General features: G+C 68.7%; 60 protein-coding genes. 16 read left to right on the top strand and 44 right to left on the bottom strand.

The window, feature by feature from the left end:
* Nucleotides 1-229 precede the first annotated feature (229 nt).
* Nucleotides 230-868, bottom strand: a complete 639-nt coding sequence (locus tag Q0309_RS01200; RefSeq protein ID WP_299436514.1) for an MT-A70 family methyltransferase — start codon at nucleotides 866-868, stop codon at nucleotides 230-232.
* 270 nt (nucleotides 869-1,138) lie between these two features.
* Between Q0309_RS01200 and phoU the strand changes: the two genes are divergently transcribed.
* A complete protein-coding gene (gene phoU, locus Q0309_RS01195; RefSeq protein ID WP_299436511.1) occupies nucleotides 1,139-1,921 on the top strand; it encodes a phosphate signaling complex protein PhoU in 783 nt (260 codons plus the stop codon).
* Here phoU and Q0309_RS01190 read toward each other — a convergent pair.
* Nucleotides 1,907-2,923 (bottom strand): alpha/beta hydrolase, encoded by a 1,017-nt coding sequence (locus tag Q0309_RS01190; protein WP_299436508.1) that lies wholly within the window; start codon nucleotides 2,921-2,923, stop codon nucleotides 1,907-1,909. The two genes, phoU and Q0309_RS01190, sit on opposite strands and share 15 nt — an antisense overlap.
* A gap of 192 nt (nucleotides 2,924-3,115) precedes the next feature.
* On the opposite strand from Q0309_RS01190, the gene Q0309_RS01185 reads away from it, so the two are divergent.
* Nucleotides 3,116-3,385: a DUF2312 domain-containing protein gene (locus tag Q0309_RS01185; protein ID WP_299436505.1), complete on the top strand. Its 270-nt coding sequence runs from the start codon at nucleotides 3,116-3,118 to the stop codon at nucleotides 3,383-3,385.
* A gap of 149 nt (nucleotides 3,386-3,534) precedes the next feature.
* Here the strand turns inward: Q0309_RS01185 and Q0309_RS01180 are convergent, their stop codons facing one another.
* The 10 genes from Q0309_RS01180 to Q0309_RS01135 form a co-directional block, all read right to left on the bottom strand.
* On the bottom strand, nucleotides 3,535-4,524 hold the full coding sequence (locus tag Q0309_RS01180) for a HEAT repeat domain-containing protein (protein WP_299436502.1): 990 nt from the start codon (nucleotides 4,522-4,524) through the stop codon (nucleotides 3,535-3,537).
* A gap of 76 nt (nucleotides 4,525-4,600) precedes the next feature.
* Nucleotides 4,601-5,428 carry a hypothetical protein gene (locus tag Q0309_RS01175; protein ID WP_299436499.1) on the bottom strand — a complete coding sequence of 276 codons (828 nt, stop codon included), beginning with the start codon at nucleotides 5,426-5,428 and terminating at the stop codon, nucleotides 4,601-4,603.
* A gap of 234 nt (nucleotides 5,429-5,662) precedes the next feature.
* A complete protein-coding gene (locus Q0309_RS01170; RefSeq protein ID WP_299436496.1) occupies nucleotides 5,663-5,806 on the bottom strand; it encodes a hypothetical protein in 144 nt (47 codons plus the stop codon).
* A 120-nt stretch (nucleotides 5,807-5,926) separates the two neighbouring features.
* A complete protein-coding gene (locus Q0309_RS01165; RefSeq protein ID WP_299436493.1) occupies nucleotides 5,927-6,382 on the bottom strand; it encodes a hypothetical protein in 456 nt (151 codons plus the stop codon).
* 232 nt (nucleotides 6,383-6,614) lie between these two features.
* On the bottom strand, nucleotides 6,615-7,592 hold the full coding sequence (locus tag Q0309_RS01160) for a TonB C-terminal domain-containing protein (RefSeq protein WP_299436490.1): 978 nt from the start codon (nucleotides 7,590-7,592) through the stop codon (nucleotides 6,615-6,617).
* A gap of 27 nt (nucleotides 7,593-7,619) precedes the next feature.
* Nucleotides 7,620-8,114 (bottom strand): biopolymer transporter ExbD, encoded by a 495-nt coding sequence (locus Q0309_RS01155; protein WP_299436487.1) that lies wholly within the window; start codon nucleotides 8,112-8,114, stop codon nucleotides 7,620-7,622.
* A 64-nt stretch (nucleotides 8,115-8,178) separates the two neighbouring features.
* On the bottom strand, nucleotides 8,179-9,114 hold the full coding sequence (tolQ, locus tag Q0309_RS01150) for a protein TolQ (protein ID WP_366940538.1): 936 nt from the start codon (nucleotides 9,112-9,114) through the stop codon (nucleotides 8,179-8,181).
* Between the two features lie 10 nt (nucleotides 9,115-9,124).
* Nucleotides 9,125-9,634 carry a YbgC/FadM family acyl-CoA thioesterase gene (locus Q0309_RS01145; protein WP_299436484.1) on the bottom strand — a complete coding sequence of 170 codons (510 nt, stop codon included), beginning with the start codon at nucleotides 9,632-9,634 and terminating at the stop codon, nucleotides 9,125-9,127.
* Complete coding sequence (ruvB, locus tag Q0309_RS01140; protein WP_299436481.1) at nucleotides 9,631-10,713, bottom strand: Holliday junction branch migration DNA helicase RuvB; 1,083 nt, start codon at nucleotides 10,711-10,713, stop codon at nucleotides 9,631-9,633. Before ruvB ends, Q0309_RS01145 begins: the two co-directional genes overlap by 4 nt.
* A gap of 114 nt (nucleotides 10,714-10,827) precedes the next feature.
* Nucleotides 10,828-10,989 (bottom strand): type II toxin-antitoxin system HicB family antitoxin, encoded by a 162-nt coding sequence (locus Q0309_RS01135; RefSeq protein ID WP_299436479.1) that lies wholly within the window; start codon nucleotides 10,987-10,989, stop codon nucleotides 10,828-10,830.
* 158 nt (nucleotides 10,990-11,147) lie between these two features.
* Here Q0309_RS01135 and Q0309_RS01130 point away from each other — a divergent pair, with 158 nt between their 5' ends.
* Together Q0309_RS01130 and Q0309_RS01125 are read left to right on the top strand one after the other, a co-directional pair.
* Entirely contained in the window at nucleotides 11,148-11,372 is a 225-nt protein-coding gene (locus Q0309_RS01130) for an AbrB/MazE/SpoVT family DNA-binding domain-containing protein (protein WP_299436476.1), read from the top strand.
* Complete coding sequence (locus Q0309_RS01125) at nucleotides 11,362-11,709, top strand: type II toxin-antitoxin system PemK/MazF family toxin (RefSeq protein WP_299436473.1); 348 nt, start codon at nucleotides 11,362-11,364, stop codon at nucleotides 11,707-11,709. Before Q0309_RS01130 ends, Q0309_RS01125 begins: the two co-directional genes overlap by 11 nt.
* 7 nt (nucleotides 11,710-11,716) lie before the next feature.
* Here the strand turns inward: Q0309_RS01125 and polA are convergent, their stop codons facing one another.
* Together polA and Q0309_RS01115 are read right to left on the bottom strand one after the other, a co-directional pair.
* On the bottom strand, nucleotides 11,717-14,518 hold the full coding sequence (gene polA / locus Q0309_RS01120; RefSeq protein WP_299436470.1) for a DNA polymerase I: 2,802 nt from the start codon (nucleotides 14,516-14,518) through the stop codon (nucleotides 11,717-11,719).
* A 191-nt stretch (nucleotides 14,519-14,709) separates the two neighbouring features.
* Nucleotides 14,710-15,426 (bottom strand): phosphatase PAP2 family protein, encoded by a 717-nt coding sequence (locus Q0309_RS01115; RefSeq protein WP_299436467.1) that lies wholly within the window; start codon nucleotides 15,424-15,426, stop codon nucleotides 14,710-14,712.
* A 200-nt stretch (nucleotides 15,427-15,626) separates the two neighbouring features.
* Here Q0309_RS01115 and Q0309_RS01110 point away from each other — a divergent pair, with 200 nt between their 5' ends.
* The 3 genes from Q0309_RS01110 to Q0309_RS01100 all read left to right on the top strand — a co-directional run bounded on the left by Q0309_RS01110 (nucleotide 15,627) and on the right by Q0309_RS01100 (nucleotide 17,434).
* The gene (locus tag Q0309_RS01110) at nucleotides 15,627-16,175 is read left to right on the top strand and encodes a GNAT family N-acetyltransferase (protein ID WP_299436464.1); all 549 of its coding nucleotides are present in this window, start codon (nucleotides 15,627-15,629) and stop codon (nucleotides 16,173-16,175) included.
* 43 nt (nucleotides 16,176-16,218) lie between these two features.
* On the top strand, nucleotides 16,219-16,683 hold the full coding sequence (locus Q0309_RS01105) for a DNA polymerase III subunit chi (protein ID WP_299436461.1): 465 nt from the start codon (nucleotides 16,219-16,221) through the stop codon (nucleotides 16,681-16,683).
* 106 nt (nucleotides 16,684-16,789) lie between these two features.
* Complete coding sequence (locus Q0309_RS01100; protein ID WP_299436459.1) at nucleotides 16,790-17,434, top strand: DUF4347 domain-containing protein; 645 nt, start codon at nucleotides 16,790-16,792, stop codon at nucleotides 17,432-17,434.
* 195 nt (nucleotides 17,435-17,629) lie between these two features.
* Here Q0309_RS01100 and Q0309_RS01095 read toward each other — a convergent pair whose 3' ends face one another.
* Both Q0309_RS01095 and Q0309_RS01090 read right to left on the bottom strand, forming a co-directional pair.
* Entirely contained in the window at nucleotides 17,630-17,923 is a 294-nt protein-coding gene (locus Q0309_RS01095; protein WP_299436456.1) for a helix-turn-helix domain-containing protein, read from the bottom strand.
* Nucleotides 17,920-18,273, bottom strand: a complete 354-nt coding sequence (locus tag Q0309_RS01090; RefSeq protein ID WP_299436453.1) for a type II toxin-antitoxin system RelE/ParE family toxin — start codon at nucleotides 18,271-18,273, stop codon at nucleotides 17,920-17,922. Before Q0309_RS01090 ends, Q0309_RS01095 begins: the two co-directional genes overlap by 4 nt.
* A 252-nt stretch (nucleotides 18,274-18,525) precedes the next feature.
* Between Q0309_RS01090 and gshB the strand changes: the two genes are divergently transcribed.
* A complete protein-coding gene (gshB, locus tag Q0309_RS01085) occupies nucleotides 18,526-19,485 on the top strand; it encodes a glutathione synthase (protein ID WP_299436450.1) in 960 nt (319 codons plus the stop codon).
* Here gshB and Q0309_RS01080 read toward each other — a convergent pair.
* Nucleotides 19,472-20,245: a SapC family protein gene (locus tag Q0309_RS01080; RefSeq protein WP_299436447.1), complete on the bottom strand. Its 774-nt coding sequence runs from the start codon at nucleotides 20,243-20,245 to the stop codon at nucleotides 19,472-19,474. The two genes, gshB and Q0309_RS01080, sit on opposite strands and share 14 nt — an antisense overlap.
* Nucleotides 20,246-20,526: 281 nt before the next feature.
* Here Q0309_RS01080 and Q0309_RS01075 point away from each other — a divergent pair, with 281 nt between their 5' ends.
* From Q0309_RS01075 to Q0309_RS01065, 3 genes are all read left to right on the top strand, one after another.
* Nucleotides 20,527-21,942 carry a pitrilysin family protein gene (locus tag Q0309_RS01075; protein WP_299436444.1) on the top strand — a complete coding sequence of 472 codons (1,416 nt, stop codon included), beginning with the start codon at nucleotides 20,527-20,529 and terminating at the stop codon, nucleotides 21,940-21,942.
* Between the two features lie 11 nt (nucleotides 21,943-21,953).
* A complete protein-coding gene (locus Q0309_RS01070; RefSeq protein ID WP_299436441.1) occupies nucleotides 21,954-23,288 on the top strand; it encodes a pitrilysin family protein in 1,335 nt (444 codons plus the stop codon).
* A gap of 442 nt (nucleotides 23,289-23,730) precedes the next feature.
* On the top strand, nucleotides 23,731-24,024 hold the full coding sequence (locus Q0309_RS01065) for a hypothetical protein (protein WP_299436438.1): 294 nt from the start codon (nucleotides 23,731-23,733) through the stop codon (nucleotides 24,022-24,024).
* Between the two features lie 266 nt (nucleotides 24,025-24,290).
* Here the strand turns inward: Q0309_RS01065 and Q0309_RS01060 are convergent, their stop codons facing one another.
* The 17 genes from Q0309_RS01060 to Q0309_RS00980 form a co-directional block, all read right to left on the bottom strand.
* Nucleotides 24,291-24,440, bottom strand: a complete 150-nt coding sequence (locus Q0309_RS01060) for a hypothetical protein (RefSeq protein WP_299436435.1) — start codon at nucleotides 24,438-24,440, stop codon at nucleotides 24,291-24,293.
* Between the two features lie 204 nt (nucleotides 24,441-24,644).
* Nucleotides 24,645-25,253: a hypothetical protein gene (locus tag Q0309_RS01055; RefSeq protein WP_299436432.1), complete on the bottom strand. Its 609-nt coding sequence runs from the start codon at nucleotides 25,251-25,253 to the stop codon at nucleotides 24,645-24,647.
* A complete protein-coding gene (locus tag Q0309_RS01050; RefSeq protein WP_299436429.1) occupies nucleotides 25,250-25,822 on the bottom strand; it encodes an NUDIX hydrolase in 573 nt (190 codons plus the stop codon). The genes Q0309_RS01055 and Q0309_RS01050 overlap by 4 nt, the downstream gene beginning before the upstream one ends.
* A gap of 1 nt (nucleotide 25,823) precedes the next feature.
* Nucleotides 25,824-26,843, bottom strand: a complete 1,020-nt coding sequence (locus tag Q0309_RS01045) for a LysR family transcriptional regulator (RefSeq protein ID WP_299436426.1) — start codon at nucleotides 26,841-26,843, stop codon at nucleotides 25,824-25,826.
* A 27-nt stretch (nucleotides 26,844-26,870) separates the two neighbouring features.
* Entirely contained in the window at nucleotides 26,871-27,191 is a 321-nt protein-coding gene (locus tag Q0309_RS01040) for a hypothetical protein (protein ID WP_299436423.1), read from the bottom strand.
* A 35-nt stretch (nucleotides 27,192-27,226) separates the two neighbouring features.
* Complete coding sequence (locus tag Q0309_RS01035) at nucleotides 27,227-28,270, bottom strand: sodium-dependent bicarbonate transport family permease (protein ID WP_299436420.1); 1,044 nt, start codon at nucleotides 28,268-28,270, stop codon at nucleotides 27,227-27,229.
* Nucleotides 28,271-28,313: 43 nt separating this feature from the next.
* Nucleotides 28,314-28,529 (bottom strand): hypothetical protein, encoded by a 216-nt coding sequence (locus Q0309_RS01030; RefSeq protein ID WP_299436417.1) that lies wholly within the window; start codon nucleotides 28,527-28,529, stop codon nucleotides 28,314-28,316.
* Nucleotides 28,526-28,819, bottom strand: coding sequence for a 4a-hydroxytetrahydrobiopterin dehydratase (locus tag Q0309_RS01025; protein WP_299436414.1), 294 nt, complete (start codon nucleotides 28,817-28,819; stop codon nucleotides 28,526-28,528). Before Q0309_RS01025 ends, Q0309_RS01030 begins: the two co-directional genes overlap by 4 nt.
* A gap of 41 nt (nucleotides 28,820-28,860) precedes the next feature.
* Complete coding sequence (locus Q0309_RS01020; RefSeq protein ID WP_299436411.1) at nucleotides 28,861-29,175, bottom strand: BMC domain-containing protein; 315 nt, start codon at nucleotides 29,173-29,175, stop codon at nucleotides 28,861-28,863.
* A gap of 29 nt (nucleotides 29,176-29,204) precedes the next feature.
* Nucleotides 29,205-29,510 (bottom strand): BMC domain-containing protein, encoded by a 306-nt coding sequence (locus tag Q0309_RS01015; protein ID WP_299436408.1) that lies wholly within the window; start codon nucleotides 29,508-29,510, stop codon nucleotides 29,205-29,207.
* Between the two features lie 16 nt (nucleotides 29,511-29,526).
* Entirely contained in the window at nucleotides 29,527-29,784 is a 258-nt protein-coding gene (locus Q0309_RS01010) for a carboxysome peptide B (RefSeq protein WP_299436405.1), read from the bottom strand.
* Complete coding sequence (locus Q0309_RS01005; protein ID WP_299436403.1) at nucleotides 29,784-30,038, bottom strand: carboxysome peptide A; 255 nt, start codon at nucleotides 30,036-30,038, stop codon at nucleotides 29,784-29,786. The genes Q0309_RS01010 and Q0309_RS01005 overlap by 1 nt, the downstream gene beginning before the upstream one ends.
* Nucleotides 30,035-31,579, bottom strand: a complete 1,545-nt coding sequence (locus tag Q0309_RS01000; protein WP_299436400.1) for a carboxysome shell carbonic anhydrase — start codon at nucleotides 31,577-31,579, stop codon at nucleotides 30,035-30,037. Before Q0309_RS01000 ends, Q0309_RS01005 begins: the two co-directional genes overlap by 4 nt.
* 16 nt (nucleotides 31,580-31,595) lie before the next feature.
* Complete coding sequence (locus Q0309_RS00995) at nucleotides 31,596-33,563, bottom strand: CsoS2 family carboxysome shell protein (protein WP_299436397.1); 1,968 nt, start codon at nucleotides 33,561-33,563, stop codon at nucleotides 31,596-31,598.
* 63 nt (nucleotides 33,564-33,626) lie between these two features.
* The gene (locus Q0309_RS00990; RefSeq protein WP_366940539.1) at nucleotides 33,627-33,974 is read right to left on the bottom strand and encodes a ribulose bisphosphate carboxylase small subunit; all 348 of its coding nucleotides are present in this window, start codon (nucleotides 33,972-33,974) and stop codon (nucleotides 33,627-33,629) included.
* A gap of 67 nt (nucleotides 33,975-34,041) precedes the next feature.
* Nucleotides 34,042-35,457 carry a form I ribulose bisphosphate carboxylase large subunit gene (locus Q0309_RS00985; protein ID WP_299436391.1) on the bottom strand — a complete coding sequence of 472 codons (1,416 nt, stop codon included), beginning with the start codon at nucleotides 35,455-35,457 and terminating at the stop codon, nucleotides 34,042-34,044.
* A 344-nt stretch (nucleotides 35,458-35,801) separates the two neighbouring features.
* On the bottom strand, nucleotides 35,802-36,188 hold the full coding sequence (locus Q0309_RS00980; protein WP_299436388.1) for a transcriptional repressor: 387 nt from the start codon (nucleotides 36,186-36,188) through the stop codon (nucleotides 35,802-35,804).
* 144 nt (nucleotides 36,189-36,332) lie between these two features.
* On the opposite strand from Q0309_RS00980, the gene Q0309_RS00975 reads away from it, so the two are divergent.
* From Q0309_RS00975 to Q0309_RS00965, 3 genes are read left to right on the top strand one after another with little or no spacing between them, the layout of a single operon-like run.
* The gene (locus tag Q0309_RS00975) at nucleotides 36,333-37,328 is read left to right on the top strand and encodes a zinc ABC transporter substrate-binding protein (protein ID WP_299436385.1); all 996 of its coding nucleotides are present in this window, start codon (nucleotides 36,333-36,335) and stop codon (nucleotides 37,326-37,328) included.
* 19 nt (nucleotides 37,329-37,347) lie between these two features.
* Nucleotides 37,348-38,139, top strand: coding sequence for an ABC transporter ATP-binding protein (locus tag Q0309_RS00970; protein WP_299436382.1), 792 nt, complete (start codon nucleotides 37,348-37,350; stop codon nucleotides 38,137-38,139).
* Nucleotides 38,132-38,983, top strand: coding sequence for a metal ABC transporter permease (locus Q0309_RS00965; RefSeq protein ID WP_299436379.1), 852 nt, complete (start codon nucleotides 38,132-38,134; stop codon nucleotides 38,981-38,983). Before Q0309_RS00970 ends, Q0309_RS00965 begins: the two co-directional genes overlap by 8 nt.
* 731 nt (nucleotides 38,984-39,714) lie before the next feature.
* Here Q0309_RS00965 and rpmA read toward each other — a convergent pair.
* The 3 genes from rpmA to Q0309_RS00950 form a co-directional block, all read right to left on the bottom strand.
* The gene (gene rpmA, locus Q0309_RS00960) at nucleotides 39,715-39,996 is read right to left on the bottom strand and encodes a 50S ribosomal protein L27 (RefSeq protein ID WP_299436376.1); all 282 of its coding nucleotides are present in this window, start codon (nucleotides 39,994-39,996) and stop codon (nucleotides 39,715-39,717) included.
* A gap of 60 nt (nucleotides 39,997-40,056) precedes the next feature.
* Complete coding sequence (gene rplU, locus Q0309_RS00955; protein ID WP_299436372.1) at nucleotides 40,057-40,356, bottom strand: 50S ribosomal protein L21; 300 nt, start codon at nucleotides 40,354-40,356, stop codon at nucleotides 40,057-40,059.
* Nucleotides 40,357-40,488: 132 nt separating this feature from the next.
* Nucleotides 40,489-41,334, bottom strand: coding sequence for a MoxR family ATPase (locus Q0309_RS00950; RefSeq protein WP_299436369.1), 846 nt, complete (start codon nucleotides 41,332-41,334; stop codon nucleotides 40,489-40,491).
* Between the two features lie 168 nt (nucleotides 41,335-41,502).
* On the opposite strand from Q0309_RS00950, the gene Q0309_RS00945 reads away from it, so the two are divergent.
* Both Q0309_RS00945 and Q0309_RS00940 read left to right on the top strand, forming a co-directional pair.
* Nucleotides 41,503-41,781, top strand: a complete 279-nt coding sequence (locus Q0309_RS00945; RefSeq protein ID WP_299436366.1) for a type II toxin-antitoxin system RelE/ParE family toxin — start codon at nucleotides 41,503-41,505, stop codon at nucleotides 41,779-41,781.
* Nucleotides 41,753-42,073, top strand: a complete 321-nt coding sequence (locus Q0309_RS00940) for a HigA family addiction module antitoxin (protein WP_299436363.1) — start codon at nucleotides 41,753-41,755, stop codon at nucleotides 42,071-42,073. The genes Q0309_RS00945 and Q0309_RS00940 overlap by 29 nt, the downstream gene beginning before the upstream one ends.
* A gap of 13 nt (nucleotides 42,074-42,086) precedes the next feature.
* On the opposite strand, the gene Q0309_RS00935 is transcribed toward Q0309_RS00940, so the two are convergent.
* From Q0309_RS00935 to Q0309_RS00905, 7 genes are all read right to left on the bottom strand, one after another.
* Entirely contained in the window at nucleotides 42,087-42,530 is a 444-nt protein-coding gene (locus tag Q0309_RS00935; protein ID WP_299436360.1) for a hypothetical protein, read from the bottom strand.
* A gap of 205 nt (nucleotides 42,531-42,735) precedes the next feature.
* A complete protein-coding gene (locus Q0309_RS00930; RefSeq protein WP_299436357.1) occupies nucleotides 42,736-43,059 on the bottom strand; it encodes a type II toxin-antitoxin system RelE/ParE family toxin in 324 nt (107 codons plus the stop codon).
* A gap of 10 nt (nucleotides 43,060-43,069) precedes the next feature.
* Nucleotides 43,070-43,345, bottom strand: a complete 276-nt coding sequence (locus tag Q0309_RS00925; RefSeq protein ID WP_299436354.1) for a type II toxin-antitoxin system prevent-host-death family antitoxin — start codon at nucleotides 43,343-43,345, stop codon at nucleotides 43,070-43,072.
* A 64-nt stretch (nucleotides 43,346-43,409) separates the two neighbouring features.
* A complete protein-coding gene (locus Q0309_RS00920; RefSeq protein WP_366940537.1) occupies nucleotides 43,410-43,667 on the bottom strand; it encodes a hypothetical protein in 258 nt (85 codons plus the stop codon).
* 584 nt (nucleotides 43,668-44,251) lie between these two features.
* Nucleotides 44,252-44,599 carry a hypothetical protein gene (locus Q0309_RS00915; RefSeq protein ID WP_299436351.1) on the bottom strand — a complete coding sequence of 116 codons (348 nt, stop codon included), beginning with the start codon at nucleotides 44,597-44,599 and terminating at the stop codon, nucleotides 44,252-44,254.
* A gap of 190 nt (nucleotides 44,600-44,789) precedes the next feature.
* Nucleotides 44,790-45,641, bottom strand: coding sequence for a fructosamine kinase family protein (locus Q0309_RS00910; protein ID WP_299436348.1), 852 nt, complete (start codon nucleotides 45,639-45,641; stop codon nucleotides 44,790-44,792).
* A gap of 50 nt (nucleotides 45,642-45,691) precedes the next feature.
* Nucleotides 45,692-46,177 (bottom strand): low molecular weight protein-tyrosine-phosphatase, encoded by a 486-nt coding sequence (locus Q0309_RS00905; RefSeq protein WP_299436345.1) that lies wholly within the window; start codon nucleotides 46,175-46,177, stop codon nucleotides 45,692-45,694.
* Between the last annotated feature and the right edge of the window lie 164 nt (nucleotides 46,178-46,341).

Below are 46,341 nucleotides of genomic sequence, written 5' to 3'. Positions count from 1 at the left end.
CCTCAAGTCTAAACGTGTGGGGGGCAGCTGTCTCATGATCGTTGGCACAGAGGGCCGAGGGCAGGCAATGCAGGCACGCATGAGGCAGCATATGAAACAACCACATCTGTCATCCCGAGCGAGCGAAGCGAGCCGAGGGAATGAGCCTTCTCGAGCCTTGGCTTGATGGCAGGCCGCCAAGACCGGTCAACCTTTTCGTCGGTTGGGATAAGAAAATATGGGATTGTACTCACTCCGCTGCCGTCACCGGGATTCGGCTATGATGGGCGTATGTTTTCCAGGTAATTTCGTAGCATTCCGATTGATTACCCCAACCGACCCAACCCTTTCGCGTATCACGGGCAAACAGCTCAAGGAATGGCCCAGGACTGCATGACTCTATAAGGTCGTATATTTCATCGGGCTTGCGACTATGCTCGCGCTTCTGCGAAGCTACAAGATTCACCTGCCGCCGACCTGGAGCAAGTGTCCGCGCGTTCTTGCCTCGAACCCCAAAAAGCACCAACTCTGTTACGTTTCGAAAATAGAATCCAACGCCGCGTCCGTCAGAACCACCGTCTTGACGCACCTTATGCCATATTAGGTTTGACTTATACTCGAAGCCCCAAGATTTCATGACATCCAACCCCTCTGGCAGAAGGGCGTTCGGCACCCATAGGTATAGGTGTGCGGGCTCCGCTACAATATCGGAAACCGGCAGAGCCTTTATCTCGGGAAGCTCCATTGTCGCATACCGGCTGAGTCTGCGGTGCTCGGGAGCCATTTTCCCGGTTCTATTCACGAAACGCCATGGCGGGTCAGCCAAAATCGTATGGAATCTGGTACGATTGGCTGTCGCGAGAAGCTCATCATTGGGTCGGATGGTCATGGCGTTTCCCACCGTCGAATACCCAGATTTAGTAGCAGGCACCGCCGCCTCTGGCAATATACGTACGGGCATGAAAAAGCGTGCCGCCCTGCCACCACAAACGCGATCCCAAACCGCGTCGCCGCACGGACGCCGTCTCCATCGTGCGTATGCAATCTTTTTGAAACGCTCCGACCTGTCTGGTATACGGATGACATTGGAATCCATCCCCCGTGCGATCCGCCTCCGCCTGACCGCCCTCCCTTCGGGTCCACGCCGGATACAGCCGCCATGACGAACTCCCCCTCGACCGCGTCCGATCCCCACACCGTCCGGGCCTTCGACGGCGAACTCGTCGGGCTCGATGCCACCCTGGCCGAGATGGGCCGGCGCGTCGGCGATGGCCTGACCGACGCCCTGGCCGCGCTCGCCGCGCGCGATCGCGACGCCGCCAGCATCGTATCGGCGGCGGACAGCGAGATCGACGCCCTCGAGACCAGCCTGAACGAGGCGGCGGTGCGCCTGCTGGCCTTGCGACAGCCGGTGGCCGACGACCTGCGCAGCATCGTCGCCGGGCTGCGCTGCGCCACCATGCTGGAGCGGGCCGGGGACTACGTCGCCGGCGTCGCCCGACGCGGCATCGTCGAGCACACCGCGCCGCCGGGCCGCAGCGGTGCGTCCGTGCAGCGCATGGGCCGCATGGTGGGCGAGCTTCTGGCGCAGGCGATGCGCGCCTATCTGGAACGCGATACCGAGGCCGCCCGCGCCGTCTGGCAGGCCGATGTGGAGGTCGACAACGTCCACTCCAGCCTGTTCCGGGAACTGCTGACGTACATGATGGAGGACCCGCGCGACATCGGGCAGTGCAGCCATCTGCTGTTCGTGGCCAAGAACCTGGAGCGGATCGGCGACCAGGCCACAAACATCGCCGAGCTAGCCTTCTACCGCGCCACCGGTGAAACCCTGGGCCACGCGCGGCCGAAGCACGATCTGGCGAACTACGCCAGCGCCGAACAGCCCACGAAGATGACTCCCACGGCCTGGCCGGGCCAGGGGTCGTTATCGGCGGAATAGCGCCGCCTCGGCGAATCGCTCCTCCAGGAACGTCTGCACGATGGCAAACAGCTCGAACCGGCGGCGGTCCAGCATCGCCCAGTGGCCGGCGCGCCCCAGCACCACCAGCCTGCGGACGCTCGTGCCGCCAAGGGTTTCGAACAGCCCGCGCGCCTGGTCGAGCGTCGTTTCCCGGTCCCACTCTCCCACCACCAAAAGCGTCGGGGCGCGGATGGCCCGGGGGTCATACGGCACGGCGCCGACGCACCAGTGATCCAGCGCGTCCTGGATCGTGCCGTTCGGGGCGCGGATAGCCGGCGGCGTGCGCCCACGGGACGTCGGATCGCTGTCCAGCAGGGCCTGCTCCCAGGCATCAAGCCAGGCCTCGCTCACCAGGCCGGCGCGTTCCGCCTCCGGCACGCCGCGCAGACGGCGGAGTCGCGCCGCCTCCATCGTCACCAGACGATAGGCACCGATGGCCGTCGAGCCGGGGGCCAGCAGGGTCAGCGTGTCGTGCAGCCACTGCGGTCCGAACAGGACCAGCCGGTCCACCAGCGCCGGCTCGCGCGCCGCCACCGAGGCACACAGGGTCGTGCCCCAGGACCAGCCCAGCAGCGTCAGCGACGCGTGGCCCGTCTCCGCCAGCACGGCGTCGCGCGCGGCGGCGACGGCGGCGACGCCCTCGCTGGTGTGTGTCACGGGCGCGTTCACGGGCGCCGGCGCGTCCATGGCCGGCGGACGGTCGGACAGCCCGTATCCCGGCAGGTCCACGCACCAGGCTTGAACCCCGTTCAAGGCCAGAACGTCCAGCCACGACAGGCCATCGAGCGCCAGATCGAACACCGCGTGGCCGGGAAAGGTCGCCCCATGCACGCACAGCACGGGCGACAGACCGCTGTCGCGCCGCGCCGGCCGTTTGCCGCGCAGGTAGACGGTGGGGCCACCCGGGCCGAGGGGGATGCGCCGCTCGGTCGCCACAACGGCCTCAGCGGCTCGGCTCTCGGTGACGGGCGCGCGCGTCATGGTCGCGGCCCGATGGTCCGTAGGGGCATGGTTTTTTCCTCCCTGTGTGGGCGGCCTTTTCGGCTGTCCCGTGCCGGTGCCGGCACTTGTTCGCGATCGTCTTTTTGCGGTCGTCGTTTTCCCGGGACGCGGACTGCGCTAGGATCCCCTCCTCCCGGGCCGCCACGACGCCCTTTGGTAGCAGAGGACCCTATGAGCGAGACCACACCCCAGACCGACTCGTCCGACGTCGGCGGCATCGCCGCCGATCAACTGCGATCGTTTATCGAGCGTATCGAAAACCTGGAGGAAGAAAAAAGCAACCTCCAGAACGATATCAAGGACGTGTACGCGGAAGCCAAAGCGGCCGGGTTCGACACGAAGATCATGCGCCAGATCGTGCGCCTGCGCAAAATGGACCGCGACGACCTCGCCGAGCAGGACGAACTGCTGGAGGTCTACCGGCGCGCGATCAACGTCTGAGAGATCGTCCGGAAAGTCTCTAAGACCGCAATATATTGTGTGCGGCCCCAAAACGAACGCCGCCCGTGGTACCGATCAGGGCTTTGCGGACAGACACCGAGGCTGGTCGGCGACGAAACGGACTCGTCCGTCCCGCCGCCGCCGACTCCCTACCGTGGGATCGACCCGCGTATGGCGTCGCGCACCGCTTGACGCTGCGCCTCGTCGTAACGCCCGGCGGGGTCGAGCGCGAACGGCAGGTCGAGGTCCAGGCGCGCGGTGAAGGCATCCACGGCCAGATCGCACACCCGGCGTTTCGGGCTGGCGCCGCTGGGCACGCCCAGGTCGATCGTGCGATCGTCCCCCAGGGTGAGGGCCGCCAGGTGATGCAGGACCGGCGGCGCATCAACATCGCGCAGCACCGACAGCAGGAAGACCAACTCCTCCGTCGGACCGTCGGGCTGGCGCTGCAACAGCCGATCGCGCGCGGCCGCGTCGCCGCGCCGTGACAGCGCCACGTCCCCCGCCAGGGTCGCCGGCACGGGGCGATGCCAGGGGCGCAGCTTCACGGCCGCGCCCGCGTCGACGCCGCGCAACATTGCCTCGGCCCCGGGGTCCTCGACATAGCCGAGCAGCAGCAGTTCGGCGGCGGTCAAAGGCCTGTCGGACGCGGCGGCCATCAGGGCCTCGGCGGCGCCGGGTTCCGCGTCCAGGGCTGCGCCGGGCAACGGCAGGTCATACAACGCGGCCGCCGCCCGCGACTGGACTTCCGGTTCCGCGTCGCCCAGCAAACGGACCAGCAGGGGCGCGGCGGCCGAGTCGCCCAAGCCGGCCAGGTACTGGACCAGGCCGAGCCGAAGCCCCGCGTCGGGATCCTCGGCCAGCGGGGCCAACGCGGCGACAATCGCCTCGGGCTCGGCCGACACGGCGTTCAGCGGCTGCCAGTCCCCGCCCCGAGCGGCGGCGACGGCCTCGGTCAGGCCGCCCGCGCCGGGCATGATCTCGGTGGTCATGTTCTCTCTCCCCTCGTCACCAGGGCCGCCCGCCAGGGCGTCCACTGCGGTCGTGCAGCAAAGGGTCAGGGCCAGCGCCATCACAGCGCGCACACTGGACCGCCGCCGCGCCGACCCGGGCCGTTCAAATGCGGGCAGACCGAGCATGGCACATCCCTCTAACCCGTTGGAAAAACAGGGCGTTCCGGGGCTGGATCGGACTAGACCGGCGCCCGGCGCCCCACTACGGGTTCATGGTATTGGCATGGGCCTTCGGGATCTTGCGGCCGCGTGAGTCGGTATACCCGTACATGAGGAAGGGCCGGTCGGCGGCGTTGTAGTAGTCGCTCTCGCCCAGGAAGTGCCCGGTCTCGTGCGCCATGGTCTCGGCCACCTCGGCGCCGGCCGCGTCCTCGAAAAGGCAGTTGGCCCCCAGGGCGCCGGCATCGGCGTTGTCGGTGCCCGGGGTGGCGTCCTGTTCGTATTCCCAAACCAAAAAGAAATTGAAGTCGGCCGAGTTGTCGCGCAAGGCGATAACGTCGTCCCATTCATGGTGGGCGGCCGAGACGCCGGGCAGATGGCTGGAGAAGCGGATCACCGAACCCAGGTTCTTGTTGACCCGGACGGTCCGCACGCTCTTCTTCGTGATTTCGACATTGATCTGGGGCGTGAAGATGCCGTTCATGGTGCGCACCCAGCCATCGACAGCGTTCGTGCCGCGCGAGGTCCTGTGTCCGGCGGTGTCACTGACGAAGTTGAAGGCGACCGTCACGGTCTTCTTGCGCTTGACGGCGATATCGAGGCGCGCCCGCAACGTGCCGCCCTGTTTCGCGAGGATGCTGGTGGTCCCCACCCGGCGGCCGCGAATGCGGAACTCGCGATGGCCGTCGGCGAAGCACATGGGCACCTCTTCCACGGAGGCGATCGGCGGGTTGCTGGAGGTCACGGTCAGCCCCCGGCCGTCCATCAGCTTGACGGTCTTGGTGCCATTGAGCGGCACCATCTGCCAGGGCGGCGTGGCCCGGCCGTCAAAGCCGTCATTGGTGCGCATTTCGGCAAAACGAGTCGGCATGGCTTCCTCCCGCAGGCAGCGGACTCCCCCGCCCATAACACGAGCCAACGACACGCGACGCCACGCGTCGTCACATCCTCTTGATCAACGAAACAACCGGTGCGGGCGATCGACGATCGCCGTGAGACGGTCGGACGCGCGTTCTGCCGCCAGAAATCCAATGCTAGCGCATATGGGCCGCGCCCGCACCTGTCAGGCGCGCGCTCTTCGGCTTTGGCGGGTCGTTTCCAGGGCTCAGGTGGTGGCGTCGGAGGAATGATGGCTGGGTCGGGTGTGCATCAGCGCCTTGGCGGTGCGAAACACGGTCTCGATCTGGAGCAGATCGCGATACCGCATCATGGCCTGGACCGGAGAGAGGCGGGCATTGGTGCGCAGCACGAAGAGGCCGCCATAGCGAACCTCGTCGGCCAGCGTGCCGGCATCGATCTCGAAGACGGGCCCCCTGGTCTCCTCCGGACCGTCCTTGCCCTGGCGTCGGGGCTTGCGTAGATACCGCCGTTAGCCCGCGCTGCCGACCAGCGCCTTGTCGCCCCTGGCCAGTTGCTTCTCCAGACCCTCGACGATGGCCTGGCGGTCATCGGGCAGCGCCTTGCCCAGCCAGGCCACGGCGCGGTAGACGTGATGCAGGGCCAGCCCGCCTACGCCCGGGATGTCGGTGTCGTCCATCCACTGCTCACAGGCCCGGTCCGAGCCGGACACCATGATCCGGTGCAGAACGGCGGTGAACACGGCGCGTTCGACCCGGGCCTCGAACCCGCGCGAGGCCAGGGCGTCTTCGATCACCGCCCGGCAGCCGATCTCCTCCCACAGGCGGCCGAACAGCAGCGGCGGGCCGATGCGTCGGCATCGCAGCCCGGAACTATCGCCCACCTCGATGCGCCACAGGATCGCGGCGCGTTCCGAGACCCGGCCGATGGAGGCCAGCAGGCGGTCCAGATCGCGGTTGGCCAGCACGGCGTCCTTGCGGCCCAGGTTCTAGATGGTCCGTTGACGCGTGCGCTTTCCCTCTCCCACGTTCTACGCGAGATAGTGGCAGGTGTACCCGTTTATGGTCTTCTCGCGCACGAACATGCCACTATGGCACCGCGCCACCACGCATTAGCCAAGCGAAGAATCGCTTTTGAGCGCATTGTTTAGCACCGCACTATTCAGCCTCGAGAATCACGACCGTCCATTCGGCACCGCCCTACTGCGGTGTGAACACAAACGTGAAGTCGTTGAAGTAGTTATAGAACTCGCGCGGGATGGGCAGCGGGCTGGACATCTGCACCGCCCGCCGGGCCGACTCGGCGAACGCGGTGAAAAACGGATCGCTGCCATAGGCACCGCTGCCGCCCAGGATCTGCACGCCCACCACGGTCCCGTCCGGCTGCACCCGCACGCGGATCTCGACCGACATGGTGAGCACGTCGCGGCCTCCCGGGTTGAAGCGCCAGTTGGCGCGCACGTGGTCGGCGATGCGCTTCTTGTAGGCGTCAAGCTGCGTCATGGTCTGCCGGTCGGACAGGCGTCCGCCGGTGTTCGAGGCCGGGGCCGGCGCGGAGTCGCCGAGCAGGTCGCGCAGCATCGAATCCACCACGGCGTCGGAACTGTCCTCCGCCGGCACCGGGTCCGGCCGCGCGGCGGTCTGCGGCGCCGGACGCTCCGGGCGCGGCGGGGCGACCGGCTTGGCGTCCGGCACGGGCGGCTGCGGCGCGGCGACCTGCTCCGGCTCCGGTTCAGGTTCAGGCTCCGGCTCCGGTTCCGGCTCGGGTTCCGGTTCGGGCTCCGGCTCCGGTTCAGGTTCAGGCTCCGGCTCCGGCTCGGGCTCGGGTTCCGGTTCGGGCTCAGGCGACGGGGGCGCCGGTTCCGGTTCCGGTGGCGTAGGCTCCGGTTCAGGCTCTGGCTCCGGTTCGGGCACAGGTTCGGGCTCGGGCGCGGGAGGCGGTGGCGGCGCCTCGGGCGGAGGTGGTGGTTCGGGTTCAGGCTCGGGCTCGGGCTCCGGCTCGGGGGTCGGCGGCGTCGGCTCCGGGGTGACCGACGTCGTTTCCTCGCCGATCTCCACCAGTTCCACCAGCAGCGGCTGGCGCTCCGGCGGTTCGCGCAGCACTCGGGGCAGCCCCAGCCAGGCGATCAGGATGATCGCCACATGCATCACAACGGAGATCAGCAAACCCCGGGACATGATGGACTCACCCGATCCGCGCGGCCGTCATTGGGGTGCGCTGGGGGACGCGCTGGGGGGCGCGCTGGGGGCCCGCCCGCCGGCCGTGCCCCCGCCCGGCGGCCGCGTGATCAGCGCCACCCGGCGATAACCGGCGTCGTACAGCGTGCCCATGGCGGCCATGACGCGGCCATAGGCCACGCCCTCGTCGCCGCGCACGTAGACGCGGGCCTCCGGGTTGGCGCCGGTGATGGCGTCCATGCGGGCGCCCAGGGCGTCCAGCGGGACCTCCGTCTGGTTGAGGAAGACGCGCCCGTCGCCCTGCACCGTCACCGTCAGGGCGGTGTTGTCCTGGTCCAGGCTGGGGCTGGAGGCGCGCGGCAGTTCCACGTCGACGCCGGTCACCAGCAGCGGCGCCGTCACCATGAAGATGACCAGCAACACCAGCATCACGTCGACCATCGGCGTGACGTTGATCTCGCTCATCGGCTGGCGGCGGCGGCGCCCTCCGCCGCCGCTTCGGGGTTGCAGGCTGGCCCCCATGGCGATGGAGTCCTTTCTTTCGGGTCTTTCGGGTCTCTCGGGGTCGTTCGCGGTCGGGTTGGTCTCAGTCCGCCGAGCTTTTCTGGCCCGTCCGTTCCTCGATCTGGCGCGACAGGATGGCGCTGAACTCGCCGGCGAAGGCCTCCAGCCGGCGCGCGTAGCGGTCGATCTCGGTCGACAGCTTGTTGTAGGCCACCACCGCCGGGATGGCCGCCACCAGGCCGATGGCGGTGGCGAACAGGGCCTCGGCGATGCCTGGGGCGACCGTGGCCAGGCTGGTGTCCTTGGACGCGCCGATGGCGTGGAAGCTGTTCATGATGCCCCAGACGGTGCCGAACAGGCCGACGAACGGTGCGACGGCGCCGGTGGACGCCAGAAAGCCCAGGCGGCGTTCCAGCCCCTCCAGCTCGCGGCTCATGGTGATCTGCATGACGCGGTCGATGCGCTGCGACAGGCTGGCCGACAGGCCGCCACCGCCCTCGCGCCCGGTGGCCCGGCGCCATTCGCGCATGGCGGCCAGGAACAGCGAGGTCATGGGGTCGCGCGGGTTCGGCCCCAAGCGGTCGTACAGGTCGTCCAGCGAGCCGCCCGACCAGAACCGATCCTCGAAGCTGTTGGCGCGGGAGAACAGGTTCCGCAGCCGGAAAAGCTTGTCGACGATGATGGCCCAGGACCACACCGAGGCCAGCGCCAGCAGCAGCATCACCCCCTTGACGATGGGATCGGCCTGCCAGAACAGGCTAACGGGGTCCAGCTTGGTGGCCGCCAGCCCGGCCCCCGGACCCGCCATGGGCGCGGCCGGTCCGCCGTCCAGCACGCCCAGGGCGTCGCCGCCGGGGGCGCCGGGCAGGGCCTCGCGCCCGGCCGGGGCGACGGGAGCCGCGTCCGGCGCGGGGGGTTCGACCTGCGCCAGGTCAAAGGCACCGGTCGGCAGGGTGTGCGCGAACCCGCCGAGGGCGGACCCGAGCGCGTGTGAGAGATCGAGGATCAGCGTGTCCATGGTCCGTCCGTCACGAATCCGGGGGGTCGTCCCCGGGGGGATGGGGGTGGTTGAGCGGCCGGCTCGTCATATGGGTCCGCAACGCCCGGCGCAAGCCTTCCGGAATGCGGCCGGGCCGGCCCTGCCCGGTGACCATGGCCAGCCGCAGCCGAACGTCCACGAGGCGCTGGGCATCGCGGCGGATATCCTGCGTCAGCCGCATGGTGGCGCCGCCCACCTCCGTCAGGCGGGTTTCGACCATCAACAGGTCGTCCAGCAGCGCCGGGCGGTGAAACGTCGCCTCGCAATGGGCGACGGCGAAGGCGACCCCGGATTCGACCATCAGGTCCTGATGGCCCAGGCCGAAGTGGCGCATCATCTCGGTGCGCGCCCGCTCGGCGAAGCGGAAATAGCCGGCGTGGTAGACGATGCCGCCGGCGTCCGTGTCCTCGTAGTACACGCGCACGGGAAAGACATGCAGGCCGCCAACGATGACGCCCGTGTGCGGCTGTGGATCGTTTTGCATGGCGATGGCGGTCACGGCGCCGTGTCCTCCCCCGCGTCGTCCAGCAGATCGGGTTGCCGCGCGTCGCGGCGCGGCGGCGGGCTCTGGCCCAGGTGGCGATAGCCGCCGTCGCTGACGAGGCGGCCGCGCGGGGTGCGCTGGATCAGGCCCTGCTGGATCAGGAACGGCTCGATCACCTCTTCCAGGGTATCCCGCGCCTCGGACAAGGCGGCGGCCAGGGTCTCGACGCCGACCGGCCCGCCGCCGTGGTGGCGCACGATGCAGTCCAGGTAGCGCCGGTCCATGGCGTCCAGGCCGAGCGCGTCCACCTCCAGCCGTTGCAGCGCGGCGTCGGTGGCCACGCGGTCCACCCGGGCGCGGCCGGCCACGGCGGCGAAGTCGCGCACGCGGCGCAGCAGGCGCCCGGCCACGCGCGGGGTGCCGCGTGCGCGGGTGGCGATCTCGCGCGCGCCGTCCGGGGTGAGACTCAGGCCCAGCTTCTCGGCGCCACGGCGCACGATCACCTCCAGGTCCTCGGGATCGTAGAAGTTCAGGCGCACCGGAATACCGAAGCGGTCCCGCAGGGGCGTGGTCAGCAGCCCGGAGCGGGTGGTCGCGCCCACCAGGGTGAAGGGCTTCAGGTCGATCCGCACCGACCGGGCCGCCGGCCCCTCGCCGATGATCAGGTCGAGCTGGAAGTCCTCCATCGCCGGATACAACACTTCCTCTATGGCGGGATTGAGGCGGTGGATTTCGTCGATGAACAGGACGTCGCCCTGGTCCAGGTTGGTCAGGATGGCGGCCAGATCCCCGGCCTTGGCGATCATCGGCCCGGCGGTGGCGCGGAAGCCGACGCCCAACTCGCGGGCGATGATCTGCGCCAGCGTGGTCTTGCCCAGGCCCGGCGGGCCGTGCAGCAGCACGTGGTCCATGGCGTCGCCGCGCCCGCGCGCCGCCTGGACGAACACCCGCAGGTTCTCGCAGGCCAGCCGCTGGCCGATGAAGTCATCAAAGGTGCGGGGACGCAACGAAACATCGCCCGCGTCCTCCGGCCGGGCATGGCCGGAAACGAGGCGGTCGGGGGCGGGGTCGTCGGGGGCGGTGGTCGGGGTCATCAGGGCCGGGCGTCCGTTCGTGGTCCCAGGGCGTCGCGCAGGCCAGCGACCATAGCACCAACCTCGCGCGGCGCGCAGCCTTCCCTCAATGCGCACCCGCCGTGGTGGGGCGGATCAAAGACCACGCGCCACCAACTTGGCGAGCAGGCCGGATCGGCTGGCCCCGCGCCGCGCGGCGGCGATGTCGAGGCGGGCCAGCAGACCCTCGTCCATGGTGATGTTGACACGCACGGATCGGCCCGGCGCCGTCACCTGGAGCAGGGCGACGGCCACCACGTCAGGCTCCGCGCGCAGCGTGGCCAAGGCGCGACGCGGAACAAGGTCTTTCCGTCGGGCGCTGCCGTCAACGGGATCGTGGACGGGTTGCGCCCCAAGTCCTTGCCGAGGGGAAGCCTTCCGTCTACCTTCTTAGACACATGCTCGCTGGACCGGTGATGATGGAACACGCCCGCCTCGCGGCCAGTGGCCGCACCACCATTCCCAAGGCAATCCGCGAGGCCGTGGGCCTGCGGGACGGAGACACGCTCGTGTTTTCGGTCGAGGGGGACCGGATCGTGCTGCGCAAGGTGCCGGGCGACGACCTGTATCTGTGCGGTGTCTCCGACATGCTGAGCGAATGGGCCTCAACCGAGGACGAGGCGGCGTGGCGTGACCTTTGAGCCGTTCGACGTGGTCGTCGTGCCGTTTCCCTTCACGGATCGCGCCGCCACCAAACGGCGCCCGGCGCTGGTGCTGTCCTCCGCTCCCTTCAACTCCGCGCACGACCAGACCATCTTGGCGATGATTACCTCGGCCACCGGTCATCCGTGGCCCAGCGACGTGCGGTTGGCAAACTGGCAGGCGGCGGGGCTAACGGTGCCGTGCATCGTTCGTCTGAAGCTGTTCACCCTGGACGCGGTGTTGATTGTTCGGCGGATCGGCGCCGTGTCATCCCATGACGCCGATGCCGTACGGGCCACGCTCCGGCACGCTTTGGGCGACAGACCGGCGGACTGACACACTCTCAATGCGCCCCGGCCCAATTCGCGGCCACCCCCGTATCCACCACCAGCGGCACGGAGAGCGACGCGGCGCTCTCCATGACCTTCCGCACCAACCCCGCCGTTGCCTCGGCCTCCCCCTCCGGCACCTCCAGGATCAGTTCGTCGTGAACCTGCAGCAGCAGGCGCGCCGCCAGCCCCGCCTCGGCCAGGGCGTCGGGCAGTTTCACCATGGCGCGCTTGATGATGTCCGCCGCGCCCCCCTGGATGGGCGCGTTGATGGCCGCGCGTTCGGCCAGGCCGCGCGCGTTGGGGTTCTTGTCGTTGATCCCCGGCGCCCAGCACTTGCGGCCGAACAGGGTGCGCACAAACCCATAGGTTCGCGCCTCGGCCTTGGTGGCCTCCATGTAATCCAGGATCTCCGGGAATTCCTTGAAATAGGCGTCGATGAACCGTTGCGCCTCGCCGCGCGGGATCGACAACTGCCGGCCCAGCCCGAACGCCGAAATGCCGTAGACGATGCCGAAGTTGATGGCCTTGGCGCGGCGGCGCAGCATCGGGTCCATGCCCTCGACCGGCTGGCCGAACATGCGGCTGGCGGTGATGGCGTGAATGTCGGCGCCGTGGTGGAAGGCCTCCTTCAGCGCCTTGATGTCGGCCACGTGGGCCACCAGCCGCAGTTCGATCTGCGAATAGTCCGCCGACAGCAGCACGTGCCCCGGCTCGGCGACGAAGGCCTCGCGGATGCGCCGGCCCTCCTCGGTGCGGATGGGGATGTTCTGCAGGTTCGGGTCGTTGGAGGACAGCCGCCCCGTCGACGTGCCCGTCAGCCCGAACGTGGTGTGCACGCGCCCCGTCTCCGGGTTGATGTCCTCGACCAGGGCATCGGTGTAGGTGCTCTTGAGCTTGGAGAACTGGCGCCAGTCCAGCACCCGCGCCGGCAGGTCGTGGCCCTGGGCGGCCAGGTCCTCCAGCACGTCGGCGCCGGTGGATTTGGCGCCGGTCTTGCTGCTCTTGCGGCCGGCCTGCAGGCCCATCTCGTCGAACAACACTTCGCCGAGTTGCTTGGGCGAGCCGATGTTGAACGGATGGCCGGCCAGGCGGTGAACCTCGTCCTCCAGGTCGCCGATGCGGTGGGCGAAGGTCTTGGACAGGTCCCGCAGCACCGCCGGGTCCACCTTGATCCCGGCGCGCTCCATGGCCGTCAGCAGCGGCACCATCGGCCGGTCCAGGGTCTCGTAGACCGCCACCATGCGCTCGTCGATCAGGCGTGGCTTGAGCAGCCGGTGCAGGCGCAGCGTGTAGTCGGCGTCCTCGGCGGCGTAGTCCAGGGCCGTGTCCAATGAGACCTTGTCGAACGTGATCTGGCTCTTGCCGGAGCCGCACACGTCCTTGAAGGCGATCATGGTGTGCCCGAAGTGGCGCTGGGCGAGGTCGTCCAGGCCGTGCGTGCCCTGGCCCAGCCGTGTCCCGTCCAGCACGTACGACAGCACCATGGTGTCGTCGATGGGCGAGACCTCCAGGCCGACGCGGGCCAGCACGTGCAGGTCGTACTTGATGTTGTGCCCGACCTTCAGGACGCCGGGGTTGCGCAGCAGGTCCGTCAGGTCCGCCACGCAGGCGTCAAGGGCAATCTGGCGCGGTGTCTCCGCCGTGCCGCCCAGGTCAAGCTGGCCCTCGCCGCCGCCCGTGTGCGCCAGCGGGATGTAGCACGCCCGCCCCGGCGCCGTGGCCAGGGAAATCCCCACCAGCCCGCCGCGCATGGCCGACAGGGCGTCGGTCTCGGTGTCGATGGCCACCACGCCGGCCTCGCGCGCCTCGGCCACCCAGCGGCGTAGCGCGTCGCTGTCCTGGACCAGCTCATACGCGGCTTCGGCCGATGTTGCCTCGGCCACCGGATCGACGGCCGCGCCAGACCCGTCGCCGGGCTTGGGGATCAGGTCGCCCTCGATCCGCGCCAGCACCGACTTGAAGCCGTTCTGCACCAGAAAGGCGCGCAGGGTCTCCGGGTCGGGCTGGCGCACGTCGAAGCCCTCCAGCGGCTCCGGCACATCCACATCGTCGCGCAACAGCACGAGGTCGCGCGACAGGCGCGCCTGGTCGGCGTACTCGGTCAGGTGCTGGCGCCGCTTGGGCTGTTTGATCTCCCCGGCGCGGGCCAGCAGGGAGTCGAGGTCGCCGTACTCCTCGATCAACTGCGCCGCCGTCTTGACGCCGATGCCCGGCACGCCCGGCACGTTGTCGGACGAATCGCCGGCCAGCGCCTGCACGTCGACCACCCGGTCGGGGCCGACGCCGAACTTCTCGCGCACTTGTTTGGGACCGATGGGACGGTTCTTCATTGGGTCGAACAGCGCCACGCCGTCGCGCACGAGCTGCATCAGGTCCTTGTCGGACGACACGATGGTGACGTCGATGCCCTTCGCCCGCGCCTGTTTGGCATAGGTGGCGATCAGGTCGTCGGCCTCGAAGCCCTCCATCTCGACGCAGGCGACGTTGAAGGCCCGCACCGCCTCGCGGATGATCGGGAACTGCGGCACCAGATCCTCGGGCGCCTCCGGCCGGTGGCCCTTGTAAGCCTCGTGAATGTCGTTGCGGAAGGTGCGTCGGCCCTTGTCAAAGATGACGGCCACGCGCTCGGCGTCCATGTCGGCCAGCAGTTTCATCAGCATGGTGGTGAAGCCGTAGACGGCATTCACCGGCGTGCCGTCCGGCCGCGTCATCGGCGGCAGGCTGTGGTAGGCGCGGAAGATGTAGCCCGAACCGTCGACCAGAAACAGGCGGTCGGGGGCGGTGGCGGCGGCGGCGGTGTCGGGATCGGTCATCGGTGGTCCGGTGGATCGGGGCGAAAGACGGGTCTGATCGTCGCGGGCGCGGCGTCTCGGATCAAGCCCGGCGTGACCGGGGCCAGGGGTCGGTCTCATACCGGCCGACGAATGAAGTCAGTTCATTCGTCGGCCGGCATTATAGATGCGGCGCGTTGGTCGGCGGCACCAGTTTCGGCCGGTCGGGGGGCCTACCGCGCCTTGCCGATCCGCAGCGTCCAGCCGCGCCGCGCCGCCCAGCGGGCGACCAGCAGGGCACCGAGGATGCCGATCAGGCTGCCCACCAGCACGTCCGACAGGAAGTGCACGGTCACGAACAGGCGACTCGACGCCACCAGCACGCCGATGCCGACCCACGCCGGCCAGTGGCGCGGGAACATGACCATCAGCATGGTCATGGCCGCCCAGATGGTCTGGGAGTGCCCGGAGGGGAAACTGGCCGCCGCCGCCTCGAACGCCAGAGGGTCGAACCCGTACGCTTCCTCGCGGAACAGCTTCACCGGGCGCAGCCGGCCGACCAGGTGCTTCAGCACCGTCACCACCAAGCCGGTGGCCGCCAGGGCCAGCAGGAACGCCAGCCAAGCGCGGGCGATATCGCGCCAGCGCGCCCAGGTCGCGTTGGTCAGGGCGCTGGTGCTGCGGGCGTGGCTCCAGCCCCATGCGGCCAGCCCCAGCACGTACCAGTACAGGGCGGAGCCGAGCTCGGTGACCACGGACCAGAAGCCCTTCCACTCGCCCTGAACCTGCGCCTTCAGCCACAGCGCCAGGGACCGGTCGAGTCCGGCCATGGCCACGGCACTGAGGACGGCCACCCACAGGCTGACCGCCACCATCGGCCGCCGGCGCGCCCAGGCGGCGTGGCGGCGGAGCGCGTGGGCAAGGCGGTGGGCCGAGGGCGGGAGGCGCACGGGCAACGGTCCGTCATTGGAACTGTTGTTTGAAAAAGCCGGCTTATCAAATGTTCTTAAACCAATGGATCGGCTATGATGGGGCCGTGGGAGCGGGCCGCGACCGATCCCGTCCTTCCTAACCGCGCGGCGGAGGGCAGACAAGCACTGCCTGAGGGCCGCTCCCCTCGCCCACCCCCTGCCTGGGACCGTGTCCGGTCATGAGTCTGGCCGCCCCGCCGCGTCCGTTCGCACACACCCCGAGGCCGGAGACCCGCCGCGCCGTCCCGCGCGACGGCATTCTCCTGCGGCCGGCGACCACGGCCGACGTCGGGCCGATGCGCGATTTCCTGCTGAGCCAGTACGACACCTTCAACGCCATCGACAACACGCCCGAAGGGCACCGCGTGTTCGGCGACTTCGTGGCCGCCCCGGCCCTGCGCGCGCGCCTTGAGGCCGGCAGCGTCGTGACCGTCGCCGAGCGGCACGGCGCCATTCTGGGCGTGTGCGAGATGCACCGGGATGGCTACCTGACGCTGCTCTACGTTCACGGCGACCGGCAGGGACGTGGTCTCGGGCGGCGCCTACTGGTGGAGACGCTGCGGCGGCTGCGAGCCGAGGCACCGTCCGCGCGGACGATCCGGGTGCGCGCCACGCCCTACGCGCGCGGGTTCTACGCCCGCCTGGGATTCCGGCCGCTGGAGGCGGAGGCGCGCACGGACCGGGGGCTGCGCTTCTACCCGTTCGTTCTCGACCTGGATGCGGTATAGGTGGGGCGTTCCCCCCCACCCTCAACCGGGCCGGCCTGACCCCATGGCGCGCGTCGATTTCTACCACCTGTACCACTGGCCGCTGGAGCGCGCCTTGCCTCGGCTGCTGACCCGGGCCTATGCCAGCGGGGCGCGGGCGCTGGTCCTGGCCGCCTCGATGGACCGGGTGCGCGCGCTCAACACCCTGCTGTGGACGTTCGACCCCAACAGCTGGCTGCCGCACGGCTGCCGCGACGATGGCTATGCCGAGCACCAGCCGATCTGGTTGAGCGACCAGGAGGAACGCCCCAACGACGCCACGCTGGCGGTGCTGACCGAGGGCATGACGGTGGCCGATCCGGCCGCCTGGGACCGCGTGCTGGACCTGTTCGACGGCCGCGACGAGACCGCCGTGGCGGCGGCGCGGACGCGCTGGACGGCGGCGCGCGACGGCGGACACACCCTGCACTACTGGCAACAGACCGAGCGCGGGGGGTGGGAGGAGAAGGCGAGCGCAAACGCGGACTAACGGTGGACACCACCACCGTCCGGCCGTTTCCCGCATCCGGTTTGTGGTTGAGACCCCGGACCACCGGCTGGCAGCGTCAAGCGGTTGCAGCCGATGGAGAGTGCCCGTGCCGTACGAAGTGTACTGCGTCAATCCCCGGGAAAGCGCCTTCGACGTCTACCAGTGGAGCAACCAGATCCGGCTGGGCTACCGCGCCGCCTGGAACTCGGCCACCGAAGACGACTACGCCGTCGATATCCTGGAAATGACCGACGGCCAACGCATGATCGACGCCGCCATCAAGTGGTCGTTCAAACGCCAACGGCGCATCGACAGCCTGCATTTCGTCGGCCACGGCTGGTCGGGCGGGATGCACATCGGCCGCACGGCGCTGGGCCCCAGCGAGGTGGATTCGGTGCCGAGCAGCAAGGACGGCAAGCCGGACTTCCGGCCGTTGTTCCTGCGGCTGGGTCGGCGCATGGCGGCCGACGGCGCGATCTACTTCCTCGCCTGCAGCATGGGCAAGGAGCCGAAGACGCTGACCACCATTGCCGGCCTGACGGGCTGCACGGTCTATGGCTGCGACTACTTCCGTGTGGGCGGCGATTCGTTCAAGGGGAGCGCCAACCTGAAGTGTTCCGCCTCGGGTTGCGAGACCCTGTACGAGCCCCTCAATGTGGGCAAGTACGTCTCGGCCAAGGTGGTCCGGATGGACAAGGCGACCGATCAGGCCTGGACCTGGGCCAAGGAGACCGCCGGATCGGTGTGGTGAGGGGTCCAGTCGTCCGGCCGGCTGGGGGTTCAACACCGCCCTAACTATTTGATTTAGAGCAGATTCACGTGAACAATCTGAAACACGAGGTGATTCAGATTGTTCACGATCTGCTCTCGGCACCCGAGATGCCCGTCCACCGACAGCCCGGCCGGCCCTGCTTGCTGAATGGCGGTTGCATCCGGATTGCGGTTGTTACCGCCCCAGGGCGCGGCGCACCGCGTCCGGTTCCCGCTCCATGACGCGCAACAGCACCCGCGCCGCGCCGCTCGGAACGCGCTGCCCCTGTTCCCACTTGCGGACCGTGGACAGCGACACGGACAAGGCCCCGGCAAAGGCGGGCTGGCTCATGCCCAGGCGCGCGCGAATCGCGGCCACGTCCGCCCGCTCGGCCTCAACCACCGTCTCGCGTGCGCGGGTTGCGTCGCCCTGGCCATAAGCAATGGCGTCTTCCAACCCGTCGCGGATCGCCTCGAAAGCCTTGGTCATGGTCGTTTCCCATACGTGTCCACGAGCACCTGAACCAGCGCCGCCAGGTCGTTTCGCTCGGCACGGGACAGGTTGTCCTTCTCGTTCTTGGCGAAGACGGTCAACAGGAACAGCGGCATGGCCTCGTTCCGGTAGTAGTAGACCACCCGCGCTCCGCCGCTCTTGCCGCGCCCTTGCAGGGCCACCCGTACCTTGCGAACCCCGCCGGTTCCGCGCATCACCGCGCCGCATTCGGGGTCTGCCGCCAGCATCGTTTTTAGGGCGTCGCGGTCGTCCTCATCCATCAGGTCCGCCGCACGGGAGATGAAGGCGCGCGTCTCGACGATGGTCACCAGCGGGCCGCTTTCCATACCCCAACGTAACCCTCTGGGTTAGTTTTGCGCAAGGACGATCATGGAAATGGGGTTCCCCGTTCTCCCTCAGGTTATTCTGGAATCGGTTCCGGGCGGGAGTACCACTCCCGCCAGACGTCAGCCGGGCGGGAGTTGTACTCCCGCCAGACGTCAGAAGGTACAAGCGGAGCCCGAGGGTTCCGCATGACAGGCCGCGCGGGCGGCGATACGATCCGGCGCCCGTGCGCTGTTCTCTCGGAGGCCCCTCCCATGTCCCTGTCCGTCGCCTTTCAGATGGACCCCATCGAGACCATCGACATCAATGCCGACAGCACCTTCGTGCTGGCGCTGGAGGCGCAGGCGCGCGGCCATCGCCTGTGGCACTACCTGCCGCGTGACCTGTCCTTTCGCGACGGCCGCGTGCTGGCGCGCGCCCGGCCGCTGACCGTGCGGCGGCACGTGGGCGGGCACTTCACGCTTGGGGACCCGCAAACCCTCGATCTGTCGACGGTGGACGTGGTGATGATGCGCCAGGACCCGCCGTTCGACATGAGCTACATCACCGCCACGCACATCCTGGAGCATATCCACCCCCGGACCCTGGTGGTCAACGACCCGGCCGAGGTGAGGGGCGCGCCGGAAAAGCTGTTCGTGTGCCGCTGGCCCGACCTGATGCCGCCGACGCTGATCAGCGCCGACGTGGCGGAGATCAAGGACTTCCGCGCCGAGCACAAGGACATCATCATCAAGCCGCTGTTCGGCAACGGCGGCGCCGGTGTGTTCCACCTGAAGCCGGACGACGAGAACCTGGGCGCCCTGCTGGAGATGTTCGCGTCCATCTCACGCGAGCCGCTGATGGTCCAGCGCTACCTGCCCGAGATCCGCGCCGGCGACAAGCGCATCATCCTGGTGGACGGCGAGGCCATGGGGGCCATCAACCGCATTCCGGCGGCGGGCGAGGCGCGCTCCAACATGCACGTCGGCGGCCGCCCGGTGGAGACGCAGTTGACCCCGCGCGACCGCGAGATCTGCGCCACCATCGGCCCGGAGTTGCGGGCGCGCGGCCTGGTCTTCGTCGGCATCGACGTGATCGGCGATTATCTGACCGAGATCAACGTGACCTCGCCGACCGGCCTGCAGGAGATTGCCCGCCTGGGCGGGCCGCGCCTGGAGGCCCCGCTGTGGGACGCCATCGAGACACGGGCGACAGAGGGGATCAGTCGAAGTTGAACGAGATGTCGTCGTCGCGGAACATGGACGCGTTCTCGTGCATCTTCTGCTGCATCTGCTCGGCGGCCTTGGCGTGCGCTTCCGCCATCTTGCCCAACAGGCGCAGGTGGCCCATCGAGTACAACTGCCCATAGGCGATCGGCAGGGCGCCGGCGTCGCGGACCTCGGCCAGCGCGGCCGGTTCGAGGGCGTTCAGCGCGCTTTCGTTGATGCGCAGCAGACCGGTGACGTTGGTTTCCCTTTCGCCGGCCTTGATGGTGATCGGCCACGCCTCCAGCAGGCCATGTTTTTCCAGGGTGGCGACCCCCGCCATCGTGGCCTGCCGGTCACGGGCCAGTTGCTGCAGGAACCCCATGATCTCGCGCAGGAACGGGGCCGGCTGATCGTTCTCGTCGAACAGGGGCTTTGCGCCCGGACCCTCGCGTAGGCATCCGCTGTCCTCGTCAATGCAGACCACCTGGCGGCCGTCCTCGGTGTTGCCCAGCGCGAACGGGTAGCCGCGAAAGATGGCCGGGACATAGGCGCCGGCCCACCGGTTGTCAGCGGTGACGAACAGGTTGCGTTCGGTGGTCAGGCCCATGACCGCCACCAGGGACGCGCCTTCGGCGGTGGCCTGAAAGGCGATCGGAAACGCCAGCACCGCGCGGGGCACCTCGGTCCGGGCGAGCGGCACGATGGGCTGGCTCCGCGCCATCTTGTAATCGGCGTGCGGCGTGAACAGCCGGTGCGAGGGCTCGGTGGTGCGCAAGGGAATGAACATGGCGGGTCCTTGTTCGTCGCGGAAAAGGCGGGGCGGGAGATGAGGCTACCTGCCAACCCCCGGGCGCGGCTGTCAAGTCCGCGAGCGCAGGGCCGGCCCGAGCCGGTGCGGCGGCCTGGCTGGCGTTGCACTCGCGCCCGGAACCGCCTCGTCCGACGCTGCGCGCCGACGACAACCCGCCGGCGGAGGAAAGAGCAGAGTGCGGTCTCTGGCGTTGAGCCCACCGCCCGGTCATCCCATATAGCCTTCACCCCCTCACCCGTCCGCGAACAGGTCCGTCGATGCCTCGTCCTCCTCGTTCCCCGTCCCGATCCCGCGCCATCGCCGCGTCTCGCGCCGTCGAGGCCCGCGCCCGCCTGGGGCTGGCCGTCACGGCGCTGATGGTGCTCACCCTGCTGGTGCTGCTGTCCCCGGCCCGCGCCGGGACCTTCGACGCCGAGAGCTTCACCCTCGACAACGGCCTTCAGGTGGTGGTGGTCGAGAACCACCGCGTGCCCGTCGTGACTCATATGGTTTGGTACAAGGTCGGCGCCGCCGACGAGCCCCCCGGCAAGTCGGGCATCGCTCACCTGCTGGAACACCTGATGTTCAAGGGCACGGAGTCGATCCCGCCGGGCGCGTTCTCCAAGATCATCGCCCGCAACGGCGGCCGCGACAACGCCTTCACCAGCAGCGACTACACGGGCTACTACCAGAACATCGCCCGCGACCGGCTGGAGCTGGTCATGGAGATGGAGGCCGACCGCATGGCCAACCTGCGGCTGGCCGAGGACGATGTCCTGACCGAGCGTGCCGTCGTCATCGAGGAACGCCTCAGCCGCACCGAGAACGAGCCCTCGGCCCTGCTGGGCGAGCGCCTGGATCAGGCGTTGTGGGTGGTCCACCCCTACAAGAACCCGATCATCGGCTGGGCGCACGAACTGGCGGCCTTGACCCGTCAGGACGCGCTGGACTTCTACGACCGGTTCTATGCGCCCAACAACGCCATCGTGGTGGTGGCCGGCGCCGTGACGGTGGACGAGCTGCGCCCGATCGCCGAGCGCACCTATGGCCGGGTGCCGGCGGCGCCCGAGACGCCGGCGCGGGAGCGCGTGCTGGACCTGCCGCCCCCGGCCGACGTGACCGTGACCATGCACCACCCGCAGGTTGCCCAGGCGACCTGGTGGCGGCGCAGCATCGCGCCCAGCCGTAACGTTGGCGAGATGGACCTGTACCCGGCCTTGCAGGTGCTGGGGGAAATCCTGGGCGGCGGACCGGTCAGCCGGCTTTACGAGCGCCTGGTGGTCGAGGACGGCGTGGCCGTGTCCGCCGGGGCGCATTATCGGGGCCGCGCCGTGGACTTCGGCACGTTCTCCGTCTACGGCTCGCCGGCGGAGGGGCATACAGCCGCCCAGGTCGGCGACGCCATCGACGGCGAAATCGCGCGCCTGTTGGCCGACGGCGTCACGGCCGAGGAGGTCGAGAGCGCCAAGCGCCGCCTACGGGCGTCGGTCGTCTTCACGCGCGACAACGTGTTCGGCGTCGCCCGCATCATCGGCAGCGCCCTGGCCACCGGCGCCACCCTGGAGCAGGTCGAGCGCTGGCCCGAGGACATCGCCGCCGTAACGCCGGACGACGTCATGGCCGCCGCCCGGGCCGTGTTCACCGAAAACACCAGCAGCGCGACGGGCGTGTTGCTTCCCGCGACCTCCAGTTAAAGGTGCGTTCGATGTTCATCCCGGTCCGTAGCGTCCTCTCGGCCCTGGTGCTGGTGGGGGTCATGATGACCGCGCCGGTCGCGCGCGCCATCGACGTCGAGATCGTCGACAGCCCCGGCGGCCTTCAGGCGTGGCTGGTCGAGGACCACACCAACCCGCTGGTGACCCTGGAGTTCGCCTTCAAGGGCGGCGCGGCGCTCGATCCCGACGGCCGGGCTGGACTGGCCCATATGGTGTCGGGCCTGTTGGACGAGGGAGCGGGCGACCTGGACTCGCGGGCGTTCCAGCGGCGGCTGGCTGATCTGGCCATCGAGCTGGACTTCGACGCCGGCCGGGATTCGCTTCACGGCACCCTTCGCACGCTGACGGAGCACCTCGACGAGGCCGTGGCCTTGCTGCGGCTGGCGCTGACCGAACCCCGGTTCGATCCGGACGCGGTCGAACGCATCCGGGGCCAGGTGCTGGCCGGGCTGCGCTATGACGAGACCGACCCGAACGACATCGCGCGGCGGGCCTGGTACGCGGCGCTGTTTCCCGATCACCCCTACAGCCGCCCTGTGGAAGGGACGCCGGAGAGCATCGCCGCCATCACCCGGGACGACCTGGAGGCGTTCGCCCGCCGCCATCTGGTGCGCGACCGGCTTCTGATCGGCGCGACCGGCGATATCACGCCGGAGCGGCTGGCCCGGCTGGTGGACGATGTGTTCGGCGCGCTGCCGGCCACGTCCGATCTGCCCGCCGTATCGCAGGTTGATCCCCGCGCCGACGGGCGTACGCTGGTGATTGACCGGCCGCTGCCGCAGAGCGTGGCCATGTTCGGCCATGGCGGCATCGCCCGTTCGGACCCGGACTGGTACGCGGCCTACGTGGTCAACTACATCCTCGGCGGCGGCGGTTTTTCCTCGCGCCTGATGGAGGAGGTGCGGGAGAAGCGCGGGCTGGCCTATTCGGTCTACAGCTATCTGGTGCCGATGGACCACGCGGCGCTGTGGATCGGCGGGGTGGCCACGGCCAACGCCCGGGTCGGCGAGTCCCTGGACCTGGTCAAGGCCGAATGGCGCCGCATGGCCGAGGAGGGGCCGACGGCCGAGGATCTGGCCGACGCCAAGACCTATCTGACGGGGGCGTGGCCAATGCGTTTCACCTCGACGCAGGCCATCGCCCGCATGTTGGTGGCCATGCAGGACGAGGACCTGCCGCCGTCCTATCTGGACCGGCGCAACGACCATATCGAGGCCGTGACCCTGGAGGACGCCCGGCGCGTCGCGGCGCGCCTGCTGACCCCGGAGGCGCTGACCACCGTCATTGTTGGCCAGCCGGAGGGCATCGCCGAGGCCTCGCACTGATGGGGCGTGGGCGGGCGACCGGCCGGCCGCCCCGCCCACCACGCGCCCGGAGCCATGCTTCCGCCGCATACCCATTACCCGCAAAAAGATGTGGTCTTGGCCGCTCCGGCTTCATATTTTCACGGGTGTGGCGTCGTTCGCCAAGGGTTTGCGTCTCACGCGGCCGCGCCAGCCCGATGGGGTTGGTCTGTCGGTGTGGACGCCACGGGTCATCGGATGTTTCATCCGGTGCGGGTCCTGTCCTGGACAGGTTCCCGACGTCTCCCAGACGTGAAACCTCCCTGTTCCACTTGCCCCGGAAGCCGTTCGGTTTCCGGGGTTTTTTTCGGTGCGCCAAGCATGGCGCGTAGCGCCGTGACTGGCGCTGTCCGGTCCGCTGTGGTGGCGGTCCGGGCGACTTGGGTGCCCGGGGGGCTCCCGACCGGACGCGGAATCCGGGCTGATGGACGCGGTTGTCAGCCGGGAGAACATGTGGGCGGCCTACCGTCGGGTGGTCTCCAACACGGGCGCGGCGGGCGTGGATGGCATGACCGTCGCGGACCTGGGAGAGCACCTGAAGGTCCACTGGCCAGCCCTCAAGGACGTCCTGTTGGCCGGCCGCACCCAGCCGAAGGCGGTGCGCAAGGTGGAGAACCCGAAGCCGAACGGCGGCGGGATGCGCCTCCTTGGCATCCCGACGGTGGTGGACCGGCTGGTCCAGCAGGCGCTGCATCATACCGGGCGACGGAAATCGTGACACGTTTTCCGGACCGTCGGCACGCCACCTTGGGAGATCCCTCGCGTCCTAACGGACGCTTCGGGATGACGTATGTGTTTGTTTTTTAAAGAAAATCGTCATCCCGAGCGAGCGAAGCGAGCCGAGGGATCTCCCGCGTCGGCACTGCGCCCGGCGAATGGCGACGAGTCATGACTTCGGTCGGCTGGTATCAGGTGCTGATGCCGCTGTTCGATCCGGGCTTTTTCGGAGTCGTCGTTCGGGTTCCGGCCCGGACGGAGCGCCCATCAGGCCCTCGTGGCGGCGCGCGGCCATGTGGCCGCTTCCTCCTGGATGCGGAGCTTGTCCTGGGCGGTGAAGGTTCGCCGTTTCGGCCGATCAGACATCTCCGGATCGGTGGCGGCGGGCGGGCTTGCAGCCTTGTCGGGCATCACCATGAGATCGCTCTCCTAGGCCCTCAAGTCTAAACTTCCGGGGAGGACCTGTCTCATGATCATTGGCCCGGAGGGATCCTCGTGAGCACAACGCCGAACCCATGCCGTTTGTCTGGACCAAGCCCACCGATGCCATCCTGGGTAACCTCGACCGCCTCCCTGAACCCCTTGTCTGAGTCGCTGCGCACCTTAATGAATCTAATGAATTCACGACATCGCCGCCACCGCCTTGCCCGTCGCTTCAGCGGCGGCGTCGATGTCCGCTTCGCGGCCGGCCAGGGTCAGGCGGCCGAAGGCGCCGACCGCGCGCACGTCCACCAGGGTCACGTTGGCCGCCTTCTCCGCCTCGTTGGCGGCGTACATGACGTAGCCGGCCGGCTCCGTCTCCAGGATGAACAGGCTCTGCCCCGGCAGGATCATCGAGCCCCTGCGGTCCTGGCGGTTGATGAGCACGGCATGATCGGGGGCGATGGCGCGGATGGTCTCGGTCCACGCCACGCGGCAGGGCCGGCGTGCGCCGACATCCAGGCCCAGGCGGGCCAGCACGGCATCGCCGGCGGCCAGCACGTCGGACTGGTCGCGGTGGTGGATGACCATGGAGCCGAAGGCGCGTTCCACCACCAACTGCCCCAGATGGACCCGCGTGGCCTTCAGGGCGATGTCGGTCAGCCGGTGCACGGCCATGCCGGGCTCGACCTCCATCCATAGGCAGGCGTCGCCCGGAACCGGTGGGAACCCCTGCGCCACGGTGCCGAGATAGGTGGCAAGCTGGGGCTGCAGGGAATCGATGAACACATGGGTCCGCAGGGTGATCATGCCGCCACCCTCCGGCCGCGCCGCAGCGCCAGTGTCTTGCGGGCCATGCGGTGCACCGACAGCAGGGTGGAGAAGCTGGGCACCTCGGGCAGCGGCACCCAGGCGACGGCGTGCGTCTCGTCCGGATTGCCGGGCAGGTCGAGCCGGTCGTCGACCTCCAGCAGAAAGCGGACGTCGTAGTGCATGTGGCGCGGGTCCGTCGCCGTCGCCGGAATGGAATGCACGTCCACGTCGAAGATCTCCGACGACAACGGCGTGACCGCGTCCAGGGGCAGGCCCGTTTCCTCGGCGGTTTCCCGCACGGCCACGCGCAACAGGTCGGGCTCGCCGTCGGCGTGTCCGCCCGGCTGCAGCCACAGGCCCAGCTTGCGGTGCAGGATCATCAGCACCCGGTCCCGGGCCGGACTCACCACCCAGGCCGAGCCGGTCAGGTGGCCATGACGGGTGGCCCGCTCGAAACAGCCCGGCGTTTCGGCCACGAAGCGGCGCGTGCGGGCGGTCATGGCCGCCTCTTCCATGAACCGCGTGGCGTGCCGATCCAACAGGGCGAGCAGGGGGGCGCGATCCATGTCAGGCCGCCCCCGCGTCGGGCGGCGCCGAAGCCATGCCGAACTCGGCCAACAGGTCGGTGACCTGGGCGGACAGCACCGGCTCGTAATGGCGCGTGAACGCCAGCAGGGCCGCCGCCGCCGGCGATAGCTCGCGACCGCGCGCATGAACCACCCACCATCGGCGATGGATGGGAAAGCCCTCGACATCAAGCACGGCCAATGGTCCCCGCGCGCCCTCCACCGACAGCGAGTGCAGGGACAGGACGGCCAGCCCAAGTCCGGCGATGGCGGCGTGCTTGATGGCCTCGTTGCTGCCCAGCTCCATGCGCACCGTGGGCGTCACGCCTGCCTCGGAAAACGCCCGCACCATCGCGTGGCGCGTGCCGGAACCCGGCTCGCGTAGGATGAAGGGTTCCCGCGCGACCTCGGCCAGCGACAGGCCGCGCCGCCCGGCAAGGGGGTGATCGCGCGCCGCCACCACGACCAGCGGATTGGGCGCGAAGGGATGGATGGCGACGTCCAGGTCATCCAGATCCGGCTGGCCGAAGATATACAGGTCGTCCTCCTGGGCGCGGATGCGTTCGATCACCCGGTCGCGGTTGGAGACCTTCAGCGACAGGTCGATATCGGGGTATTCGCGGCTGAATGCGCCCAGGAGCTCCGGGGCGAAATACTTGGCCGTGGTGATGACGGCCAGCCGCACCTTGCCGCGCCGCAGGCCCTGGTACTCCGCCACCCAGTCCTCGACCTCGCCGAGCGCCTCGAACACCGTTTTGGTGGCTGCCTCCAGCCGCAGTCCGGCCTCGGTCGGCCGCACGGTGCGGCCCACCTGTTCGAACAGCGGCACGCCCACGGCGGTCGACAGCTTCTTCATCTGCATCGACACCGTGGGCTGGGTGACGAACAGGGCCTCGCTGGCCTTGGTGAAGCTGCCCAGGCGCACGATGGCCGAGAAGATCTGCAACTGCCGCAGGGTGGCATAGCGGGCGAGACGGGTCGTCGACCGCGCCGGTACGGTGAACTCCCGGTTCTCGACCATGGCGATGTCCTCCGGCGGCCTACGCTCCTAAAGATCGAACGGCCGGGTGAACTTTTCCGGCGTGATGACGGCGACGTCGCTGACGAACACCGTCAGGTGGTGGCCCCTGCCGAGCAGGCGCTTCAGGTCGTCCAGTACCGGGTCCAGGCGGTCGGCCGGCAGGATCACCTTGACCAGGATGTTGGCGTCGAAGTCCAGGCCGCTTTGTTCACCGCGCGAGCCCGCGCCCCGCGCCGGGACGATGGTGTAGCCGCTGGTGCCGCGTTCGCGGAAGATGCGCACGAGGCGCTCTTCCAGCGCGCTGGTGGTGATGATGCTGATGAGTTTTTCGGGATAGAGATCGACCATTTCCTCTCTCCGTCCGTGTGTCCGCGCCGCGTCGCTCATGGTCCGGTTCCCGCCAGCGCACTGGCCATCCAATGATACAGAGGAATGCCAAGGACCACGTTGAAGGGAAACGTGATTCCGAGCGACAGCGTAAGATACAGAGAGGGATTGGCCTCCGGAACCGCCAGCCGCATGGCCGGCGGCACGGCGATGTAGGAGGCGCTGGCGGCCAGCACGGCCACCAGCGTGGTGCCGCCGACGCCGAAGCCCAGCGCGTAATGGCCGATCAGAACCCCGATGGTGCCGCCGATCAACGGCATGACGACGCCATACCCGGCCAGAAGGGCGCCGACCCGCTTGAAGTCGCCCAGGCGGCGCGCGGCCTCCATGCCCATCTCGAACAGGAACAGGCACAGGGCGCCCATGAAAATCTCGTCGATGAAGGGCTTGAGCTTGTCCATGGAGCCGGGCAGCGACATGGCGCCGATGGCCATTGATCCCACCAGGATCACAACGCTGCCGTTGGTGAACGCCTCGTGCAGCAGGGCGCCCAGGCGGATTTTGTCCTCTCCGTTGCCATGGCCGTTGCCATGGCCGTTTCCGTTGGCCATCGCCGCCGCGCCGTTACCGCCGGCCTGGAGCTTGACCTTCTGGCGCGCCTGCGCCGCCAGCAGCAGGCCGACAATGATCGCCGGTGATTCCATCACCGCCAGCATGATCAGCGGATAGGTCTCGTAGACGACGCCCTGCGTGTCCAGAAAGGCGATGGCGGTCAGGAAGGTGCCGGCGCTGACCGAGCCGTAGTGCGCGGCGATGGCGGCGGCGTCCAGTGGACTGACGCGCCGGGTGACGATCAGCAGCCAGTAGCCGAGAACCGGCATGGCGAAGCCCAGGATCAGCGCCCAGATGATGGCGTTGATCGCCGCGCCCAGATCCGCCTTTGCCAGTTCCACGCCGCCGTGCAGGCCGATGGCCATCAGCAGGTAGATCGACAGCGCCTTGGCCAGATCCGGCGGGAATTTCAGGTCCGACTTGACGAGCCGGGCCAGGACCCCGAGGCCGAAAAACAGCACGGCGGGGATCATCAGGTTGCTGAGCATGGTCACCTCCCGACGAGGGATGTCTCAACGCCGTGTTCCGGCCTCAGTCCGGCCAGACCGGGGGGCGGCGTGCGGGCATGGGGCCGAGCGGATCGGCATCCGCCCGGCCGCGGCGGTCGGAGCCTTCGGCCGGGTCCGGGCTTGGCTTGGGTGACGCGCGCCGCGCCCGCCGCGTCGCGCCGCCGCCCGAGCGTTGCGACGAGTCCGCTGGCTTGGTCTCCGGCGCGTTCGCGTCGGTGTCCTTGTCGGCCTCGGTCATGATGCCGTGTCCTGGTCACGCTGTTCGGCCGCCAGCCCCGACAGTTGGGCGGCAAGATCGCGTTCCGCCGCGCAGACGGCCGTGCCGTCCTGCCGCGGACGCACGGTGACATTGACGTAGGTGCGGCCGAAGCTGAGGTCCGGGTGGAGCCCCGCCGACTCCGACAGCGCGGCGGCCCGGTCCAGGAAGGCCCGGGTCTGGCCGTAGGCGTCGAAGTCGAAGCGGCGGAACAGGCCGGGGGGGCGGCGCTGTTCCCCCCAGCCGGGCGGCGTGTCTGTGGTGTCGGTCATGGCGCATCCTTCCATGCCGGGGAGCGGGACGAAAGCCCGGATCAAGCGGCGGCGGCCGACGTCGGCGCGCCGCTGGACAGTACCGGCTCCACCTCGCGGTGCGGACGGGCGATGATGTGCGCCGCCACCAGGCCGTCGCCGACCCGCTCGCAGGCGTCGGCGCCGGCGCGCACGGCGGCGTTCACGGCGCCGGTCTCGCCGCGCACCATGACGGTGACATAGCCGCCGCCGACGAAATCGCGGCTGACGAGGCGCACCTCGGCGGCCTTGGTCATGGCGTCGGCCGCCTCGATGGCCGGCACGAGGCCCCGGGTCTCGATCATGCCGAGGGCGATTCCATAGGTATCCTGAGCCATGGCTTCTTCTCCGTGAGAGGGGGTTTGGATCACTTCGCGCCGGCGGTATTGCCGGACAGCACCGGCTCCACCTCGCGGTGCGGACGGGCGATGATGTGCGCCGCCACCAAGCCGTCGCCGACGCGCTCGCAGGCGTCGGCGCCGGCGCGCACGGCGGCGTTCACGGCGCCGGTCTCGCCGCGCACCATGACGGTGACATAGCCGCCGCCGACGAAATCGCGGCTGACGAGGCGCACCTCGGCGGCCTTGGTCATGGCGTCGGCCGCCTCGATGGCCGGCACGAGGCCCCGGGTCTCGATCATGCCGAGGGCGATTCCATAGGTATCCTGAGCCATTGTCCTTGGTCCTTCTTCAGGGGGCGTCGTCATCGGTCCAGTCGTCGATGATCCCGCCGACGGCGAGGTCGGTCTGCAGTTTCGGGTCGCCGACGGCGTAGCGCGCCGCCGACCCGGATACGGTGAACACCCACGATCCCGGGCTGGCCCCGACGGTGTCGGTCGCCACCGCCAGGCCGCCGGCCCCGTCGCGCAACAGCCGCAGGTCGGTGGTCCCCAGCCCGGGTACGCGGCGGGTACAGACCAGGGCGCCGGTCACACGCATGATGTCCATCAGGCGGTTTCCTCCGGCTGCCAGTGGTCGATGATGCCGACGATCGTCAGGTCGCTCGGGAACTCCTTGCTGCCGGCGGCGTCGCGGGCCGCCGAGCTGCCGACGCAGATCACCCAGTCGCCCGGGGTGCAGCCCACGGCATCCACAGCCACGGCGCGGGAGCGGCCATCGCGCACGACCTGCAGGTGACGGTGCTCCAGGCCGCTGATGCGGTGGGTGGCGACCAAGGGCTTCTCGACCTGATAGATCTTCATGCCGCCATCCCCGCGCCGATGAGGTCGTGAACCGTGCCGCCGTCCACCTCGATGCGGGCGCCCGGGGCGGCGCAGTCGCGCACCATGCGAGCGGTGTGCAGGCGGCCGGCGGCGATCAAATCCGGGAATCGCGCGTGCACCGCCGCCTCGACCCGCCGCGCGCGGGCGATGGCGCGGTCACGCGCGCCGGGCACCGTGCCGTGGTAGTCGAAGCGGATCACCGCCGGCACCGGCAGGCCGCGCGGCCCGTTCAGGCCGCCCAGCACCTTCACGCCGACGTCGACGCAGCCGGCGCCCTCCTCGACGGTGTGCAGATAGGCGAAGTAGGTCAGGTTGCGCAGTTGAATCTCCTCGAAGCCGATGCCCAGGCCCATGAAGCGCTCGGCGTGGCCGATGTCGGCGTAGCGTCCACCGTGGTGGGCGGCGACGAGGTCGATCTGCGACAGGTTGCCGACCAGCAGGCGGGCGCAGAAGCGCACCATGCCGTCCTCGGGCAGTGTCGCGCCCTGGGCGGTCAGGCGGGCGCGGATCCATTGCTCGGCGGCGGACTGGGCATCGCCATGAACCGATCCCGCCTGGCGGGTGTCGGCAAAAAGGTCGCGGGCGTCCAGCGCCCGGTCCGGGTCGATGGCGCCGGCGCGGTCGGGGATGTGCAGGCGGATGGCGTCGCTGTCCGTGTCCACGCCGATCAGCAGCAGGTCGATGGAGGCGCCGCAGCAGAAGCCGGCCTCGATGGCTTGGCGGAAGTCGCGCAGCCGTGCCAGCCCCGCGGCGGCGGCGGCGGCCGTGTCGCCCTTGTGCGCGGCGCAGCCCTGGCCCGCCGGGTCGGACTCGCTGGTGTGGTAGACCACGACCTTGAGGTAGCGCGTCGGCCGGTGGGCCGGGGTCGGCAGGCCCTCGCGGTAGCGGTGCATTTCCACCTCGACCCACTTCCGCACGCTGTCCTCGATATCGAACAGGGCGCCCGCGTGCGACCGGCGGCGCACGCCGCCGTGCGGCAGGCGCAACACCTGACTGATGACGTGGGCCAGCCGCCCGTCGGCGCAGGGCGAGATGTCCACGGTGTGAAAGCCGCAGTCGTGCAGGAACGCCGTGAACGCCGGATCGGCGCGGCCGTTCAGGGGGTCCTCGGCGAAAAAGCGGTCGGCGACGATCCGCGCGGTCTCGAACACCGTCCAGGCGTACAGGCCACGGACGTCCAGCCCGTTCACCCGGGCCCGGTCCAGCAACGGGGCCGGCCATTCGATGCCGAGTTCGGTTCGGGCGATGTCCCGGGCGACCGTCGTGAAATCCAGCCGGCCGCGCGCGGCGCCCGCCTTTCGGATCGTCGGCTCGATGCGGTCAAAGGCGTCCTTGACCGTTTTGTCATAGGCGAACAGGCGGGCGTTTTCCGCGTCGTTGGTCAGCGGATGCCGGCTGGCGGCGGTGGCCGGCGCAGGCGCCAGCGCGGACGCCGCCGGCCTTGACGGCGGCCGGGCCAGGGGCGGCCCGGGCGAGGCCCAGAGCAACGAGCGCTGTTGTCTGCCTGTGCGCGGGGTCATGTCACACACGCCTTCCTTATCCGCGCGCGCCGCCGGAGACCGTCACGCGGGCCCCCCGTTCGGTGTTACCGCTGCTGCCGGTGACCAGGAACTCGGACGCACGCGGAGTCTGGCGCGGCGCGGGATCGGGCGTGGCGGGCGTCGGTGTCGGTGTCGGCATCGCCGTGCCGCGCCAGCTCGGGTTGCGACCGCTGGACGAGTGGCCCTCGGTGCCGGTCACCCGGTCACCCCGGTTCCAGTCGTCGCCGGTGATGCGGGTGCCGCCGTCCAGTCCCTCACCGGTGATTCGCGAGCGGGTGGGTTCGGTCGGCCCGGCGGCGGGCGCCGGAGAGTCCGTACCGGTCGCGGCGGGCGGCGCTTGAGGCGCTGGCGGCGCGGCGAATTCGATGGAGACGGGGGCGGACACGGGGGCGGACACGGGGGCGGACACGGGGGCGGACACGGGGGCGGACACGGCCTCGACCGGCTTGCGGAAGGCCATGGCCATGGCCGGCGTCGGCCCGGCGGCACGCGCGCGGGTGGGTTCGCTGCTCCGATCCTCGGTGCCGGTGACCTTGCCCGCGCCCCGGCTGAAGGTGCCGGAAATACGGCTGCTTTCCCCGCGCGTCCCGGTCACGCCGGACCGAGGCGCGGCGGCAGGGAGAATGGAGGATGGTGGCGGCGGTGTCGCACAGGCCGCGGCGGTCTGGGCGGCCCCCACGTACGGCGTGCCGGTGACGGTCTCGCACGCCCCCTTGGCCGCCCCGGTCACCTGGGTCGGGCCGGGTTGCAGGCCGGTGATGTCTCTGCCGGATCCGGCCGGACGCGCCGGCCTGTCGGCGATCGCGGCTGAGTCGCCGCCGCCATAGGGCGTGCCGGTCAGGGCGCGCGCGGCGCCGGCCTCGGTGCCGGTCACCCGGGCGCCGTTGGTCATGCGTGGGCCGCTCACGGTCTGACCGCGTTCGGTGCGGGTCAGGCCGGTCACGATGGGTTGAGGAGCCGGCGCGGTCTCGCAGACGGCGGCGAAGTGCTCACCGCCCAGGTATTCGTCGCCGGTGACGGCGCGGCAGCGGCCGGCCTCGGCCCCGGTCACGGACGCGGTTCCGGTCACGCTGGTGCTGGTGCCGGTCACGGCGCCACCCCGCAGGGTGCGCATGTCTCCCACCTTGCGCGGCGCGCGCGGGGGCTCGCCCTGACAGAACCGATCAAACACCTCGCCCGACATATAGCGCGTGCCGGTGATGTCGCGGCACAGACCGGTTTCTGAGCCGGTCTCGCGCCCGCCGGGACCGACCTGGGTTCCGGACGTGGCGTCGGAGGCGGCAGGGTTCGGGCGGCGGCGGCCGGTCGGCGGGCTCTTGGCGGCGCCGGAGCGGCCGTTGCGGGCGCGGTCCTCGCGCACGGCCTTTGACAGATCGCGTCCACTGATGTCGGGATTGAGCTGGCGCGCGACCTGGGCACAGGCGCCCCCGCCGCGATGGGTCTCGGTGCCCTTCTTGCCCGCGCTGCTGATGGCGCGGCGCCGCGCCTGAGCCAGCATCCGCCCCGGGCTGAGGCTGGGCGCCTTGGCCGGGCTCGCCGCGCGCGTCGCGGAGCCTGCCCGGGCAGGGGGAGAGGCAGGGGCAGAGGCCGGCGCCGGCGCCTGTTCAGGCGCATCGTGCGCGGCGGCCGACAGGTCGGGCGCCGGCTTGGGCGCCGGCTTGGGCGCGGGCGCGACCCCCGGTCCCTGAGCCGGCGCGTCCGACCGGGTGCGTTCCGGGCGGGCGATCGCGGCCTTGCCGGCGCCGGCCAAGGCCTCTCGCCGCGCCTTGGATGCCATCCGCGCGCCGCCGTCGTCCCGTACTGGAGCCGGCCGTGATGGAGCCGGCGCGAGCTGGGACGGAGTCGACGGGGACCGCGACGGCGCGGCGACGGTGTCGCCGGCGCGCAAGGCGGACTTGCCCTGGATCTGGGCCTCGCGCCGCGCGCGCGCGGCGGCGCGGCCATTTTGCTCGGGGCTGGCCATGGTCGGCTCTCTCGGGCTGCTCAGGAGACGGGGCGACGGTCGAGACGAATGGGGTGGCCGGAGCTACCAGCCGCGCCCCCGGAACACGACGAACGCCGCGCCCTGGCACTGGGTGTAGTTGTCGTAGCCGACCAGGCGGACGTGGTGGCCCGGATAGGCCTGCCGGCAGGCCTCGCACTCCGCCAGCACGGCGTTGACGTCGGTCTCGCCGAAGAACGGCAGTTTCCACATCGGCCAGTAGTGGCCCGACGCACGGGCGGGCTCCTCGTGCTCAACGGCCGGGGTCCAGCCCTGGGCGATGATGTAGGCGGCCTGCTCGACGATCTCCTCGCGGGTCAGCGGCGGCAGGAAGGCAAAGGTCTCAAGAGACGCTTGCGTCTCGTAGTCCTTCATGGCCGAAGGGGCGTGCATGGTCATGGTTTCGGGCTCCGTCACGAATGGGGCATGGGATCGAACCGGGGCGGAGGCGGCATCCGCCTCAGGCGGCGTCCAGCTTGTCCACGGTCTCGAACTCGAACTTGATTTCCTTCCAGGTCTCCATGGCCATGCCCAACTCGGGGCTGTGACGGGCCGCCTCGGTCAGGATCTCGCGGCTTTCGCGCTCCAGGTCGCGGCCCTGGTTGCGGGCCTTGACGCAGGCCTCCAGCGCCACGCGGTTGGCGGCGGCGCCGGCGGCGTTGCCCCACGGGTGCCCCTGTGTGCCGCCGCCGAACTGGAAGACGGAGTCGTCGCCGAAGATCGTCAGCAGGGACGGCATGTGCCAGACATGGATGCCACCCGAGGCGACGGCGAAGACGCCCGGCATCGAGCCCCAATCCTGATCGAAGAAGATGCCGCGCCGGCGATCCTCGGGAATGAAGGACTCGCGCAGCAGGTCCACATAGCCAAGGGTGGAGGCGCGATCGCCCTCCAGCTTGCCGACCACGGTGCCGGTGTGCAGGTGGTCGCCGCCGGACAGGCGCAGACACTTGGCCAGCACGCGGAAGTGGATACCGTGCTTGGGATGGCGGTCGATCACGGCGTGCATGGCGCGGTGGATGTGCAGCAACATGCCGTTGCGGCGGCACCACTTGGCCAGCGACGTGTTGGCGGAGAAGCCGGCGGTCAAAAAGTCGTGCATGATGATCGGCTGGCCCAGTTCCTTGGCGAACTCGGCGCGCTGGATCATCTGCTCGCAGTCGGGGGCGGTGACGTTCAGGTAGTGACCCTTGCGCTCGCCCGTCTCCTCCTGGGCCTTGCGCACGGCCTCGGCGACGAATTCGAAGCGGTTCTCCCAGCGCATGAACGGCTGGCTGTTGACGTTCTCGTCATCCTTGGTGAAGTCCAGGCCGCCGCGCAGGCACTCATAGACCGCGCGGCCGTAGTTCTTGGCCGACAGACCCAGCTTGGGCTTGATGGTGCAGCCCAGAAGTGGACGGCCGTATTTGTTCAGTTTGTCGCGCTCCACCTGGATGCCGCTGGGCGGCCCCATGCAGGTCTTGACGTAGGCCAGCGGGAAGCGAATGTCCTCCAGGCGCAGGTGCTTGACCGCCTTGAAGCCGAACACGTTGCCGACCAGCGAGGTCAGCACGTTGACGACGGAGCCTTCCTCGAACAGGTCGATGGGGTAGGCGACGAAGGCGTAGAAGCTCTCCTGGTCGCCGGGCACGTCCTCAATCGCGTAGGCGCGGCCCTTGTAGTACTCCATGTCGGTCAGAAGTTCCGACCACACGGTGCTCCAGGTGCCGGTGGAGGATTCGGCGGCCACGGCGGCGGCGGCCTCTTCGCGGGGAACACCCGCCTGCGGGGTGATCTTGAAGCAGGCAAGCAGGTCGGTGTCGAGCGGAACATAGTCCGGAGTCCAGTATGTCTCGCGGTACTCTTTGACTCCGGCATCGTATTTCTTCGCTGACATTGAAGGGCTCCTGTCGGTGGGTGGGCGCCGATTCTTGGGCCACCCTAGCCGCGCCGATGGAGTTCATCAATTCGACTGTTTCTATGCATCCCATAGATCAAGGGTGATGGATGACGCGCCGCGAGGGGTATGGGACACCGTGGAGGCACGTCGCATTCGGACCCCTTTAGCCTTCGCAAGACACCAGGAACTCCTCCAGACCGGCGTGCAGGCGGTGGAGGGGGTGTGCGCGCGCGTGGCGCGGGAGAGTGAAACACCCACAGCGGACGAAGGCGCCAACCGGCCGGCGGTCCGGCCAAACGGCCGGTTGTTCGAGGTGCCCACGATTCAACCGGCCTGATGTTTTAGCGGCACCGCGCGCAGGTGCCATGGATCTCGATCGCCATTCGACTGACGGTGAAACCGTGTTCGGAGGCGCGGCGGAAAAGATGGTCGCCGATGTCAGCGTCGGCGAACTCATGGGCGCCGCCACATGAGTCGCAGATTTCGAACACCGGTACGCTGTCGTTCGAATGGGCATGGGCGCAGGCCACGTAGGCACTCGTGCTTTCGAGCTTGTGGGCCAGGCCGTCGGCAATCAGCCGGTTCAAGGCCCGGTAGACGGTTGGCGGCGCGGAGATACCCACGGGTCGCAACAAGTCGATCAACTCATAGGCTGTCACGGGCCGGCCGGCCTTCTTCAGGGCGTCGAACACAACGACGTGGTTCGGGGCCAGGCGCCGATTCTTCATGCGATCCATCCTCCGCCTGCCATTGAACGCAGAAACCCGTATCGTATATTATACGCTACGCATTTGGCCACATCGGACTCCACACGGCACACAGTGGCCACACTCGTCGGCGTGCGCCGTTCAGGCAACAAGGAACCATTCGCCATGACGTTCCGCTCCGTCCACCGCGGTCTCCTCCCCGCGATCCTTGCCCTGGGCCTCATGTCCCCCGCGTTCGCGGATGATACTGGACACACCGACAGCCCGAAGGCAGGGCCGATTCCGGTGATGGTCTCGATCATCCCACAGCAGTGGCTGGTGGACTCCATCGGCGGTGACCACGTGACCACGACCGTGATGGTCGAGCCTGGTGCCTCGCCGGCAACGTACGAGCCGAAACCGAGCCAGATGCGGGCCGTGAGCGAGTCCGAGGTCTATTTCACCATCGGTGTGCCGTTCGAAAACGCGTGGATGCCACGCATCCACGATGCGGCCCCGGACATGCGGGTGATCGACATGGCCGAACGGGTCAAGCGGAGGACCATGGACGGCGGCTACGGTTCGCACGAAGAGCAAGAGCACGAACACGAGCATGACGCTCATGCGGATGAAGAACACCATGACGAACACCATGACGAGGCCGCCGGGCACGACGGTCACGACCATTCGGCGGGCGCGCCCGATCCCCATGTCTGGGTGTCTCCTCTCCTGATGCGGACCATGGCGTCGACCGTGTTCGAGGCGCTGCGTGACCAGCGCCCCGGCTTGGCGGAGGAGTTCCGCCGCAACTACGCGACCACCGTCGCCACCATCAATGCGGTCGACGCCGACGTGGCGAAGGACCTGGCGTCCGTCCCGGAGCGGACGTTCATGGTCTATCACCCCGCCTGGGGCTATTTCGCCGATGCCTATGGTCTTCACCAGATGGCCATCGAAATGGGCGGCAATGAGCCCAGCCCGCAGGACATGCACAAGATCATCGACGCCGCGCGGGCGCATGATATCAAGGTGATCTTTGTCCAGTCCCAGTTCTCGCAGCGCTCGGCCCAGGCCATCGCCGAGGATTTGGGGGGCAAGGTTCGCCCGCTGGATCCGCTGGCCTATGACTGGCCGGAGAACACGCGGTCGATCGGCGCCGCCTTCGCCGAAACCCTGCGCTGATCCCGGGAGACCGCGCGAAATGCCATCGGTGATCGCCTTCGAGGACGTCAGCTTCCGATATGACGGCACCTGGGCTGTCGAGGATGCCTCGTTCGCAGTGGCCGAGGGCGCGTTCGTCGCCGTGCTCGGCCCCAACGGCGGCGGCAAGACGACCCTGGCCAAGCTGATCACCGGGCTGCTGCGGCCGACGACGGGCCGGGTTCGGGTGTTCGGGGATGATCCGGCCCGGAGCGCGCGACGCATCGGCTATGTCCCGCAGGCGGCCACCATTTCCCCCGCGTTTCCCATTACGGCCGGAGACCTGGTGGCCCTGGGTCTGGACGGCGGCGAGGGACCCGGCTCGTGGATCGGATTTGGGCGCCGGCGGAACACCCGCGAGGCGGTGCGAACGGCGCTGGCTTCGGTCGAGATGGCGGCCTTCGCCGATCGGCCGATCGGCGCCCTGTCCGGCGGCCAGCGGCAGCGGGTGCTGATCGCGCGCGCCCTTGTCGCGGCACCTGACATCCTGGTGCTGGACGAACCGACCGCCAGCATCGACCCGGCCGGGAGGTCCTGCATCGTCGAACTCCTGGAGCGACTGGCGGCCGACCGCACGGTGATCCTCATCTCGCACGATCTGGCGACGGCCGTACCACAGGCAACGGCGGTGGCCTGCGTCAACCGTCAGGTCCTCTACAATCCGGACCCCATTCTGACCGAGCCGATGCTGACCCTGGTCTATGGGGTCCATCGGCCCGACTGTCCGATGGGAACCTTCGTCCATGACATGGCCCGCGTTCTGCCGGTGAGGGGGGAGCGCGCCCATGCTTGAGGCCCTGGCCTATCCCTTCATGCAGAAGGCGCTCCTGTCCGTCGTTCTGATCAGCATCGCCTGTGGGGTCGTTGGGTCGCTGGTGGTGGTCAACCGCATGACCTTTCTCGCCGGCGGCGTCGCCCACGCCGGATACGGCGGCGTCGGGCTGGCGTTTTTCGCCGGCTGGCCGGTGATGATCACGGCCACCCTGTTCGCGATGGGTGCCGCGGTGCTGGCCGCGCTGGTGACCCTGCGGGAACGCGAGCGCATGGATGTCGCCGTCGGCCTGTTGTGGGCCGGCGGCATGGCGTTCGGGGTTCTGCTGCTGGATCTGACGCCCGGCTACAACGTTGATCTGATGAGCTATCTGTTCGGGTCGATCCTGGCGGTCGGCAGCGATGTCTTGCGGACGATGGCGGTCAGTGTCGGTGTGCTGGTGGGGATCGTTGTCGTATTCTATCGACCGCTCCTGGCGGTGTCGGTCGACCGCGAATTCGCCCGCGCGCGCGGACTCCCCGTGGCGGCCGTGCATGTCCTGCTGGTGGCGTCCGTCGCTCTCGCCGTGATGACCGCCGTGCCGGCCATCGGCCTGATTCTCGTCATCGCCCTGCTGACGATCCCGGCCTATCTGGCGGAGATGACGGCGCGCTCCCTGGCGATGCTGATGGTGACCGCCGTCCTCTGGGCGCTGGCGTTCTGCCTGGCCGGTCTGGCGCTGGCCTATGCCTTCGACCTGACGTCGGGGGCCGTCATTGTCGCGTCGGCCGTCGTTACCCTGGCCGTTGCCGAGGGGGTGCGGTTCATCGTGCGCCGCGCCCGGCGCGGTCTGGCCGGGCGCCTGTCGTCCGCGACCGGTCCTTAACGTGGACCTGACTCACTCTGCGTGCAGGACACCTCCGTTTTCCGGAGAGCTGGTCGGGAAATTTGGACAGGGCGGTAAGTGATGCTTGGCCCATTTTTTGTCTGGATGAATGCACGGGCCGGCGCGTGCCTCCCCCCGGCTTGGGGATATCCACCCCCTTGACCGGGTGCGGGCGATACGTGCCGCCAGCCGGGCCTCGTCGAAGAGGTCCAGTTGTCGTGGTCGGTCTGGCTGCTGCCACCTGTCCATCGAAAGGGACCGTCCTGTTCCTTGACGTCCGAATTCAGCCCTTCGTCCGGCGGACCGGACGACTATGGCCTCTGCTGATTTCTCCCGCCCCGTCGGGGGCCATCGCTGACCCCCTGCTCCGGATCGCCCGGAGAGAGCGGGAGACCTCCCAGGGTAAGACACGACCCTTTCCCCTGGTCGCCGCCGGGTTAACCTGCGCGCGTGTCCGGGTGATCCTCGGGCGTCCCGGTCCATTGCGGGGTTGCCCCACCGCGCCGGCCTCGTATCCGGTTTCTGTTCGTCGGCTCCAGGTTTCGCCTCCGGCTTCCTCCCCACCCCGCCTCGCGACGACGCAGTTGCCTTCGGCTCGTGGTTCCCATCACCAAGGCCCACAGAGGACTTTCACCTCCAAGGTTCGTGCCATGCCTGGCACACAAAAGAGGGGGAACGGCCGGACCATTCCCCCTCTCGATTTTGGATGATGTCCGCGGGTGACGGGCGTCCTACTCCGCCGCCTCGGCGGTCGGCGCCTGGGCCGGCTCGACACAGACGAAGGTGCGCCGCTTGAAGCCCTTGCGGAACGCCACGTGACCGTCGGTCAGCGCGAACAGGGTGTGATCCTTGCCGATGCCCACGTTGTCGCCCGGGTGCCACTTGGTGCCGCGCTGGCGCACGATGATGTTGCCGGCGAGCACGACCTCGCCGCCGAACTTCTTGACGCCAAGGCGGCGTCCTTCTGAGTCACGGCCGTTGCGGGACGACCCGCCTGCCTTCTTGTGAGCCATGATGCTCTCCGTTACTTGCTTGCCGCGCCGGGCCGGCCAAGGCCAACACTGGAAAAATCTCTACCCGGTGATGTCGGTGATCCGCACCCGGGTCAGGGTCTGACGGTGCCCCTTCTTGCGACGATGGTTTTGGCGCCGCTGCTTCTTGAACACGATCACCTTCTTGTCCCTGAACGTGCGTTCCACGGTGGCGGACACGCTCGCCCCGGCCACGGTGGGCGTCCCGACCCTGTCGCCGACCATCAACACGTCGTCAAAGGTCACGCTGGTGCCCTCGTCGGCCTCCAGTTTCTCGACGTTGATCACATCATCCTTGGCGACCTTGTACTGCTTGCCGCCAGTCTTGATCACAGCGAACATGGTGTCTCTCGCACGGACAGGAAGGAAAGTGAGGGCAAAACCGGTCCGGGCGGCACCGCGTTGGCGCCGCCTCGGAAGCGCGACACTCTACGCGCGCCGCCCCCGGAGTCAAGAGGGTTTTGCCCGCGCACCCTACCGCCGTTCCCGCTTGGCCACGAACGCCAAGCGCTGCAGCATGTGCACGTCCTGTTCGTTCTTCAACAGCGCGCCATGCAGCGGCGGCAGGACCTGCTTGACGTCGCCGGAGCGCAAGGCCTCGGGCGAGATGTCATCGGCCATCAGCAGCTTGATCCAGTCCAGCAGTTCGCTGGTCGAGGGCTTTTTCTTCAGCCCGGGCACCTCGCGCACGTTGTAGAACATGGCCAGCGCATCGCGCACCAGGTTGGCTTTGATGTCCGGGAAGTGGACGGCGATGATCTCCTGCATCGTCTCGGGGTCGGGGAACTTGATGTAGTGGAAGAAGCAGCGGCGCAGGAAGGCGTCCGGCAGTTCTTTTTCGTTGTTCGACGTGATGATCACCACGGGCCGGGTCACCGCGCGCACGGTCTCGCCGGTCTCGTGCACGTGGAACTCCATGCGGTCGAGTTCCAGCAGCAGGTCGTTGGGGAACTCAATGTCCGCCTTGTCGATCTCGTCGATCAACAGCACCGCGCCGCCCTCGTGCGTGAAGGCATCCCACATGCGGCCGCGCTTGATGTAGTTGCGGATGTCGTGCACCCGCTCGTCGCCGAGCTGGGAGTCGCGCAGGCGCGAGACCGCGTCGTATTCATACAGGCCGTGCTGGGCCTTGGTGGTGGACTTGATGTGCCACGGGATGAGCGGCAGGCCGAGGGAGTCGGCCACTTCCTGGGCCAGCACGGTCTTGCCGGTGCCGGGCTCGCCCTTGACCAGAAGCGGGCGTTGCAGGGTGACGGCGGCGTTAACGGCCACCGCCAGGTCCTCGGTGGCGACATAGGTCTTGGTGCCGGTGAACTTCATCGCGCGGGTGTCCTTGCGTGCGGGGGGCCGTGCGGGGGCCGTGCGGGGCCGTATGCGTTGGCCCGAAGGTAGCGACGCGGCGGCGGGGGTTCAACGGCGGCAGACACGCCGGCGGTATCACCCTAATAATCTGCTTGACGGATACCGAATCCTGGATACCCTTTAGGCATGATCAAATCCGCCGCCGACAAGCGCACCGCGCGGTTCCTATCCGGCCAGTCCGTGAGGGAGTTTCGCGCCTTCGAACGGCAAGCGCAGCGACGGATGAACATTCTCAACGAAGCAAGCAGCCTTGAGGATTTAATGCGATTGCCGTCGAATCGTTTCGAGGCGCTTCGCGGGGACCGGCAAGGCCAATACAGCATCCGCATCAATGAGCAATGGCGGATCTGTTTCCGGTTCGAGGAAGGTGAGGCCCATGACGTCGAAATCGTCGATTACCATTGAAAAGATCCGCCTGCCGGCGATCCATCCCGGGGAGATCCTGGCCGATGAACTGGAGACCCTTGGCGTTTCGGTGGCCGCGATGGCCCGCGCCATCGACGTTCCTCAAAGCCGCATGGCGGATGTCGTCAACGGCAAACGCGCGGTGACGGCGGACACGGCCTTGCGTTTGGCGTGTTACTTCGGCACCTCGGCGCGGTTCTGGCTCAACCTCCAGACCGCCTACGATCTGGCGGTCACCGAAGCGGACGCCGGCGATCGCATCGCGGCGGTGGTGCGCCCTCACGCGGCGTGAGCGATATATCACGTCAGGCACCGATCAGGCGATAGGTCCCGGCCTCGTCGTCCCAGGCCAACCGGTTCCGATGAGCTTCGAGCCAGTCCCGTAAGGCCTGCTCGGTCTCGGATCCGCGGATCCACGTCGCGGTGTTCTTCAGGGCATCCGGCCACGGCAGGACGGCGGCCAGCACCACGAACGGCGCGACCAAACAATACCCGGCGCCGTGGTCCAGTTTTATGGGCGCTGTGGGAAGTTCATCCAGGATTTCGTTGGCCGCGTCGATGTGTCCAGCGAGGAGGTCCAGGGCGGCGATGAGGATGCGTGAAAGGGGATCGAGATCAGGGTCGGCCCGCCAGCGTTCGGCGATCTGTTTCGCATAGGCGCGATAGGCGGCGAAAATGTCATCGCCCGGTTCGGGGGCGAACCCCTGCGCGCCCGGCCCCACCGGCGCGACGCAGGAGAGAATCCGCAAGCGGTTCGTCCCGAGACGGTCGGCATCAACCACCCCGGAGTCATGCCCCGGTCCGGCCTCCCGCGCCGAGACGTTTGGTGACCGCGACGAAGAGTTCCTCACGGCGTCGTCATCCCACCCGCTCCACATACCGGCGCCGCAGGTCGGCCTTGAACATGCCGTCCTCAGGGCAGCCGAGAAGCGTACAACCAGATGGCCCCATTGGTCACCGCTCCGGGGGAAGGCGCCGCGCCAGTACCGTGGCGATGTCCCGCCGCCCAACCAAGACGCAGTAGGCCGTGACCACATCGCCGGTCAGCCGATAGATGATGCGGTACGGCTTGTCGTGCAGTTCGCGAAACTCCGGGCGCCCGATATCAGCCAGCACGCGCACGACATTCCCCCGTTGCGGGAATTCCGAGATAGACACGCACAGTCGTTCCAGATCATCGACTATGGAGTGGGCACGCGCCGCGCCATCCTGGGACCTGATGTATCGCCCAATCGCCAGGATATCGGCTTTGGCGGAGAGGGTCAGGCGCACACGCATCACCAACGCATCAAGAACTCGCTATCCGCCGACGGATGTCCGCGAAGGCCGTATCCAGGGGCTCCGTCTCGCCCGCTTCGATCTCCCGATCGATCACCGCGACAAGCTGGGTCAGGGCCAAGGCCTCCTGCGTTTCCCGATAGCTGGCAACATCCTGGATCACGACCGCCGGTTCTCCGTTCTCGGTGAGAACGAGGGGCGTGCAGGTGGATGCGACGGTTCGGGCAAGGTTCGCCGCGACCTCACCCATGGCATCAATCGGTCGGATAGAGTCCCTGGTGGGCATGTCGGACTCCTGTAGGGGTTTGACGCCCATTGTGAACGTTCGTGCGAGCGAGAGGAAGAAGAGATCACCCCACCCCCTCCACATACCGGCGCCGCAGGTGGGCCTTGAACACGCCGGCGTCGAGCGGCTTGCCGGTGGCGCGCTCCAGCATCTCGGCGGCGGTGACGGATGAGCCCAGCGCGCGGCCCACCGGCTGGTCGCGCCACGCTGGCGGCAGGCCCTTTTCGTAGAGCGCGTGGCCGGTCTCGTGCAGCACGGCCATGATGGCGCCGGCGGCGTCGGACTCGTCGTAGCGCGTGGTGATGCGCACGTCGTCGGGCACGCCGCCGCAGAAGGGATGCAGGCCTTCGTCCAGGCGGCCGCGCCCGAAACGAATCCCACCGCCTGCATCAGCCGTTCGGCGAGCGCCTTTTGGCGGGCGGGGGGGGGACGGTCCCTTGGGCGGGGTCGGCGCCGGCCCCTGGGCGGCCAGGGAGGCGACAAAATCAAAGCCTCAGCATCATCGGCGCGCCGGTGATACCGAGTCTTTGTTTTTTCGCCGCAGCGCCCCTTCGGGGCGCGCGGCTCCGCGGCTTCGCCGCGCCGGCGCAGTCGCGCCGGCCGTCCGACGAATGAAGTCAGTTCATTCGTCGGACGGTATCATTCCGATCGTCGCCCGGTATAACGAGGCCCCACTTCGGTCGGCCGGTATTTTGGATCACCCACGGCACCGGGCGGCAGAGCCAAGGCCGGGCTCTGGAAACAGGCCCGGACGGAACCGACTCGGCAGTCGGGGCGACCGGCGCGCGGTTCCCCCATAAAAAGGGCAAAGCAACCCGGGGCACTCACTGAACCGTGAGGCCCCGGATTGCTTCGTCATATCCCCTTCGCCGGTCCTCTTCGCCAGGACGGCGAAACAGGCGATGCTTACTGGCGGCGGCACCAGACCGTCACGGAACAGGCGGTCACTTCGCCCGAGTCGTGGCAATTGCAGTCCGACTTGGTGTAGATGCGATCGAAGCGACAAGCCTGCGGCGCGTAGGCCATGGCGCCGGCGCACGCGGCGTCTTCATCGGCGCCGGTGCCGTGCACGGTAACCGGCGGGATCGGACGCGGCTCGCCCGATGTACCCGACGGATACCACTGGACCATGGTCATGGCGGACGTGTCGTCCTGGATCATGTCGAGGGCCGCCGGACCGGCGGTGGCCGGCGCCTGAGCGAGAACGAACGCAGCGCCCAAGGCGGCGGTGGCAAAAAAGGCGTTTTTCAGCATGGTGAGACGTGCCTCCACGAATTTCCCCAAGGTCGGGTCAACCGTAACCGACCGCAAAAAATCATACACATCGGGGCCAGAGAAACCAAAGAAAATATGGCTTTAGGCCATCGGTCGCGATAACCGACCACGGACGGCCGCAGCCGGCCTGATCCCGCGCCCACACCAGACCCGGTGGGACCGGTCGCAGTCAAAATCCCATGCGGCGCAAGGTGCGGTCAACACCGCCCAGATAGCCGGCGCCGAACAGCCGCACGTGCACGAGCAGCGGATACAGGTTGTAGAGGTCAAGCCGCGTTTCGAAAAAGCCCGGCTGGATCGGCCTCAGCTCGTGATAGCGGTTGAAGAACACGTCGTTGAAGGTGCCGAACAGGGTGCTGAAGGCCAACTCGATCTCGGGGTGGCCCCAATAGATGGCCGGGTCGATCAGCCCGGACAGGCGCCCATGGTGGGCCAACACGTTGCCGGTCCACAGGTCGCCGTGCAGCAGGCTCGGCTGGTCCGGTTCGTCCAGAAACGCGTCCAGTTGGGCGGCCAGCGCCTCCAGCCGGCGGAGGTAGGCGGGCGGCAGGCGGCCGGCCCGCGCGGCCTCGCCGGCCATGTACAGCAGGCGGTGGTCGCGGAAGAACGGGATCCACCGATCCGTGGTCGGATTCGGCTGGTGCAAGCCGCCGATCACCGTGTCGTACTCGAAGCCGAACGCCGGGCCGGCATTGTCGTGCAGGGCGGCGATCACATGGGCCGCGTGGTCCTGCACCTTGGGGCCGAGTCCGTCCCCGGAGTCGACCCAGGTCATCAGCAGCAGGTGGTCGTCGGCGTGCAGCACCGATGGCACCGGCGCGCCGTGGGCCTCCAGATGGCGCAACATGCGGCCCTCCAGCGCCAGGCCGCTGCCGGGGCCGCCCACCTTGGCCACCAGGTCGCGGCCGTCGGCGGCGGAGATGCGATAAACCTCGCCGATGCAGCCGCCCGACAGGGGGCGGCTGGCGGTGACCCGGGTGCCGGTGGCCTGTTCGATCAGCGTGCGGGCGGGCTCGCGCATGGCGTCTCTCCACGCGGGGACGGGGGAGGAACGGCGACCAGCGCGGCCGGTCAGGCCACGTCCGGGCGGGCGCGGACGTGGTCGAGCAACCCCTCGGCCGCGTCCTCCAGCATGTCCAGCACCCGCTCGAATCCATCGCCGCCGCCGTAGTAGGGGTCGGGGACATCGGCGAGGGCGTTCGGCCGCCGGGAAAAGTCGCTCATCATGACCACGCGGGCGCGGGCGTCGTCGTCCGGGGCCATCCGCAGCAAGGCCTTGTGGTGGCCGCGATCCATGGCCACCAGAAGGTCGAAGCGGTCGAAATCGTCTGGATGGACGCGGCGCGCGAGCTGCCCGTCAAGGCTGTAGCCGCGTCGCTGCGCCGCGTCGGCCGCGCGCGGGTCGGGCGGCTCGCCGACGTGGAACGCGGTTGTGCCCGCGGAGTCAATGCGCACGGCCCCATCCAGGCCGGCGGCATGGACCTTGTGTCGGAACACCGCCTCGGCGGTGGGCGAGCGGCAAATGTTGCCGGTGCAGACAAACACGATGGCGACCATGGGCGCTCTTTCCTCGGGACACTCGAGCAGATCGTGATCAATCTGAGTCACCTCGTGCTTCAGATTGATCACGTGAATCTGCTCTATATCAAATATTTAGGGCGGATTCCAGTAACCGGGGCAAAAGTCCGGGCGGTCAGGCCTGGCAGCGCGCCGCGACCAGG

It is taken from the genome of uncultured Rhodospira sp., assembly GCF_937138205.1.
Taxonomy (GTDB): domain Bacteria; phylum Pseudomonadota; class Alphaproteobacteria; order Rhodospirillales; family Rhodospirillaceae; genus Rhodospira.
The sequence above is the reverse complement of the archived record's forward strand: the minus strand, read 5'-3'. Positions and strand labels throughout refer to the sequence as shown.

Bases quoted from the DNA above. Each gene is read 5' to 3' on its own strand.
- Q0309_RS01005 (WP_299436403.1), bottom strand. From the start codon at position 30,038: ATGAAGATCTATCAGGTCGAGAAGCCCTTGGTCGCCACCCACCGCATC.
- Q0309_RS00990 (WP_366940539.1), bottom strand. From the start codon at position 33,974: ATGCACGCCCCTTCGGCCATGAAGGACTACGAGACGCAAGCGTCTCTT.
- Q0309_RS01110 (WP_299436464.1), top strand. From the start codon at position 15,627: ATGAGTCTGGCCGCCCCGCCGCGTCCGTTCGCACACACCCCGAGGCCG.
- Q0309_RS01000 (WP_299436400.1), bottom strand. From the start codon at position 31,579: ATGACCCCGCGCACAGGCAGACAACAGCGCTCGTTGCTCTGGGCCTCG.
- Q0309_RS00930 (WP_299436357.1), bottom strand. From the start codon at position 43,059: ATGCGTGTGCGCCTGACCCTCTCCGCCAAAGCCGATATCCTGGCGATT.
- Q0309_RS00975 (WP_299436385.1), top strand. From the start codon at position 36,333: ATGACGTTCCGCTCCGTCCACCGCGGTCTCCTCCCCGCGATCCTTGCC.
- Q0309_RS00970 (WP_299436382.1), top strand. From the start codon at position 37,348: ATGCCATCGGTGATCGCCTTCGAGGACGTCAGCTTCCGATATGACGGC.
- Q0309_RS01010 (WP_299436405.1), bottom strand. From the start codon at position 29,784: ATGGACATCATGCGTGTGACCGGCGCCCTGGTCTGTACCCGCCGCGTA.
- Q0309_RS00940 (WP_299436363.1), top strand. From the start codon at position 41,753: ATGACGTCGAAATCGTCGATTACCATTGAAAAGATCCGCCTGCCGGCG.
- rpmA (WP_299436376.1), bottom strand. From the start codon at position 39,996: ATGGCTCACAAGAAGGCAGGCGGGTCGTCCCGCAACGGCCGTGACTCA.
- Q0309_RS01155 (WP_299436487.1), bottom strand. From the start codon at position 8,114: ATGGGGGCCAGCCTGCAACCCCGAAGCGGCGGCGGAGGGCGCCGCCGC.
- rplU (WP_299436372.1), bottom strand. From the start codon at position 40,356: ATGTTCGCTGTGATCAAGACTGGCGGCAAGCAGTACAAGGTCGCCAAG.
- Q0309_RS01190 (WP_299436508.1), bottom strand. From the start codon at position 2,923: ATGACGCGCGCGCCCGTCACCGAGAGCCGAGCCGCTGAGGCCGTTGTG.
- polA (WP_299436470.1), bottom strand. From the start codon at position 14,518: ATGACCGATCCCGACACCGCCGCCGCCGCCACCGCCCCCGACCGCCTG.
- Q0309_RS01160 (WP_299436490.1), bottom strand. From the start codon at position 7,592: ATGTCCCGGGGTTTGCTGATCTCCGTTGTGATGCATGTGGCGATCATC.
- Q0309_RS00980 (WP_299436388.1), bottom strand. From the start codon at position 36,188: ATGAAGAATCGGCGCCTGGCCCCGAACCACGTCGTTGTGTTCGACGCC.
- Q0309_RS00995 (WP_299436397.1), bottom strand. From the start codon at position 33,563: ATGGCCAGCCCCGAGCAAAATGGCCGCGCCGCCGCGCGCGCGCGGCGC.
- Q0309_RS01035 (WP_299436420.1), bottom strand. From the start codon at position 28,270: ATGCTCAGCAACCTGATGATCCCCGCCGTGCTGTTTTTCGGCCTCGGG.
- Q0309_RS01055 (WP_299436432.1), bottom strand. From the start codon at position 25,253: ATGATCACCCTGCGGACCCATGTGTTCATCGATTCCCTGCAGCCCCAG.
- Q0309_RS01185 (WP_299436505.1), top strand. From the start codon at position 3,116: ATGAGCGAGACCACACCCCAGACCGACTCGTCCGACGTCGGCGGCATC.
- Q0309_RS00915 (WP_299436351.1), bottom strand. From the start codon at position 44,599: ATGCTGAAAAACGCCTTTTTTGCCACCGCCGCCTTGGGCGCTGCGTTC.
- Q0309_RS01090 (WP_299436453.1), bottom strand. From the start codon at position 18,273: ATGGAAAGCGGCCCGCTGGTGACCATCGTCGAGACGCGCGCCTTCATC.
- Q0309_RS00965 (WP_299436379.1), top strand. From the start codon at position 38,132: ATGCTTGAGGCCCTGGCCTATCCCTTCATGCAGAAGGCGCTCCTGTCC.
- Q0309_RS01020 (WP_299436411.1), bottom strand. From the start codon at position 29,175: ATGGCTCAGGATACCTATGGAATCGCCCTCGGCATGATCGAGACCCGG.
- Q0309_RS00985 (WP_299436391.1), bottom strand. From the start codon at position 35,457: ATGTCAGCGAAGAAATACGATGCCGGAGTCAAAGAGTACCGCGAGACA.
- tolQ (WP_366940538.1), bottom strand. From the start codon at position 9,114: ATGGACACGCTGATCCTCGATCTCTCACACGCGCTCGGGTCCGCCCTC.
- Q0309_RS01105 (WP_299436461.1), top strand. From the start codon at position 16,219: ATGGCGCGCGTCGATTTCTACCACCTGTACCACTGGCCGCTGGAGCGC.
- phoU (WP_299436511.1), top strand. From the start codon at position 1,139: ATGACGAACTCCCCCTCGACCGCGTCCGATCCCCACACCGTCCGGGCC.
- Q0309_RS01045 (WP_299436426.1), bottom strand. From the start codon at position 26,843: ATGGTCGAGAACCGGGAGTTCACCGTACCGGCGCGGTCGACGACCCGT.
- Q0309_RS01075 (WP_299436444.1), top strand. From the start codon at position 20,527: ATGCCTCGTCCTCCTCGTTCCCCGTCCCGATCCCGCGCCATCGCCGCG.
- Q0309_RS01025 (WP_299436414.1), bottom strand. From the start codon at position 28,819: ATGACCGACACCACAGACACGCCGCCCGGCTGGGGGGAACAGCGCCGC.
- Q0309_RS00905 (WP_299436345.1), bottom strand. From the start codon at position 46,177: ATGGTCGCCATCGTGTTTGTCTGCACCGGCAACATTTGCCGCTCGCCC.
- Q0309_RS01175 (WP_299436499.1), bottom strand. From the start codon at position 5,428: ATGCCGACTCGTTTTGCCGAAATGCGCACCAATGACGGCTTTGACGGC.
- Q0309_RS01030 (WP_299436417.1), bottom strand. From the start codon at position 28,529: ATGACCGAGGCCGACAAGGACACCGACGCGAACGCGCCGGAGACCAAG.
- Q0309_RS01015 (WP_299436408.1), bottom strand. From the start codon at position 29,510: ATGGCTCAGGATACCTATGGAATCGCCCTCGGCATGATCGAGACCCGG.
- Q0309_RS00910 (WP_299436348.1), bottom strand. From the start codon at position 45,641: ATGCGCGAGCCCGCCCGCACGCTGATCGAACAGGCCACCGGCACCCGG.
- gshB (WP_299436450.1), top strand. From the start codon at position 18,526: ATGTCCCTGTCCGTCGCCTTTCAGATGGACCCCATCGAGACCATCGAC.
- Q0309_RS01130 (WP_299436476.1), top strand. From the start codon at position 11,148: ATGATGGAACACGCCCGCCTCGCGGCCAGTGGCCGCACCACCATTCCC.
- Q0309_RS01070 (WP_299436441.1), top strand. From the start codon at position 21,954: ATGTTCATCCCGGTCCGTAGCGTCCTCTCGGCCCTGGTGCTGGTGGGG.
- Q0309_RS00945 (WP_299436366.1), top strand. From the start codon at position 41,503: ATGATCAAATCCGCCGCCGACAAGCGCACCGCGCGGTTCCTATCCGGC.
- Q0309_RS01200 (WP_299436514.1), bottom strand. From the start codon at position 868: ATGACCATCCGACCCAATGATGAGCTTCTCGCGACAGCCAATCGTACC.
- ruvB (WP_299436481.1), bottom strand. From the start codon at position 10,713: ATGACCCCGACCACCGCCCCCGACGACCCCGCCCCCGACCGCCTCGTT.
- Q0309_RS01060 (WP_299436435.1), bottom strand. From the start codon at position 24,440: ATGGTGATGCCCGACAAGGCTGCAAGCCCGCCCGCCGCCACCGATCCG.
- Q0309_RS01080 (WP_299436447.1), bottom strand. From the start codon at position 20,245: ATGTTCATTCCCTTGCGCACCACCGAGCCCTCGCACCGGCTGTTCACG.
- Q0309_RS01040 (WP_299436423.1), bottom strand. From the start codon at position 27,191: ATGGTCGATCTCTATCCCGAAAAACTCATCAGCATCATCACCACCAGC.
- Q0309_RS01180 (WP_299436502.1), bottom strand. From the start codon at position 4,524: ATGCTCGGTCTGCCCGCATTTGAACGGCCCGGGTCGGCGCGGCGGCGG.
- Q0309_RS01065 (WP_299436438.1), top strand. From the start codon at position 23,731: ATGGACGCGGTTGTCAGCCGGGAGAACATGTGGGCGGCCTACCGTCGG.
- Q0309_RS00950 (WP_299436369.1), bottom strand. From the start codon at position 41,334: ATGAAGTTCACCGGCACCAAGACCTATGTCGCCACCGAGGACCTGGCG.
- Q0309_RS00925 (WP_299436354.1), bottom strand. From the start codon at position 43,345: ATGCCCACCAGGGACTCTATCCGACCGATTGATGCCATGGGTGAGGTC.
- Q0309_RS01050 (WP_299436429.1), bottom strand. From the start codon at position 25,822: ATGGATCGCGCCCCCCTGCTCGCCCTGTTGGATCGGCACGCCACGCGG.
- Q0309_RS01095 (WP_299436456.1), bottom strand. From the start codon at position 17,923: ATGACCAAGGCTTTCGAGGCGATCCGCGACGGGTTGGAAGACGCCATT.